Source organism: Streptomyces sp. NPDC033270 (assembly GCF_055576575.1).
Genome location: NZ_JBVIRA010000015.1, coordinates 75,443 through 130,774, shown reverse-complemented (window position 1 = coordinate 130,774; position 55,332 = coordinate 75,443). Strand labels below are relative to the sequence as shown.

At 72.4% G+C, this 55,332-nt stretch carries 52 protein-coding genes and 1 pseudogene (1 of these 53 running past the window's edge); 20 read left to right on the top strand and 33 right to left on the bottom strand.

Going from position 1 to position 55,332, the window contains the following annotated elements:
- The 11 genes from ACZ5XZ_RS21720 to ACZ5XZ_RS21670 form a co-directional block, all read right to left on the bottom strand.
- Positions 1-29 carry the start of a bifunctional DNA primase/polymerase gene (locus ACZ5XZ_RS21720; protein ID WP_430978837.1) on the bottom strand. It extends 817 nt beyond the left edge of the window, so the window shows 29 of its 846 coding nt (coding positions 1-29); it begins with the start codon at positions 27-29; its stop codon lies off the left edge, out of view.
- Between the two features lie 83 nt (positions 30-112).
- Positions 113-589 carry a hypothetical protein gene (locus tag ACZ5XZ_RS21715; RefSeq protein WP_468980409.1) on the bottom strand — a complete coding sequence of 159 codons (477 nt, stop codon included), beginning with the start codon at positions 587-589 and terminating at the stop codon, positions 113-115.
- 204 nt (positions 590-793) lie between these two features.
- Positions 794-2,911, bottom strand: a complete 2,118-nt coding sequence (locus ACZ5XZ_RS21710) for an FtsK/SpoIIIE domain-containing protein (protein ID WP_468980408.1) — start codon at positions 2,909-2,911, stop codon at positions 794-796.
- Between the two features lie 143 nt (positions 2,912-3,054).
- Positions 3,055-3,228, bottom strand: coding sequence for a pRL2-8 (locus ACZ5XZ_RS21705; protein ID WP_430980503.1), 174 nt, complete (start codon positions 3,226-3,228; stop codon positions 3,055-3,057).
- Positions 3,225-3,542, bottom strand: a complete 318-nt coding sequence (locus tag ACZ5XZ_RS21700) for a hypothetical protein (RefSeq protein WP_468980405.1) — start codon at positions 3,540-3,542, stop codon at positions 3,225-3,227. The genes ACZ5XZ_RS21705 and ACZ5XZ_RS21700 overlap by 4 nt, the downstream gene beginning before the upstream one ends.
- Positions 3,542-3,904 carry an RRQRL motif-containing zinc-binding protein gene (locus ACZ5XZ_RS21695; protein ID WP_468980403.1) on the bottom strand — a complete coding sequence of 121 codons (363 nt, stop codon included), beginning with the start codon at positions 3,902-3,904 and terminating at the stop codon, positions 3,542-3,544. Before ACZ5XZ_RS21695 ends, ACZ5XZ_RS21700 begins: the two co-directional genes overlap by 1 nt.
- The gene (locus ACZ5XZ_RS21690; RefSeq protein ID WP_468980402.1) at positions 3,883-4,746 is read right to left on the bottom strand and encodes a protein spdB; all 864 of its coding nucleotides are present in this window, start codon (positions 4,744-4,746) and stop codon (positions 3,883-3,885) included. The genes ACZ5XZ_RS21695 and ACZ5XZ_RS21690 overlap by 22 nt, the downstream gene beginning before the upstream one ends.
- Entirely contained in the window at positions 4,743-5,198 is a 456-nt protein-coding gene (locus ACZ5XZ_RS21685; protein WP_430978841.1) for a Pycsar system effector family protein, read from the bottom strand. Before ACZ5XZ_RS21685 ends, ACZ5XZ_RS21690 begins: the two co-directional genes overlap by 4 nt.
- Complete coding sequence (locus tag ACZ5XZ_RS21680; protein WP_468980399.1) at positions 5,195-5,464, bottom strand: DUF6284 family protein; 270 nt, start codon at positions 5,462-5,464, stop codon at positions 5,195-5,197. Before ACZ5XZ_RS21680 ends, ACZ5XZ_RS21685 begins: the two co-directional genes overlap by 4 nt.
- Positions 5,465-5,638: 174 nt before the next feature.
- Positions 5,639-5,845 carry a hypothetical protein gene (locus ACZ5XZ_RS21675; protein ID WP_468980398.1) on the bottom strand — a complete coding sequence of 69 codons (207 nt, stop codon included), beginning with the start codon at positions 5,843-5,845 and terminating at the stop codon, positions 5,639-5,641.
- 99 nt (positions 5,846-5,944) lie between these two features.
- The gene (locus ACZ5XZ_RS21670) at positions 5,945-6,328 is read right to left on the bottom strand and encodes a RapZ C-terminal domain-containing protein (RefSeq protein WP_468980396.1); all 384 of its coding nucleotides are present in this window, start codon (positions 6,326-6,328) and stop codon (positions 5,945-5,947) included.
- Positions 6,329-6,946: 618 nt separating this feature from the next.
- Between ACZ5XZ_RS21670 and ACZ5XZ_RS21665 the strand changes: the two genes are divergently transcribed.
- From ACZ5XZ_RS21665 to ACZ5XZ_RS21650, 4 genes and pseudogenes are all read left to right on the top strand, one after another.
- A complete protein-coding gene (locus ACZ5XZ_RS21665; protein ID WP_430978845.1) occupies positions 6,947-7,714 on the top strand; it encodes a GntR family transcriptional regulator in 768 nt (255 codons plus the stop codon).
- The gene (locus ACZ5XZ_RS21660; protein WP_430978846.1) at positions 7,707-8,207 is read left to right on the top strand and encodes a GNAT family N-acetyltransferase; all 501 of its coding nucleotides are present in this window, start codon (positions 7,707-7,709) and stop codon (positions 8,205-8,207) included. The genes ACZ5XZ_RS21665 and ACZ5XZ_RS21660 overlap by 8 nt, the downstream gene beginning before the upstream one ends.
- A 171-nt stretch (positions 8,208-8,378) precedes the next feature.
- Positions 8,379-8,462, top strand: a pseudogene (locus tag ACZ5XZ_RS21655) (glutamine synthetase); the annotation flags it as partial.
- A gap of 27 nt (positions 8,463-8,489) precedes the next feature.
- Positions 8,490-11,513, top strand: coding sequence for a bifunctional [glutamine synthetase] adenylyltransferase/[glutamine synthetase]-adenylyl-L-tyrosine phosphorylase (locus tag ACZ5XZ_RS21650; RefSeq protein ID WP_468980392.1), 3,024 nt, complete (start codon positions 8,490-8,492; stop codon positions 11,511-11,513).
- On the opposite strand, the gene ACZ5XZ_RS21645 is transcribed toward ACZ5XZ_RS21650, so the two are convergent.
- Positions 11,501-12,115: a TetR/AcrR family transcriptional regulator gene (locus tag ACZ5XZ_RS21645; RefSeq protein ID WP_468980389.1), complete on the bottom strand. Its 615-nt coding sequence runs from the start codon at positions 12,113-12,115 to the stop codon at positions 11,501-11,503. The two genes, ACZ5XZ_RS21650 and ACZ5XZ_RS21645, sit on opposite strands and share 13 nt — an antisense overlap.
- A gap of 169 nt (positions 12,116-12,284) precedes the next feature.
- Between ACZ5XZ_RS21645 and ACZ5XZ_RS21640 the strand changes: the two genes are divergently transcribed.
- Together ACZ5XZ_RS21640 and ACZ5XZ_RS21635 are read left to right on the top strand one after the other, a co-directional pair.
- Complete coding sequence (locus ACZ5XZ_RS21640) at positions 12,285-13,850, top strand: APC family permease (protein WP_468980387.1); 1,566 nt, start codon at positions 12,285-12,287, stop codon at positions 13,848-13,850.
- Between the two features lie 75 nt (positions 13,851-13,925).
- Positions 13,926-15,578, top strand: a complete 1,653-nt coding sequence (locus ACZ5XZ_RS21635; RefSeq protein WP_468980384.1) for an amidohydrolase — start codon at positions 13,926-13,928, stop codon at positions 15,576-15,578.
- Between the two features lie 26 nt (positions 15,579-15,604).
- Here the strand turns inward: ACZ5XZ_RS21635 and ACZ5XZ_RS21630 are convergent, their stop codons facing one another.
- The 3 genes from ACZ5XZ_RS21630 to ACZ5XZ_RS21620 all read right to left on the bottom strand — a co-directional run bounded on the left by ACZ5XZ_RS21630 (position 15,605) and on the right by ACZ5XZ_RS21620 (position 19,257).
- Positions 15,605-16,444: a phosphatase PAP2 family protein gene (locus ACZ5XZ_RS21630; RefSeq protein ID WP_468980382.1), complete on the bottom strand. Its 840-nt coding sequence runs from the start codon at positions 16,442-16,444 to the stop codon at positions 15,605-15,607.
- 119 nt (positions 16,445-16,563) lie between these two features.
- A complete protein-coding gene (locus tag ACZ5XZ_RS21625) occupies positions 16,564-17,613 on the bottom strand; it encodes a LacI family DNA-binding transcriptional regulator (protein ID WP_384437564.1) in 1,050 nt (349 codons plus the stop codon).
- Positions 17,614-17,637: 24 nt separating this feature from the next.
- Positions 17,638-19,257, bottom strand: coding sequence for a glycoside hydrolase family 13 protein (locus tag ACZ5XZ_RS21620; RefSeq protein WP_468980378.1), 1,620 nt, complete (start codon positions 19,255-19,257; stop codon positions 17,638-17,640).
- A gap of 262 nt (positions 19,258-19,519) precedes the next feature.
- On the opposite strand from ACZ5XZ_RS21620, the gene ACZ5XZ_RS21615 reads away from it, so the two are divergent.
- The 3 genes from ACZ5XZ_RS21615 to ACZ5XZ_RS21605 are packed head-to-tail and all read left to right on the top strand — an operon-like array spanning position 19,520 to position 22,559.
- Positions 19,520-20,797 (top strand): extracellular solute-binding protein, encoded by a 1,278-nt coding sequence (locus ACZ5XZ_RS21615; protein WP_468980375.1) that lies wholly within the window; start codon positions 19,520-19,522, stop codon positions 20,795-20,797.
- A complete protein-coding gene (locus ACZ5XZ_RS21610; RefSeq protein WP_468980372.1) occupies positions 20,794-21,729 on the top strand; it encodes a carbohydrate ABC transporter permease in 936 nt (311 codons plus the stop codon). The genes ACZ5XZ_RS21615 and ACZ5XZ_RS21610 overlap by 4 nt, the downstream gene beginning before the upstream one ends.
- 2 nt (positions 21,730-21,731) lie before the next feature.
- Complete coding sequence (locus ACZ5XZ_RS21605; RefSeq protein WP_468980370.1) at positions 21,732-22,559, top strand: sugar ABC transporter permease; 828 nt, start codon at positions 21,732-21,734, stop codon at positions 22,557-22,559.
- Positions 22,560-22,572: 13 nt separating this feature from the next.
- On the opposite strand, the gene ACZ5XZ_RS21600 is transcribed toward ACZ5XZ_RS21605, so the two are convergent.
- On the bottom strand, positions 22,573-23,778 hold the full coding sequence (locus ACZ5XZ_RS21600) for an RNA-guided endonuclease InsQ/TnpB family protein (protein WP_468980368.1): 1,206 nt from the start codon (positions 23,776-23,778) through the stop codon (positions 22,573-22,575).
- A gap of 146 nt (positions 23,779-23,924) precedes the next feature.
- Here ACZ5XZ_RS21600 and ACZ5XZ_RS21595 point away from each other — a divergent pair, with 146 nt between their 5' ends.
- Together ACZ5XZ_RS21595 and ACZ5XZ_RS21590 are read left to right on the top strand one after the other, a co-directional pair.
- The gene (locus ACZ5XZ_RS21595; RefSeq protein WP_468980365.1) at positions 23,925-25,511 is read left to right on the top strand and encodes a glycoside hydrolase family 13 protein; all 1,587 of its coding nucleotides are present in this window, start codon (positions 23,925-23,927) and stop codon (positions 25,509-25,511) included.
- A complete protein-coding gene (locus tag ACZ5XZ_RS21590) occupies positions 25,499-26,563 on the top strand; it encodes a LacI family DNA-binding transcriptional regulator (RefSeq protein ID WP_468980362.1) in 1,065 nt (354 codons plus the stop codon). Before ACZ5XZ_RS21595 ends, ACZ5XZ_RS21590 begins: the two co-directional genes overlap by 13 nt.
- Before the next feature lie 3 nt (positions 26,564-26,566).
- Here the strand turns inward: ACZ5XZ_RS21590 and ACZ5XZ_RS21585 are convergent, their stop codons facing one another.
- A complete protein-coding gene (locus ACZ5XZ_RS21585; protein ID WP_468980360.1) occupies positions 26,567-26,815 on the bottom strand; it encodes a DUF397 domain-containing protein in 249 nt (82 codons plus the stop codon).
- Positions 26,812-27,654 carry a helix-turn-helix domain-containing protein gene (locus ACZ5XZ_RS21580; protein WP_468980357.1) on the bottom strand — a complete coding sequence of 281 codons (843 nt, stop codon included), beginning with the start codon at positions 27,652-27,654 and terminating at the stop codon, positions 26,812-26,814. Before ACZ5XZ_RS21580 ends, ACZ5XZ_RS21585 begins: the two co-directional genes overlap by 4 nt.
- A 162-nt stretch (positions 27,655-27,816) precedes the next feature.
- Between ACZ5XZ_RS21580 and ACZ5XZ_RS21575 the strand changes: the two genes are divergently transcribed.
- Positions 27,817-28,269, top strand: coding sequence for an ATP-binding protein (locus tag ACZ5XZ_RS21575; protein WP_468980354.1), 453 nt, complete (start codon positions 27,817-27,819; stop codon positions 28,267-28,269).
- Positions 28,270-28,275: 6 nt separating this feature from the next.
- On the opposite strand, the gene ACZ5XZ_RS21570 is transcribed toward ACZ5XZ_RS21575, so the two are convergent.
- Positions 28,276-29,139, bottom strand: a complete 864-nt coding sequence (locus ACZ5XZ_RS21570) for an SAM-dependent methyltransferase (RefSeq protein ID WP_468980352.1) — start codon at positions 29,137-29,139, stop codon at positions 28,276-28,278.
- A gap of 244 nt (positions 29,140-29,383) precedes the next feature.
- On the opposite strand from ACZ5XZ_RS21570, the gene pulA reads away from it, so the two are divergent.
- Both pulA and ACZ5XZ_RS21560 read left to right on the top strand, forming a co-directional pair.
- Positions 29,384-32,044: a pullulanase-type alpha-1,6-glucosidase gene (pulA, locus tag ACZ5XZ_RS21565; protein WP_468980350.1), complete on the top strand. Its 2,661-nt coding sequence runs from the start codon at positions 29,384-29,386 to the stop codon at positions 32,042-32,044.
- A gap of 99 nt (positions 32,045-32,143) precedes the next feature.
- On the top strand, positions 32,144-32,368 hold the full coding sequence (locus ACZ5XZ_RS21560; protein ID WP_468980348.1) for a hypothetical protein: 225 nt from the start codon (positions 32,144-32,146) through the stop codon (positions 32,366-32,368).
- 19 nt (positions 32,369-32,387) lie between these two features.
- Here ACZ5XZ_RS21560 and ACZ5XZ_RS21555 read toward each other — a convergent pair whose 3' ends face one another.
- From ACZ5XZ_RS21555 to ACZ5XZ_RS21525, 7 genes are all read right to left on the bottom strand, one after another.
- Positions 32,388-32,906 (bottom strand): GNAT family N-acetyltransferase, encoded by a 519-nt coding sequence (locus ACZ5XZ_RS21555; protein ID WP_468980346.1) that lies wholly within the window; start codon positions 32,904-32,906, stop codon positions 32,388-32,390.
- A gap of 485 nt (positions 32,907-33,391) precedes the next feature.
- Complete coding sequence (locus tag ACZ5XZ_RS21550) at positions 33,392-34,099, bottom strand: TetR/AcrR family transcriptional regulator (protein ID WP_468980343.1); 708 nt, start codon at positions 34,097-34,099, stop codon at positions 33,392-33,394.
- A 57-nt stretch (positions 34,100-34,156) separates the two neighbouring features.
- Positions 34,157-35,254, bottom strand: coding sequence for a PDR/VanB family oxidoreductase (locus ACZ5XZ_RS21545; RefSeq protein WP_468980340.1), 1,098 nt, complete (start codon positions 35,252-35,254; stop codon positions 34,157-34,159).
- Position 35,255: 1 nt separating this feature from the next.
- The gene (locus ACZ5XZ_RS21540) at positions 35,256-36,170 is read right to left on the bottom strand and encodes a metal-dependent hydrolase (protein ID WP_468980338.1); all 915 of its coding nucleotides are present in this window, start codon (positions 36,168-36,170) and stop codon (positions 35,256-35,258) included.
- 97 nt (positions 36,171-36,267) lie between these two features.
- A complete protein-coding gene (locus ACZ5XZ_RS21535) occupies positions 36,268-38,238 on the bottom strand; it encodes a hypothetical protein (protein WP_468980337.1) in 1,971 nt (656 codons plus the stop codon).
- A 140-nt stretch (positions 38,239-38,378) separates the two neighbouring features.
- Positions 38,379-38,609: a DUF397 domain-containing protein gene (locus ACZ5XZ_RS21530; protein ID WP_468980334.1), complete on the bottom strand. Its 231-nt coding sequence runs from the start codon at positions 38,607-38,609 to the stop codon at positions 38,379-38,381.
- Between the two features lie 48 nt (positions 38,610-38,657).
- A complete protein-coding gene (locus tag ACZ5XZ_RS21525; protein ID WP_468980544.1) occupies positions 38,658-41,822 on the bottom strand; it encodes an alpha-N-acetylglucosaminidase in 3,165 nt (1,054 codons plus the stop codon).
- 732 nt (positions 41,823-42,554) lie between these two features.
- Between ACZ5XZ_RS21525 and ACZ5XZ_RS21520 the strand changes: the two genes are divergently transcribed.
- The 3 genes from ACZ5XZ_RS21520 to ACZ5XZ_RS21510 are packed head-to-tail and all read left to right on the top strand — an operon-like array spanning position 42,555 to position 44,858.
- Entirely contained in the window at positions 42,555-43,343 is a 789-nt protein-coding gene (locus ACZ5XZ_RS21520) for a GNAT family N-acetyltransferase (protein ID WP_468980331.1), read from the top strand.
- Positions 43,340-44,227 (top strand): lysophospholipid acyltransferase family protein, encoded by an 888-nt coding sequence (locus ACZ5XZ_RS21515; protein WP_468980330.1) that lies wholly within the window; start codon positions 43,340-43,342, stop codon positions 44,225-44,227. Before ACZ5XZ_RS21520 ends, ACZ5XZ_RS21515 begins: the two co-directional genes overlap by 4 nt.
- Positions 44,220-44,858: a DedA family protein gene (locus ACZ5XZ_RS21510; protein WP_468980328.1), complete on the top strand. Its 639-nt coding sequence runs from the start codon at positions 44,220-44,222 to the stop codon at positions 44,856-44,858. Before ACZ5XZ_RS21515 ends, ACZ5XZ_RS21510 begins: the two co-directional genes overlap by 8 nt.
- Positions 44,859-44,864: 6 nt before the next feature.
- On the opposite strand, the gene ACZ5XZ_RS21505 is transcribed toward ACZ5XZ_RS21510, so the two are convergent.
- The 6 genes from ACZ5XZ_RS21505 to ACZ5XZ_RS21480 all read right to left on the bottom strand — a co-directional run bounded on the left by ACZ5XZ_RS21505 (position 44,865) and on the right by ACZ5XZ_RS21480 (position 51,379).
- On the bottom strand, positions 44,865-45,464 hold the full coding sequence (locus ACZ5XZ_RS21505; RefSeq protein WP_468980326.1) for a winged helix-turn-helix domain-containing protein: 600 nt from the start codon (positions 45,462-45,464) through the stop codon (positions 44,865-44,867).
- A 397-nt stretch (positions 45,465-45,861) separates the two neighbouring features.
- Complete coding sequence (locus ACZ5XZ_RS21500) at positions 45,862-46,461, bottom strand: rhomboid-like protein (RefSeq protein WP_468980323.1); 600 nt, start codon at positions 46,459-46,461, stop codon at positions 45,862-45,864.
- A 1-nt stretch (position 46,462) separates the two neighbouring features.
- Complete coding sequence (locus ACZ5XZ_RS21495) at positions 46,463-47,407, bottom strand: DUF6891 domain-containing protein (RefSeq protein WP_468980321.1); 945 nt, start codon at positions 47,405-47,407, stop codon at positions 46,463-46,465.
- A 149-nt stretch (positions 47,408-47,556) separates the two neighbouring features.
- A complete protein-coding gene (gene glnII / locus ACZ5XZ_RS21490) occupies positions 47,557-48,576 on the bottom strand; it encodes a glutamine synthetase (RefSeq protein ID WP_468980319.1) in 1,020 nt (339 codons plus the stop codon).
- A 206-nt stretch (positions 48,577-48,782) separates the two neighbouring features.
- Positions 48,783-49,925: an ARPP-2 domain-containing protein gene (locus ACZ5XZ_RS21485; protein ID WP_468980317.1), complete on the bottom strand. Its 1,143-nt coding sequence runs from the start codon at positions 49,923-49,925 to the stop codon at positions 48,783-48,785.
- Entirely contained in the window at positions 49,922-51,379 is a 1,458-nt protein-coding gene (locus tag ACZ5XZ_RS21480) for a hypothetical protein (RefSeq protein WP_468980314.1), read from the bottom strand. Before ACZ5XZ_RS21480 ends, ACZ5XZ_RS21485 begins: the two co-directional genes overlap by 4 nt.
- 214 nt (positions 51,380-51,593) lie before the next feature.
- Between ACZ5XZ_RS21480 and ACZ5XZ_RS21475 the strand changes: the two genes are divergently transcribed.
- The 3 genes from ACZ5XZ_RS21475 (at position 51,594) to ACZ5XZ_RS21465 (ending at position 54,596) form a co-directional block, all read left to right on the top strand.
- A complete protein-coding gene (locus tag ACZ5XZ_RS21475; RefSeq protein WP_468980311.1) occupies positions 51,594-52,502 on the top strand; it encodes a Gfo/Idh/MocA family protein in 909 nt (302 codons plus the stop codon).
- A 94-nt stretch (positions 52,503-52,596) separates the two neighbouring features.
- Positions 52,597-54,186, top strand: a complete 1,590-nt coding sequence (locus ACZ5XZ_RS21470; RefSeq protein ID WP_468980308.1) for an AMP-binding protein — start codon at positions 52,597-52,599, stop codon at positions 54,184-54,186.
- A 137-nt stretch (positions 54,187-54,323) separates the two neighbouring features.
- Positions 54,324-54,596, top strand: coding sequence for a hypothetical protein (locus tag ACZ5XZ_RS21465; RefSeq protein ID WP_384436558.1), 273 nt, complete (start codon positions 54,324-54,326; stop codon positions 54,594-54,596).
- A 59-nt stretch (positions 54,597-54,655) separates the two neighbouring features.
- Here ACZ5XZ_RS21465 and ACZ5XZ_RS21460 read toward each other — a convergent pair whose 3' ends face one another.
- The gene (locus ACZ5XZ_RS21460) at positions 54,656-55,210 is read right to left on the bottom strand and encodes a PadR family transcriptional regulator (RefSeq protein ID WP_468980306.1); all 555 of its coding nucleotides are present in this window, start codon (positions 55,208-55,210) and stop codon (positions 54,656-54,658) included.
- Between the last annotated feature and the right edge of the window lie 122 nt (positions 55,211-55,332).

Here is a 55,332-nt window from a genome sequence, read left to right as displayed (position 1 = left end):
ACTCGCCGGATAGGGGTCTGTTGGGTCATGCTGGGAGACCTCCACAGGTCTGTTGATGGCAGGTGGACAAGGGCGGCCCCGGACTTTGGCGAGACGGGGGCCGCCCTTGGCGTCAGTGCTGGTTGTTTGTCTTGGCCCACACGCCGGTCGTGCGGCTGTGGACGGTGCGCCGGTCCTGGTAGACGGGGCCCTGGTAGTGGTGGTGGACGTCCGGGTCGGGCTTGGCGCGCTTAGCGAGCCGGGCGAGGGCGAGCACGAGGGCGGTGGGGGCGCCGAACACGAGGCCGCACACCACCGGGTCGGCGAACTGGGACACGTACATCAGGACGGCGGCCGTGCCGCCGACCATGGCGGTGGCGGTGCCGCCGGCGAGCATGAGCACGCTGGCATCGGTGGCGCCCTGGCTCATCGGGGGCCGTCCCGGTTGCGCGACGGGCGGGGTGTCGCCATGGGCGGGGACCGGGGTGTCGTCGCGGTAGGCGGTGGGCCGGTAAGCGTCGGCGATGATCCGCCGGGCCTCATCCTCGGCCTGAACCTCGCTCAATCCGGTGCCCGTGACGGCCGTCTGAGGGGTGGTGTCGGGGTACAAGCGGAATCCCTTCCGGTGCGTAGTCAGGGAGGCAGAGACACCCCCTCTGGGGTGCCGCGTGGAGGGGGTTTCGGGCGCCCTGACCTGCGCGCCTCCCTGACTCCCTGAACGATCATCTGTGCAGGTCAGAGCCAGGGAGGCGGGCCAGGGAGGCGGTCAGGGAGTTCTCCCTGCCTCCCTGACCAGTCGGCGGCGCGCTCCCTGTCATCCGTCGGCGAAAGCGGAACCTTCTCCATCGCGGTTGGCGAGGGCGCGGGTGACGCGGTCGCGGGCGACGACCATGACGCCGTCGGACTTGTGCGGCTCGGCGCCGGCGTCGTCCAGGACGCGCTTGAGGTCGATGAACGACCAGCCGCCGTAGGCGTCCGCGTTCCGCGTGGCGAGCCGCGCCAGCACGTCCTTCGTGCGCACGCGGGGCGCGTCGCCGACGACGGCGGCGATGTCGGCGAGCGGATCGTGTTCCGCGCCCCGCTCGATGGCGTGCAGGGTCGTCACGCCATCGCGCAGGGCCTTGGCCCGGTCGGTGATGTTCTCAGCGGCGTCGTCGTCGATGTAGTGCGTGCGCACCGTGATGGACGACTGTCCGGCCGGAATGGCGATGCCGTCGGAGGCGACGACCAGGGTTCCCCGGTCCAGGCCCGGACGCAGCAGGTTCGGAGCCGCGCCCCCGTCGACGGCCTTGTCCCCGAGCGCCATTCGGGCCTGCGACTCGGTGCCCAGAGCGAGGGAGGCGCGGGTGTGGGCACCCTCGCGGACCAGCTTGGGAAGGTTCTCATTGGTCGGGTCCTGCGTGCCCTGCCACATCAGCACGTTCACGGCCCGCCCCTGGTTGTGGATCTTCCGGACGGCCATGAAGTACCGGGAGTTGGCCTTGGAACCGCCGTAGGGGCGCTTCTCGGCGTCCTTGGCCGGGCACATGAACGCCACCTGTGCTTCGTCGACCAGCACGATCAGCGGCGGGAACACGGTGCCGGGCGGGGCCTGGATGCGGCGGTTCATCTCGTCCACCGCGCCCTCAACCATCTCGGTCACCTGGATCACGTGCTCATCCGTCGGGCCCTGGATCAAGGTCGTGGCGAGCCCGTCGAACATGTTCCAGTCGCCCACGCCCTTGAGGTCGCCCATGAGGAACTGCACCGACTTGTCCAGCGCGAGCCACAGGGCCAGGGAGCGCAGGGCAACGGTCTTGCCCTGGTTGGACAGGCCCGTGATCAAGAGGTGGCGCTGGTAGAGGCTCAGCGCGGCGGCGTCCCCGCGCAGGTCCTGTCCCCAGGGGGCGCGGCCCTTGGCGTAGTCGGCGGTCATCGTGTCGTCGGTGACCAGCGGGGACGGGCCGATCGGCTCGTCCAGTGCTCCCGAGTCGGCCACCCACAGCCGGACGGTGCGGGCCGCCTGGGGGATGGTGATGAACACTTCGTGTTCGTGTCGGGTGAGGTTCTCGGCGAGCTTGCGGCGCTTGTTCTGGACCTCGTTGGTCGACACCCCGGAGGGAAGGGTGACGTCGACTTCCACGCCGCATCCGGCGATGCGGATCGGTCCCAGCATGGATGCGCCGGCGTCGCCCATCTCCTTGATGGCACGGGCCAGGGCGGGCACTCCGAGGTCGCGCAGGGCCTTGACCACGATGGACGGCGTGATCGGCTCCCCCTCACCGTTGTGGACGTTGGCGGGCAGTGCCCAGGCGGGGGCGGCGTGCTGCTTGCGGCCGACCGACCACAGGGCCAGCAGCGCGAGGAACGGGCCGATGGAGAGCGCAGGGCCCCACACGATCTGCACGATCCGGATCAGCAGGGCGATGAAGTCGATTGTGGCCGCGAGTGGGGTGATGACGTCTTTGACGTCGCCGTTGTTGATGGCCATCACGACCCCGAGCGCGACCAGGGCGCCGATGCCCATCCCGGTGCCGACCAGGGCGCCCTTGGCTGCGTCTACGGGCGAGTGGAGTAGGTCCATGCGGCGATGGTGGCGAGCGGTACGGAAGCGCTGAAGCTTCTCCTCCCACTCCTGCGCCATCTCCAGGTTTCCCGCGGCTTCGGCGGCGCGCATCATGCGCTCGTAGCGGGCGCCCGTGCGGCCGTCCCAGGTGCGGCGAGCCACGATCCGGCCCCCGTTGAACGTGTAGAGGCTGTGTCGGGCCACGGCGCGAGCGGCGGTTTTGGTGGTGTCGTGGGTGACCACGTGCCTCACGCCCCGCCCGGAGCGCACCCACAGCGGCACGGGCCGGGCCGGCGGCGCGTCGGGGACGACGGTGAGCACGGTGGGCGCGGTGTCGGGGGCCGGGGGGTCGGTGGGCTTGTGGAGGCGGACGACGTTCTCAGACATGCTGGAAGTGCTCCTGACTGCCCCCTTGGGGCGGGAGTGAGCGGAGAGCCGGGGTGGCCGGGTCCGTGGCAGGGACGGCCACCCCGGGCAGCACAGTCGTGCAGGTGAGCGTCACGCGGCGGGCAGTGCGCCGGTGGGCGCGGTCACCACCAGCGGGACTTCTTGGGCACGAGGTAGGGGTGGCCGTTGACCATGTGGTCCACGCACTGCGGGCAGTCCTCGCGGGGGCCGAGCTTGCGGTGAACGCTCCGGTCGTGGGCGTGCTGCCAGCACTGCGGGCACTCGCCGGGAGGCGTGTTCTTGACGGCCACGGTCACCACCACCCCGACGACTTCTTGGCCGCCTTGGCGCGGGCGGCTTCGGTTGTGAGCCGCTGCCGCTCCGCGTGCAGGGCGGTCAGTTCCGCGTTCAGCCGCATCTCGGCGGCGCTGCCGGTGGAGTCGATCTGCTCTTCGGCACGGCCGGTGCTGTGGCCCCGGGCGGCGCGGTAGGAGCCGCTGGCAAGGGCGCGGGCCATAGCGCGGCGCTCGCGGCCGTTCATCGGCCACGACTCGCCCCGGCGGACCGCTTCGAGCTTCTTCTCGGTGGCCCGGATCTCGCGGTCCAGACGGCGGATGTCGGAGTTGCCCATCACGCACTCCTAGGAGGGGTAGAAGGGAAGGCGCAGGGCACGCAGGTGCCGAGCGACGTGGGAATGACGTAGCCCGCATCCGTCCGGCATCGCGGGCAGGTTCGGCGGGCGCGGTTCGCCGCCGCAAGCGCCGCCCACCGGGCGGGGGTCATCGGCCGGACCGGTTTGGCGAGGTCGATGCGGTAGAGGTAGGCGATCAGCGGCCCCCGGCGGCGGCGCGGCCGTTCGAGCTGAGCGGCCACGTCCTGACCGCCGGGGCGCAGCCCGCGCGCCCGGAGTTGGCGGCGGGTGGCGTAGCCGTCCGGGGCGAGGCGCCACCGGAACACCGGCAGCGCCCCCGTCACGCGGCCACGCGCTTCCATGCGGCGCGCAAGCGGACCTCGGAGGCGGAGTGGCCGGCCGCCCGGAAGCGAGCGGACATCTCCCGGTAGGACAAGGGCGGGGTCCGGCTGGTGCGGATCTCCTCTACCACCGCGTCCAGCGCGTCATCGGTGAGGGCGGGTGCCGCCTCAAGGGCGGGCGCCCTGATCGCTTCGGAGGGGCCCCACACGGGCAGCTCCCAGTGGGGTGTGACGCCGACCGTGACGGGGGTCGTCACGCTGGTCAGCGCCTTGCCGGTCTCTTCGCTGGCCCGCGTCGTCTCCAGCGTCGACCACGCCTTGGAGAGCGTCTTGGCGGTCTCGGCCTGGACACGTGCTACGCGCGCCCCGGCCCCCGTCACGGCCGTCAGCCGGGTCTCCTCCGTGGCCGCTTCAGCGCGGAGCCGGGCGCGTGCCACGGCCGCTTCGTCCCGGGCCTCCTGCTGGATACCCCGGATGGCATCCAGCGCAATCGGGGTGAGCGCGGTGCGCTCCCACAGTCCGTGGACCAGCCACAGGGCCTTGGCAGCGATCGGCAGCCACGCCACGGCCAGCCACGCGCCCGCCGGGTCGTCGGCGGTGAGGGCGTGGGCGACCAGGACGCCCGCAGCGACCAGCCCGAACGACCAGCCGACGGCGGCCACCGCGCGAGAGTGGTCGCCTTGTGCGGAGAGGCGGCGTTCGTAGGCGAGGGTCGCCAGCCAGCCGCCGTCGATGCCAAGACCGACGACCAGGGCGACGGGCCACGGCACCGCCGTGCCCAACCACATCACGACCACGGCCAGCGTCAGGACCATGGATACCGCTGTCATCGCGACGGCGGGCAGAACGGTCTTGGCAGTCACGATGCACCGCCCCACGCGATCACCGCAGCGACCACCAGCAGCGCGCCGGCAAGGCACGTCAGGTCGATAGCGCGGCGCACCCGCCCGAACTTCAGGACGGCGATGCGGGACAGGGTGGCGATGTGCGCGGGCCGGTCATCCTCGCTCAGCGCGTCGCGGATCTCGTCCGGGGACAAGGTGGCCCAACGCGGGAAGCCCTGCGGCCGAGTACCACCGAGGTTGGGCCGGACCGTGTAAAGCAGCAGTCCGGCCGCAGCCAGCAGGACAGCCACGCCAGCCGCACCGACTCCGATGGCGACGGTGGGCAGGTGGACGCTGGTGGCGGCCGTCCAGGCCCCGGCGAGCATCGCGCCGATGAACGCCAGCAGCAGCGACGCCTTGGTATCGGTGCGCGCCAGTTCGGCCTTGACCTCCGCGTGGGCGGCGGTCAGTGCGGTGTCCTGGTAGCTCACGCCCCCACCTCCGGCACGAACGCCGTGGCGGACAGGTTGGCCAGGTCCCGGCGGGCCGCCAGCACCCGGCGGTGGGCCCTGCGGATACGCCGCTCGTCCAGCACGGACGGCGTGCGGTCGAGGGTGATGATCTGCGCGTCGAGCAGGTCGACCTCGGCGGAGATCAGCGGCATCTCCGCCTCGATCGCGTCCAACTCCGCGTTGGTCGGCTCACGGCCGAGGTCGACGGGGGTAACACCGTCCTGAACAGGAACGATGATGTTCATTGGGTCTGTCCTTCCAAGGGGGACGGCCCGAAGCGGCCCCGGGATTGCGCCCCGGGGCCGCGCGCCGTTGGGATGAGGTCGCACACGGTGTGTGCGGCGGGCCGCGTGGCGGCCGGTGCCCCGGGCCGGATTCGATCCGGCGCCCTTCACGGCTGGATGCCGGGGCGGTGTGCGTCAGAAGGAACGGGAGATGGTGCCGTTGTTGTCGCCCTCGATGACCGTCATCCCGTTGCCGGAGTAGGTGCGGCTGCTGGTGTCCTCGCCGCTGTGGGTGTCGCCGTCGTGGATATCGCCGTTGAGGGCGACCGGGCCGGACGCGCCGGAGATGACCGTTCCGCCGATGTCGCCGTTGTGGTCGCCGCTGACGATGATCGTGGCCATGTGTGCTCCTTTGATGAGAGCGGCCGGTGGTGGCCGCAGTGCCCCGGGCCGGATTCGATCCGGCGTCCTTCACGGCTGAATGCCGGGGCGGTGACGGGGTTAGCGCTGGACGACCGGGCGGTGCATGTCCCGGTGGGTGACCGAGACCTGGTAGCCGTCGGCGCGCAGCTTTTCCGCGAGCGCAGAGGCGAAGGTGGGTGCGCGGTGGCGTCCACCGGCGCATCCGTCGGCGACGGTGACCGTTCCGGCGCTGGGGCCGGACGCGAACGCGGCAACGGCCGTGGCAGTGGCGTCGATCAGGGCGGCGATGCCGGCGGTGTTCAGCACGGCGTTACGCACCGGCTCATCGGCGGCGGTCATGTACCGCAGCTCCGGGCTGACGTGCGGGTCACGGAAGTGGTGCCGCAGGTCGATGGTCAGGTGGGCGGTAGGCGCTTCGGCGTGCAGATAGCCGAACGACACGATCTCTACGGCAGCGCTCATGAGAACTCCTCGGAAGCGAAAGGGGTGATCCGGCTCCCCTCAACCCCGCCCGTACGAGCCGCCCCGCGAAGGGGGCAGCCGGACGGGCGGAGGAGGCAACCGGCCGCAGCGCAGGAGCTGCGGAGCTGGTGGAAGTGCTGGTGGCCCCTGCCAGGGACCGTGGGTCTCGCATTGACGCGGGCCGTGCTCGGTCCGGGGAGTCCCCTCCCGGACGTCATGGCGACGAAAGGTTGATGCCGCGTCGTTCTTTTGCGTCGGCCAGTCCTGCGCTCGCCCTCCCCGCAAGGAATGTGCCGGTGCGGATCGTTGGGCGCGAGCAAGGCAGCCGCAATGCGTTGCCCTGGCCGACGGATCTCCACTCACCTCCGGCCGGTGTGGTCACGGCCGGTATTGCGGTGGTGGATCACGCTGTTCAGTTCTCAAGGAACGACCGCTTCCTTCGGACTCGTGAGACGAGACCTCCGGGCGGCATGGCTTACCAGCAGGTGGTGCCGCTGGACCTTCTGGTCTAGCTGGTACCAACCAGTTGCCAAGATGCTGCACCCTCAAGGTGTGAGGCGTCAAGCACTTTGGTTCAGCTCGTACCAACCAGTGGCCTCGGTCGGGCATCATGGGGGTATGGCGACTCGTTCAGATCCCCTGTATGTCCAGTTGGCGGAGTCTCTTCGCGCGAAGATCGACAGTGGCGAGTACCCGCCCGGCGGCAAGCTCCCCAGCGAGCGGAAGCTCATGGAGGAATACGACGCCTCGCGCAACACCGTGCGGCTGGGCCTCAAGCGGCTTGTCGCCGAGGGGCTCATCTTTCCTAGCCAGGGGCGGGCCTACATGGTTCACCGCAAAGATGTGCTGATCTACAACGCATCGCGCTCGGAGGACCACAACAGGCGCTTGGCGGCCGGCGTTGATGCGTGGGTCCAGGACATCCACGAACAGGGCCGGACGCCCAGTCAAAAAATCTCAGTCAGCATCGAAAAGTCGGATGCCGATATCGCCCAGCGACTCGCTATCAACCCTGGCGATTTGGTGCTGGTGCGGCGCAGGTTGCGGTTCGTAGATGACCATCCTTGGTCGACGGAGGATTCCTACTATCCTCATGACCTCGTTAAGAACACACCTATCGCCGAGCCGGCGGATATCGCAGAAGGCGTGATCGCCCACATGGCCTCTATGGGGCATGCGCAGGTTCGATACGTTGATGACGTAACCGCGACGATGCCAAACCCGAAGCAGGCTGATGAACTGGCAGTCGAAGCGGGTGTGCCTCTGCTGGTGCGGGTGCGCGTGGGGTACACCGAAGAGGGCCCGGTCCGTGTGACGGTCACCTCCATGCCGACGGACCGCCATATCCTCCGCTACGAGCTGGGAACGGGTAACCCTAATGCCTGAAGACATCACTATTCGGCCTGCCGTTGCCGCCGAAGCGGGCGTCATTGCTTCGATGTGGGACGAGGCGGCGCAATGGCTAAGGGCTAGAGATATTGATCAATGGCAGTACCCGGCGAACCTGGAAAAGATTTCGCGCGACATCGAACACGGAAGCGCCTACATATTGCTCGGTGCATCCGAGTATCTAGGGACAATTACAGTAGACGAATTTGCTGATCCCGAATTCTGGCTTCCGGAAGATGATCCCGATGATGCCCTGTACGCGCATAGAGTGATTACTCGCCCCGTCGCGAGGGGGCTCTCATTGGGGGCGCTGATGCTCGACTTGGCTTCTCAGAAAGCGAAGGATGCGGGGAAACGCTGGCTCCGTGTCGACGCATGGAAGACGAACGCCGACCTTGGCAACTACTACGAGGCACAGGGATTCACACGAGTTCGGACTGTGGACCTACCGCACCGCCGGTCGGGCACGCTGTTTCAGCGAGCCACATAGCCGGTCCCCCCTGCTAGTGCCGGTAAAGCCAGGGGCCGGATCTCGGGCCGTCTGTGGGCCGTCGGAGGGCGGCCGAGGACGGCCGGCAACGACCAACGACGACCTCCCAACTGCTGGTCAGAGAGCATCCCGGTAGAGTCTTGGGAGGTGAGTACGGGCATGTATCACTCCCTGCGCAACAAGAAGCAGGAGTGGGAGGAGTACAGGTCGGAGGTCACCGCCTTCGAGCTGCGCAAGATGCTGCCCGTGCTCTGAGCCACCGCGCCACCGAGAGGCCGCATCATGGCACTTCCCGCCCCGCAGGGACGGCGGAGCAGCACCTTCACCCGGCTGCTGAGGCACGGTTTCACCGACCCCTCGGCGGCCGGGGTGCTGCTCGACGTCCCCGAACTCGCCCCCGTACGCGACGACTCGGTCCTGCTCGAAGCGCTCGGGGCCACCGCGGACCCGGATCTCGCGCTGCGGGGCCTGGTACGGCTGGTGGAGGCGCTTCCGACGGAGGAGCAGCAGACGCTGCTGAGCACCGTCGTCGCGGCCAAGCCGCTGCGCGACCGGCTGCTGGGGGTGATGGGCGCCTCCGAGGCGCTCGTCGACCACCTCGCCCGGCACCCGGAGGACTGGCAGTCGCTGGTCACCTACGAGTCGGTCGATCTGCACCCCACCACCCCCGAGTTCGAGCTGGCGCTCGCCGAGGGCATCTGGGGCGAGCGGGGCGCCGGCCGGCCCCGTGCGGACGCGCTGCGTGCCGCCTACCGCCGGGCCCTGCTGGGCATCGCCGCCCGCGACGTGTGCGGGACGACCGATGTCGCCGAGGCCGCGGCGGAGCTCGCGGACCTGGCCACCGCCACGGTCCGGGCCGCCCTGGAGATCAGCTACGAGGAGGCGCCCGGTGACGCCGCGGTCTGCCGGCTGGCGGTCATCGGCATGGGCAAGTGCGGCGGCCGGGAGCTGAACTACGTCTCCGACGTCGATGTCATCTTCGTCGCCGAGGCCAAGGAAGGCGTCGACGAGGCCAAGGCGCTGCAGGCCGCGACCCGGCTCGCCGCCCGGATGATGCGGCTGTGCTCGGACAACACGGTCGAGGGCACGATCTGGCCGGTGGACGCCAATCTGCGGCCCGAGGGCCGCAACGGCCCGCTGGTGCGCACCCTCAGCAGCCATCTCGCCTACTACCAGCGCTGGGCCAAGACCTGGGAGTTCCAGGCGCTGCTCAAGGCCCGCCCGATGGCCGGTGACCTGGGGCTCGGGCAGGAGTACGTCGACGCCCTGGCGCCGATGGTGTGGGAGGTCGCCGAGCGGGAGAACTTCGTCTCCGACGTGCGCCAGATGCGCCGCCGGGTCGTCGAGAACATCCCCGCGGCACAGGTCGAACGGGAGCTCAAGCTCGGCCCCGGCGGGCTGCGCGACGTCGAGTTCGCCGTCCAGCTGCTGCAGTTGGTGCACGGCCGCAGCGACGCCACCCTGCGCAGCGCCACCACCCTGGACGCGCTGGCGGCGCTGGCCGCCGGCGGCTATGTCGGACGCCAGGACGCCGCGGCCCTGGACGCCGCCTACCGCTTCCTGCGGACCTTGGAGCACCGCATCCAGCTCTTCCGGATGCGCCGTACCCATCTGATGCCCGAGGACGAGGCCGAACTCAGGCGCCTGGCCCGGTCGTTGGGGCTGCGGACCGAGCCGGTCGACACCCTCCGCAGGGAGTGGAAGTGGCACGCCAGGGAGGTGCGCCGGCTGCATGAGAAGCTCTTCTACCGTCCGCTGCTCGATGCCGTCGCCCATCTGGAATCCGGCGAGGCCCGGCTGTCCGCCAGGGCCGCCCGTCACCGCCTCGAAGCGCTCGGCTACCACGACCCGGGGGCCGCGCTACGCCATCTGGAGGCGCTGGCCTCCGGCGTGACCCGCAAGGCCGCCATCCAGCGGACGCTGCTGCCGGTGCTGCTCGCCTGGTTCGCGGACTCCGCCGACCCGGACGCCGGACTGCTCAACTTCCGCAAGGTCTCCGACGCGCTCGGCAAGACGCCCTGGTACCTGCGGCTGCTGCGCGACGAGGGCGCCGCCGCCGAGAACCTCGCCCGGGTGCTCTCGGCCGGCCGGCTCGCCCCCGACCTGCTGCTGCGCGCCCCCGAGGCGGTCGCGCTGCTCGGCGCCCCCGACGGGCTGCAGGCCCGCACCCGGGCCGCCCTGGAGCAGGAGGTGCTGGCCGCGGTCGGCCGCGCGGACGGTGCGCAGGCGGCGGTCACGGCGGCCCGCGGGGTGCGCCGCCGGGAGCTGTTCCGCACGGCCGCGGCGGATGTGATCGGCGCCTACGGCACGGAGTTCAGCCCGGCCGACAAGGACCACGGCCACTCGGTCGACGCGGTCGGCTCCGCGCTCTTCGACCTCAACGCCGCCACCCTCGCCGGCGCGCTGCGCGCCGCGGTCCGCGAGCAGTGGGGCGACACCCTGCCCACCCGCTTCGCGGTGATCGGCATGGGCCGCTTCGGCGGCCACGAACTGGGCTACGGCTCGGACGCCGATGTGCTGTTCGTCCACGAACCACGCGAGGGCGCCGACGAGCAGGAGGCCGCCAGGGCCGCCCACGCCGTCGCCAACGAGATGCGCCGGCTGCTGGAACTCCCCTCCTCCGACCCGCCGTTGCTCATCGACGCGGATCTGCGCCCGGAGGGCAGGTCGGGGCCGCTGGTGCGCACCCTCGCCTCGTACGCCGCCTACTACCGGCGCTGGTCGCTGGTGTGGGAGGCCCAGGCCCTGCTGCGCGCCGGACCGGTCGCGGGCGACGCCGGCCTGGGGGAGCGGTTCATCGAGCTGGTCGATCCGCTGCGGTATCCGGCCGAGGGCCTGGGGGAGGACGCGGTCCGCGAGATCCGCAAGCTCAAGGCCCGGATGGAGGCCGAGCGGCTGCCCCGCGGCGCCGACCCGACCACCCACGCCAAGCTGGGGCGCGGTGGTCTCAGCGACGTCGAGTGGACCGTGCAGCTGCTGCAGATGCAGCACGGCTGGGAGATCCCCGGGCTGCGCACGACCCGTACTCGCGAGGCGCTGGCCGCCGCCCATGCCGCCGGGCTGATCGGCACCGAGGAGGCCCAGACCCTGGACGAGGCCTGGGTGCTGGCGGCGCGGGTGCGCAACGCGGTGGTGCTGGTGCGGGCCCGTCCGGGGGACACCTTCCCCACCGACGGCCGGGAGCTGGCCGCCGTGGGCCGCTACCTCGGCTACGAGGAGGGACACGTCGGCGAGATGATCGACGACTACCGGCGGATCACGCGGCGGGCGCGCGGCGTGGTGGAGGAGATCTTCTACGGGGCCTGACGCTCCAGCAGGCCCCGGCAGTGCGCCAGGAATCCGGCCAGGGTCAGCTCGAAGGCCTGGTCGGCGCGGTCCGGGCCGGCGGCGTCCTGCGCCACGGACAGCCGGGGTGCGCGGGCGCCGTCGGAGACCTCCCACATGATCCTCGGCGCCGACATGTCGAGCGCCGAGCCGAGCACGATGTTGTCCAGGCCGGTGATCACCGGCAGCACGGCGGACGGGGCGAAGCCGGCGTCCAGCAGCATCCCGGCCACCCGTTCGTACTGGGCCAGCACCTCGGGCGCGCGGACCGGTGAGGTCATCAGCATCGGGATCGTGCGCGGATGGGCGGCGAACGCGGCGCGGTAGGAGCGGGCCCAGGCCGCCAGCGCGTGGTCCCAGCAGGCGTCGTGCAGGGTGCCGGGGTCGATGGCGTCGGTGACCCGCTCCCGCAGCAGCTCGATCACCCCGGCCCGGCCGTCCACATGGTGGTACACCGAGGCGGTCTGCACCCCGAGCCGGCGGGCCACCTCCGGAACGCTGAAGTCGCCCTTCTCGTCGACGAGTTCGAGCGCCGTGGCGCCGATCCGCTCCCGGTCCAGCAGGGCCTTCCGCGGCCGCCCCATGTCCTTGCTCCCGCCCGACCCCGCCGAGGGGTCTTCCCGAATCGTACGGCGGGGGGTACCTTCCCAAAAACCGAAAGCCTTTAGGTTTTTCTCGCGGTCGAGCTGCCGTCACCATCCCCGTACGTGCCGGGCCGCCTCCTTCCCTCCCTCGGCAGAAGGGCATCGAGACATGGCCGCACAGCCCGCACCCCGCGACGGGGCGCCACCGCACAGCCCGCCACCGGCCGCCTCGCTGCGCCGCGGCACCCTCGGCGTCGCCGACATCGCCTTCTTCGTGATCTCGGCCGCCGCCCCGCTCACGGTGATGGCCGGCACCTCACCGCTCGCGATCGGCGCCGGCGGCCCCGGCGCCCCCGTCGGCTACCTCCTCGCCGGCGCCACCCTCGCCCTCTTCGCCGTCGGCTTCACGACCATGGCCCGGCACGTCCGCAACGGCGGCGGCTTCTACGCGTTCATCACCCGGGGCCTCGGCCGGCCCGCCGGCTTCGGCGCCGCCACCGTGGCCCTGCTCGCCTACAACGGCATGCAGATCGGCGTCTACGGACTGCTCGCCACCGCCACCCAGGACGCGCTGCGGGCCTTCTGGGGCGTCCACCTGCCCTGGCCGCCGATCGCCGTCGCCGGCGTCCTGGTCGTCTGGTACCTCGGCCACCGCTCCATCGACTTCGGCGCCAAGGTCCTGGGCGTCCTGCTGGTCGCCGAGACCGGCATCCTCGTCCTGCTCGCCGGCGGCGTACTGCTGCACGGCGGCGCGCACGGCCTGGCGCTGGACTCCTTCACCCCCGGCAACGTCCTGGTGCCCGGCACCGGCGCGGTCCTCGCCTTCGCCTTCGCCGCCTTCACCGGCTTCGAGTCCACCGCGATCTACCGCTACGAGGCCCGCGATCCGGCCCGCACCATCCCCCGCGCCACCTACCTCGCGGTCGCCTTCCTCGGCCTCTTCTACGCCTTCATCATCTGGATCGTCATCCAGGCCGTCGGCAGCGACCGGATCGTCCGGGCCGCGCTGCACGACCCGGCCGGCCTCTTCTTCACCGCCACCACCCAGTACGTCGGCAGCTGGGCCGCCGGCCTGATGCACCTCTTCATCGTCACCAGCATCCTCGCCTCCCAACTGGCCTTCCACAACGCGATCAACCGCTACGTGCTGGCCATGGCCCGAGAAGGCGTGCTGCCCGCCGCGGTCGGCCGCGTCCACCCGCGCCACCGCTCCCCGTACCTGGCCGGCGCGGCGCAGAGCCTCCTGGCGATCCTCGTCGTCGTCGGCTTCGCGCTGGCCGGCGCCGACCCCTACCAGCAGCTGCTGCTGTGGATGAACACCCCCGGGATGCTGGGCCTGCTGGTGCTCCAGGCGATCACCGCGGCCGCCGTCCCCTGCTACTTCCGCCGCTTCGCCCACCAGGAAGGGGCGCTGCGCACCGTCATCACCCCGATCGCCGCCGCCGTCCTGATGGCCGGCGCCCTCTGGCTGGTCATCGCCAAGATCGACCTGATGACCGGCGCGCCGCCGGCCACCAACACCGCCCTGGTCCTCACCGTCCCCGCCGCCTTCGCCCTCGGCCTCCTCGGCGCCCGCCGGATCCGCCGCAGCCGCCCCGAGGTCTACGCGGGCTTCGCGGCGGAACCGGACGAGGACGCGGACGAGGGGGACGAGCGGACGGCCACGGCCGTGCGGCGGCCTGGCGAGGAGACCGCACCGGCCACCGACGAGGAGGCGGCCGCCCGAACCCCGTAACCATCCCCACCGGCCGACCCCCTCACCACCGCTCCCCCCCGGCAGCGCACCACCACCCACCTCCCAGGAGCCCCCATGCCCGCGTCCGCCGCGTCATCGCCCCTCACCACCGCCGACACCGTCCTGACCGGCGCCCGGGTCCGCACCCTGGACCCGGACCGCCCCTGGGCCGGGGCCGTCGCGATCAAGGACGGGCGGATCGCCGCGGTCGGGGACGAGCGGGACGTACGCGACTGGCGCGGCGCCGCGACCGAGGTCGTCGACCTGGCCGGGGCGACCCTCACCCCCGGCCTGGTCGACGGCCACAGCCACCCCGTCTGGGGCGTCGAGATGGCCACCGGCCTCGACCTCTCCCAGGTCCGCGACCTCGACGAACTGCGCACCTCGCTCGCCCGCGCCGCCCGCGCGCTCGGACCCGGCGAGTGGCTCACCGGCTGGGGACTGGACCACAACGTCTTCGGCGGCCGCCCCGTCCACCGCGATCTGATCGAGGACGCGCTCGGCGGCGCCCCGGCCTTCCTCCGGCTCTACGACGGGCACTCGGCGCTGGCCGGCGGCCGGGCCCTGGCGGCCGCCGGGATCGACGGGCCGCGCGGCTTCGCCCAGCGCGCCAGCGTCGTCTGCGACGCCGACGGGCGCCCCACCGGGCACCTCGTCGAGCACGCCGCGATGGAGCTGCTGACGCCCGCCCTCCCGCGTGCCTCGGCCGCCGACCGCCGCGCCCGGCTGCTCGCCCTGCTCGACGAGATGGCCGCCGGCGGCCTCACCGGCGCCCACGTCATGGACCTGGAGAACGACGGCGTCCCCGAGCTGCTGTCCGGCATCGAGGCGGACGGCGGTGTCCTCCCCCTCCGGCTGCGGCTGGCGCCCTGGTGCATGCCCGGCATCGACAAGGAAGGCCTCGACCACCTCGTCGAGCTGCAGCGGCTGCGCGGCCGCCACTGGCGCGTCGGCGGCGTGAAGTTCTTCATGGACGGCACCGTCGAGGGCGGTACGGCCTGGCTGGAGCACGCCGACTGCCACGGCCAGGGCACCGACGCCTTCTGGCCGGACCCCGCTGCGTACACCCACGCCCTGCACCACCTCGCGCGGGCCGGTGTCCGCACCGCCACCCACGCCATCGGCGACGCCGCCGTACGGCACGTCCTGGACACCGTCGAGCTGCTCGGCGACGACCGCGGGCGGGCCCGCCACCGGCACCGCATCGAGCACATCGAGACCGTCCCCGCCGAGCAGCTGCCGCGCTTCGCCCGCCTCGGCGTCGCCGCCTCCATGCAGCCCACCCACACCGCGTACACCCGCGCCGACCACACCGACGCCTGGTCCCGGCGGGTCGGGGAGGAGCGCGCCGGACGGGCCTGGCGCTGCCGCGATCTGCGGGACGCGGGCGCGGTGCTGGTACTCGGCTCCGACTGGCCGATCGCCCACCACGACCCCCGCCAGGTCCTGGCCACCGCCCGGCTCCGCCGCCCCGCGGGACGCCCGGACGTCGCGCCGGTCACCCCCGGGCAGGCGCTGACCGGCCTGATGGCGCTGGAAGGGTGCACCTCACACGCGGCACTGGCGGTGGGCGAGGAGCACCAGGCCGGCCGTATCGCCCCCGGCTACCGCGCCGACCTCACCGCCCTGGCCGTGGACCCGGTCACCGCCCCCGCGGACGAGCTGGGCACGGCGGAGGTACGCCTGACGATGACGGGCGGGCATGTCACCCACCGCACCGCGGGCTGAGCCGGTGAGGCCGCCGGCCCACGACCTCAGGCCACCGCCGGCGCGAGCTGCGACAGCCGGTGCGGCAGCGTCCGGTACCAGACGCCCGCCAGCGCGAACCCGAAGCTCAGGCAGAGCACCCCGCCGACCGCGTCCAGCCAGAAGTGGTTCGCCGTGGAGACGATGACCAGCAGCGTCGTCGTCGGGTAGAGCAGCCCGAGCGCCTTGGCCCACACCGGCTTGGCCAGCAGCGCGACGATGATGCCGCACCACAGCGACCAGCCGATGTGCATCGACGGCATCGCCGCGTACTGGTTGGACATCGAGGCGAGGTTGCCGGACGCCATCGAGCCCCAGGTCCCGTGGTCGATCAGGGTGTCGACGAAGCCGCCGTCCGGCATCAACCGGGGCGGCGCCAGCGGGTAGAAGTAGTAGCCGACCAGGGCGACGCCGGTGGTGGCGAACAGCGCCAGCCGGGCCGCGGCATAGCGGCCGGGATGCCAGCGGTAGAGCCACACCAGCACGCCGATCGTCACGATGAAGTGCAGCGTCGCGTAGTAGTAGTTCATCGACACGATCAGCCAGGTCACCGAGTCCACCGCATGATTGACGGTGTGCTCGACGGCGATGCCCAGCGAGTGCTCCGCCTGCCAGATCCAGTCGGCGTTCTTCAGCGCCTTCGCCTTCTGCTCCGGCACCGCGTTGCGGATCATCGAGTAGATCCAGTAACTGACCGCGATCAGCAGGACCTCGAACCAGAGCCGGGGTGTGCGGGGCGAGCGCAGACGGGCCAGTCGGCCCGCTTCCGCTGGTCGGTCCGTACGGTCCCCGGTGAGTGGCGGGGTGGTCGACGGGCCGTCCAGAATCCTCGTATTCGCTTCACCCATAGGCAGACAGTTTGCCAGAAAGGGGCGTGTCGCCGATCATCCTTCGGGCGGGTATTCGATCGTTTGTATCGGTCTTGAGGGGGAGTCGGAACCCCGGTACTTCTGGGGGACAGTCCCCGTCAGGTGGCGCGCAGCGGCCTGGGGATCCGGGCGGTCTTCGGCGCCGAGGCGGTCGAGCCGCGGACCACCAGCTCGGGGTGGAAGACGAACTCGCTGTGCGGCGCCGGGGTGCCGCCGACCTCCTCCAACAGCGCGCGGACCGCGGCCTGCCCCATGGCCGTGACCGGCTGCCGGATCGTGGTCAGCGGCGGGTCGGTGAAGGCGATGAGCGGGGAGTCGTCGAAGCCGACCACGGAGATCTCCCGCGGGACGTCCAGCCCGCACTGCCGGGCCGCGCGGATCGCGCCGAGCGCCATCATGTCGCTGGCGCAGACGATGGCGGTGGCGCCCCGCTCGATCAGCGCGCTCGCCGCGGCCTGCCCGCCCTCCAGGGTGTAGAGGGAGTGCTGGATGTACGGCTCCGCCTCGGCCGGGCCGATCTGCAGCCGCTCCTGCATGGCGCGCACAAAGCCCTCGATCTTGCGCTGGACGGGCACGAACCGCTTGGGACCGAGCGCCAGCCCGATCCGCCGGTGGCCCAGCGCGCCGAGGTGGGTGACGGCCAGATCGACCGCGGCCCGGTCGTCGGGGGAGACGAACGGCGCCTGCACCTTGTCGGAGAAGCCGTTGATGAGCACGAAGGGCACGCCCTGGCCGCGCAGCTGCTCGTAGCGCTGCATGTCGGCGGAGGTGTCGGCGTGCAGCCCGGAGACGAAGATGATGCCGGCAACCCCGCGGTCGACCAGCATCTCGGTCAGCTCGTCCTCCGTGGAGCCGCCCGGGGTCTGGGTGGCGAGCACCGGCGTGTACCCCTGGCGGGTCAGCGCCTGCCCGATGACCTGGGCGAAGGCCGGGAAGATCGGGTTCTCCAGCTCCGGGGTGATCAGCCCGACCAGGCCCGCGCTGCGCTGCCGCAGCCGCACCGGACGTTCGTAACCCAGCACGTCGAGGGCGGCCAGCACGGACTGGCGGGTGGTGGCGGAGACACCGGGCTTCCCGTTGAGAACCCGGCTGACGGTGGCCTCGCTGACACCCGCCTGCGCTGCGATGTCGGCCAGCCGGGCGGTCATGGAGGGGACCTTACCGTCCGGCTGTCAGATTGCCCACCAGGTGCAGCTGTCGCCGGGGAGCACGGCCGACGCGCCGTTGACGGTCACCGGTGCGCTGGAGAGCAGCGGCGTTCCGGAGGGCGGCAGTTCGACGTCGTGACCCAGCGTGTTGACCGTGCAGAGCAGACCGGGGCGGGTGAAGGCGAGGACGCCCGCGGGGGCCGGCTGCCAGGTCAGCTCCCCGTCGCCCAGACCCGGCAGCCGGCGCCGCAGGCCGAGGGCGGTGCGGTAGAGCTCCAGGGTGGAGGCGGGGTCGCCGGTCTGCGCCTGGACGGTGAGCCCGGCCCAGTCGGCGGGCTGGGGCAGCCAGCTGCCGCCGGCACCGAAGCCGTACGGGGGCGCCTGGCCGGACCAGGGCATGGGCACCCGGCAGCCGTCCCGGAAGCCGTCCTGGCCGCTGGTCCCGGCGGCCTGGCCGCGGAAGAACGCCGGGTCCTGGCGCGCCTCGTCGGGCAGGTCGGTGACCTCGGGCAGGCCCAGCTCCTCGCCCTGGTAGAGGTACGCGGAGCCGGGCAGCGCCAGCATCAGCAGGGTGGCGGCGCGGGCGCGGTCCATGCTGCCGCCGAGGCGGGTGGTGTGCCGGACGACGTCGTGGTTGGACAGCACCCAGGTCGTCGGGGCGCCGACCGAGGCGGTGGCGGCGAGCGAGGCGTCGATGACCGAGCGCAGCGCGTCGGCCTGCCAGGGGGCGTTGAGGAACTGGAAGTTGAAGGCCTGGTGGAGTTCGTCCGGGCGGACGTAGAGGGCCAGCCGCTCGGCGGTGGGGGCCCAGGCCTCGGCGACGCCGATCACCTGCTTGCCGTGGGCGTCGCCGTACCCGTCCAGCAGCCGGCGCCAGGCGCGGTGGATGGCGTGCACCCCGTCCTGGTCGAAGAACGGCAGTACCTGGGTGCCGATCAGTTTGGCCTGCTGGCCGTGGCCGATGTCGGGCAGGCCGGGGGCCTTGACCATGCCGTGGGCGACGTCGACGCGGAAGCCGTCCACGCCGAGGTCGAGCCAGAAGCGCATGATGGCCTCGAATTCGGCGTGCACGTCCGGGTTGTCCCAGTCCAGGTCGGGTTGCTCCGGGGCGAAGAGGTGCAGGTACCAGTCGCCGCGTTCGGTGCGGGTCCAGGCCGGGCCGCCGAAGACCGACTCCCAGTCGTTGGGCGGCAGCTCGCCGTTCTCCCCCTTGCCGGGGCGGAAGAGGTAGCGCTGCCGGGCGAGTTCGGGGTCCTGGAACCACGGGTGCCGGTCGGAGGTGTGGTTGGGGACGATGTCGACGATCACCCGCAGGTCCAGGTCGTGGGCGGTGCGCAGGAGGTCGTCGGCGTCCTGGAGGGAGCCGAAGAGCGGGTCGACGGCGCGGTAGTCGGCGACGTCGTAGCCGCCGTCGGCCTGCGGTGAGGCGTAGAACGGCGTCAGCCAGACGGCGTCCACGCCCAGGTCCTTGAGGTACGGCAGCCGTTCGCGGACCCCGCGCAGATCGCCGACGCCGTCGCCGTCGCTGTCGGCGAAGGAGCGGACGTACACCTGGTAGATGACGGCGTCGCGCCACCAGCTGGGACCTCGGCCCGGTCCGGCGGCCTGGGGGGCGGGGCTGGGGGAAGTGAGCTCCTGGGTCATCTGCCGTCCCTGTCGAGGTCAAGAGGCGTGTGGGGTGCCTTAGGGCCTGTCCGACCCTGATCCACCGGACAGGCCCTAACGGAGTCAACGCTCGGGCGGGCGCGGGGTGACGTGCCACGACCCCCTCAAGGGTCCCGTTCCGGACATCCCGCTGCAATCCCTTCCAGCAATCTTGCAGCAATTTGCCGCAAGGTCTTTCGATTTGTTTGCAGCGCTGTTACGTTCCTGACCGCCATCTGAGGCATTTCCCTAAGGAGTTCACATGCGGCGTGGCATAAGGGGCATCACGGCCGGCGCGCTGGTAGCGGGCCTGGCGCTGGCGGCAACGGCATGCGGTGGCGGAGGTGACGGCGAAAACAACAGCAGCGGGGGCGAACTGTCGGGAACCGTTACCTTCTGGGACACCTCCAACGACGCCGAGAAGGCGACCTACCGCAAGCTTGCCGAGGGCTTCCAGAAGGAGCACCCGAAGGTCCACGTCAAATATGTGAACGTCCCCTTCGGCGACGCCAACGCCAAGTTCAAGAACGCGGCCGGCGGCAACTCCGGCGCCCCCGACGTGATGCGCACCGAGGTCGCCTGGACCGCCGACTTCGCCAACCTCGGCTACCTCGCCCCGCTCGACGGCACCCCCGCCCTCGACAAGGCCGACGACTACCTCCCCCAGGCCCTCGGCTCCACCAAGTTCAAGGGCAAGACCTACGCCGCACCCCAGGTCATCGACACCCTCGGCCTCTTCTACAACAAGAAGCTGCTCAAGGACGCCGGCGTCGAGGTGCCCAAGACCTTCGACGACCTGGCCGGCGCCGCCAAGAAGATCAAGTCCAAGACCGGCGCGACCGCCCTCTACCTGCGCGGCGACGACCCCTACTGGTTCCTGCCCTACCTCTACGGCGAGGGCGGTGACCTGGTCAACGCCCGCGACAAGGTCGTCGAGATCGACGACGGCGCCGGCGTCAAGGCCTTCAAGACCCTCAAGAGCCTGGTGGACTCCAAGGCCGCGGTCACCGACGCCACCGACGGCCAGGAGAACCAGCTCAAGGCCCTCAAGGACGGCACCGTCGCGATGGCCGTCGACGGCCCCTGGGACATCGAGGGCGCCCGCGCCGGCAAGGCCTTCAAGGACAAGGACAACCTCGGCGTCGCCCCCGTACCCGGCGGCAGCAGCGCCCAGGGCTCCCCGCAGGGCGGCTGGAACCTCTCGGTCTACGCCGGCAGCAAGAACCTCCAGGCCTCCTACGCCTTCGTGAAGTACATGAGCTCGGCCAAGGTCCAGCAGCAGACCACCGAGCAGCTCAGCCTGCTGCCGACCCGCAAGTCCGTATACGACGTACCGGCCGTCAAGAACAACGAGATGGTCAAGTTCTTCAAGCCGGCCGTCGACGGCGCCGTCCAGCGCCCCTGGATCGCCGAGGGCAACTCCCTCTTCGAGCCGATCAAGGTCCAGATGAACAAGGTGCTCACCGGCGCCGCCACGCCCGAGCAGGCCGCCAAGGCGACCGGCGACGCCTACCGGAAGCTGCTCAAGGACTACAAGTGACCCTTGCTGTACGGGTGCGCCGGACGCTCGGCACTCACTGGTACGCATGGACGATGGTCGCCCCGGTGGTACTCGTCATCGGGGTGATCATCGGCTATCCGCTGGTGCGCGGCGTCTTCCTGTCGCTCACCGATGCCAATGAGGCCAACGTCGAGCGGAACATCGGCGTCAACCACATCCCCGCGACCTACAAGTTCACCGGCCTGGACAACTACCGGGCGGTCCTCTCCGACGGCGTCTTCTGGGACCGCCTCGGCTGGACCGTCCTGTGGACCGTCGCCTGCGTGGGCGTCACCTTCCTGATCGGCCTCACGCTCGCGAACATGCTCAACCGCACGCTGCGCGGCCGCACCTTCTACCGCCTCGCGCTGATCCTGCCCTGGGCCGTCCCCGCGTTCATCTCCGTCTTCACCTGGCGGATGCTCTACAACGAGAAGAACGGCATCCTCAACAAGCTGCTGGCCGGCGGTGGCATCGACGCGGTCCCCTGGCTCAACGACCCCACCTGGGCCAAGCTCTCGGTCATCGCCGTCAACGTCTGGCTGGGCGTGCCCTTCATGCTCGTCGCCCTGCTCGGCGGCCTGCAGTCCATACCCGGCGAGCTGTACGAGGCCGCGGAGATGGACGGCGCCAGCGCCTGGCAGCGCTTTCGCCACATCACCCTTCCCGGGCTGCGCGCCGTCAGCAGCACGGTGATCCTGCTCTCCGCCATCTGGACCTTCAACATGTTCCCGGTGATCTTCCTGCTGACCCGGGGCGGCCCCGGCGACGCCACCGAAATCCTGGTGACCTACGCCTACCGGCTCTCCTTCGTCGACAGCCCCCGCAACTTCTCCGAGTCCGCGACCTGGGGCGTACTGATCCTGCTGCTGCTCTCGGCCGTCGCGGTCGTCTACCGCCGGGCGCTGCGCAAGCAGGGAGAGGTGTGGTGAGCATGCGTCACAAGAGAAGCCCGCTGGGCTCGGTCGGCCTGCACGCGGGCCTGATCGTCGCCGCCGTCGTGGCCGTCTTCCCGCCCCTCTGGCTGCTGATCACCTCCTTCAAACCGCGCAACGACGCCTTCTCCACCGGGCTCATATCCCACCCCACCCTCGCCAACTACACCCATGTACTGGCCGACACACAGTTCCTGACCTGGTTCGGGAACTCGGTGGTGATCGTCGGGCTGACCACCGTCCTCGGCGTGTTCATCGCCGCCACCACCGGCTACGCCGTCAGCCGCTTCCGCTTCCCCGGCATGCGCCCGCTGATGTGGCTGCTGCTGATCACCCAGATGTTCCCGGTCGCGGTCCTGATCGTGCCGCTGTACAACCTGCTGGCGAGCCTCGGCCTGCTCAACCAGCCGGCCGGCCTGGTCGTCACCTACCTGACCATCGCCGTGCCGTTCTGCGCCTGGATGATGAAGGGCTTCTTCGACACCATCCCGGTGGAGATCGACGAATCGGGCCGGGTCGACGGCCTCAACCCGTTCGGCACCTTCTGGCGGCTCGTCCTGCCGCTGGCCCGCCCCGGCCTCGCCGTCACCGGCTTCTACACCTTCGTCACCGCCTGGGCCGAGGTCGCCTACGCCTCCGCCTTCATGACCGGCGAGGAGAACCTCACGCTCGCCGGCGGGCTGCAGACCTTCGTCAACCAGTACACCAACGACTGGGGTTCGATGACCGCCGCCGCCGTGATCATCGCGGTACCGGCCGCGCTCGTCTTCGCCTTCGCCCAGCGCCACCTCGTCGCCGGACTGACCGCCGGCACCACCAAGGGTTGACTTCCCCCTTGCCCTAAAGGGCTGGGGTTCCTTCCCTCGCGGGTTGGTTTTTCTGCTTCGCTGACCGCTGCCTCTCAGGAGTGCTCCGTTGAGGTCTCACACCGTCTCCACAGACTGTCACCGCCAGCCCGGCGGCCAGAATGTTCTCAGCTGCGTTCACGTCCCGGTCGTGGGTTGCTCCGCAGCTGCACGTCCAAATACGGACGTTGAGCGGCAGGCTCGCCGCGATGGTGCCGCACGCGGAACACAATTTCGAGCTGGGGAACCATCGGTCGACGGCGACCAGCTTGCGCCCATACCAGGCGCATTTGTACTCCAGCATGCTGCGCAGCTCGGTCCACGACGCATCGGAGACGGCGCGGGCGAGCTTGTGGTTTTTGATCAGATTGCGGACGGCCAGGTCTTCGATCACGAGCGTTTGATTTTCGCGCACGAGTCGAGTGGTCAGTTTCTGCAGGAAGTCCCTGCGCCGGTCGGTAATGCGAGCGTGCACCCTGGCTGCCTTGCGGCGGGCCTTGTGCCGGTTGGCGCTTCCCTCGGCCTTGCGGGCCAGAGCCCGCTGTGCCCTGGCCAGCCGGGTGCGGTCGCTGCGTTCGTGGCGGGGGTTGGCGATCTTCTCCCCGGTGGACAGGGTGATCAGGCTCGTGATTCCAGCGTCGATGCCGACCGCGGCCGTAGCGGCGGGCATCGCGGCGGGGGTGTCGTCGCACAGCACGGACACGAACCAGCGCCCGGCCGCGTCCCGGGATACCGTCACCGTCGTTGGCTCCGCCCCTTCAGGCAAGGGACGGGACCACACGATCTCAAGCGGGTCCGTCATCTTCGCCAGCGTCAGTTCCCCGTTTCGAAAGCGAAACGCGGACCGGGTGTACTCAGCGCTGGCGCGGGACCTCTTACGCGACTTGAAGCGTGGATACCGGGCCCGCTTCCCCCAGAACGAGACGAACGCGCTTTGCAGGTGACGGAGCGATTGCTGCAAAGGGACGGAAGAGACCTCGGACAGGTATGCCAGCTCCTCGGACTGCTTCCACTCCGTCAACATCGCCGAAGTCTGCACATAGTTCACGCGCTCGCGCCGCAACCACGCTTCCGTACGCGCGGCCAACGCCAGGTTGTAGACCTTCCGCACACATCCGAATGTGCGCGACAGTTCAGCTGCTTGCACATCATTCGGGTAGAAGCGGTACTTGAACGCCCTTTTCACGGCGGGAGCCGCCATGGCTCACACGTTAGTGAAGTCAACTGTGAGCGGCCAAGCTTTGGCCCGAACACACATGCCGCCGACCCCGCCACTACGTGGCTCCAGATCGATGGCGGCCCTTCCCCCCGGTCTGAAGACCAGGCTTTCCACGCAAGGAGTTCCGGATGACCCAGCACCTCGCCACTCCCACCACCGGGTGGTGGCGCGACGCGGTGATCTACCAGGTCTATCCGCGCAGCTTCGCCGACGGCAACGGCGACGGCATGGGCGACCTGGCGGGCATCCGCAGCCGGCTGCCGTACCTACGGGACCTGGGCGTGGACGCCGTCTGGCTGAGCCCGTTCTACGCCTCCCCGCAGGCCGACGCCGGCTACGACGTCGCCGACTACCGCACCATCGACCCGATGTTCGGCACCCTCGCGGACGCCCAGGGGGTGATCGACGAGGCCCACCGCCTCGGCCTGCGCATCATCGTCGACCTCGTCCCCAACCACTGCTCCGACCAGCACGAGTGGTTCCGCCGCGGACTGGCCGAGGGCCCCGGCTCCACGGCCCGCGAGCGCTTCCACTTCCGCAAGGGCCGCGGCGAGAACGGCGAGGAGCCGCCCAACGACTGGGAGTCCCTCTTCGGCGGCCCGGCCTGGACCCGGGTCCCCGACGGCGAGTGGTACCTGCACCTCTTCGCCCCCGAACAGCCCGACTTCAACTGGGACCACCCCGCCGTCCAGGACGAGTTCCGCTCCATCCTGCGCTTCTGGCTGGACCTGGGCGTCGACGGCTTCCGGGTGGACGTCGCCCACGGCCTGGTCAAGGCCCCCGGCCTGCCCGACATGGGCCGCGCCGACCAGCTCACCCTGCTCGGCACCCAGACCCTGCCCTTCTTCGACCAGGACGGCGTGCACGCCATCTACCGCTCCTGGCGCACCGTCCTCGACGAGTACGCGGGCGAGCGGATAGCCGTCGCCGAGGCCTGGACCCCCACCGCCGAGCGCACCGCGCTCTACCTCCGCCCCGACGAGCTCCACCAGGCCTTCAACTTCCACTACCTGAACACCACGTGGGACGCGCAGGAGCTGCGGGAGGCCATCGACGCCTCACTGGACGCCATGCGCCCCGTCGGCGCCCCCACGACCTGGGTGCTGTCCAACCACGACGTCGTACGCCACCGCACCCGCCTCGGCGGCGGCCTGGACCGCGCCCGCGCCGCCACCCTGCTGATGCTGGCGCTGCCCGGCTCCGCCTACGTCTACCAGGGCGAGGAACTGGGCCTGCCCGAGGTCACCGACCTGCCCGACGAGGTCCGCCAGGACCCGTCCTTCTTCCGCGCCACCGGCCAGGACGGCCTGCGCGACGGCTGCCGGGTGCCGCTGCCCTGGTCCGGCCAGGCAGCGCCGTACGGCTTCGGCGACGGCGGCAGCTGGCTGCCCCAGCCCGCCGACTGGGCCGAACTCACCGTCCAGGCCCAGACCGGCGACCCCGCCTCCACCCTGGAGCTCTACCGCACCGCCCTGACCCTGCGGCGCACCCACCCCGGCCTCGGCGCCGGCGACGCGGTCGAGTGGCTGGAGGGCGCCCCCGACGGCGTCCTGGCCTTCCGGCGCCCGGGCGGCCTGGTCTGCACGGCCAACACGACCGGCTCCCCGGCCCGGCTGCCCGCCCCCGGCCGCCCGCTCCTCTCCTCCGGTCAACTGCCCGTGGTGGACGGCGACTTCATCCTCCCCGCCGACACCACCATCTGGTGGCAGGAGTGACCCAGCCCCCCGAGCACGCCACCCCCCGGCTCGCCGACATCGCCGCCCAGGCGGAGGTCAGCGAGGCGACCGTCAGCCGGGTGCTGAACGGCAAGGCGGGGGTGGCGGCGGGCACCCGCCGCCGGGTGCTCGCCGCGCTCGACGTCCTCGGCTACGAGCGCCCGTTACGGCTGCACCGCCGCAGCGCGGGCCTGGTCGGCCTGGTCATCCCGGAGCTGACCAACCCGATCTTCCCGGCCTTCGCCCAGATCATCGAACAGTCCCTGGCCGGCCACGGCTATACGCCGGTGCTGTGCACCCAGATGCCGGGTGGCGCCACCGAGGACGAACTCGTCGAGCAACTGGAGGAACGCGGCGTCACCGGCATCGTCTTCCTCTCCGGCCTGCACGCCGACACCCGCGCCGACCCCGCCCGCTACGCCCGCCTGGCCTCCCGGGGCGTCCCGTTCGTCCTCATCAACGGCTACAACGCGCACATCGACGCGCCGTTCGTCTCACCCGACGACGGCGCGGCGGCCCGGATGGCGGTACGCCACCTGGCCGAGCTGGGCCACGAGCGGATCGGGCTGGCCGTCGGCCCGGTCCGCTACGTCCCCTCCCACCGCAAGGCCGAGGGGTTCGTGGCGGCGCTGGGTGAGTCGTTCGGCCTGTCGAGGGGGCAGGCCGAACGGTTCGTCCAGCACACCCTGTTCAGCGTCGAGGGCGGCGACGCGGCGGCCGCCGCCCTCCTCGACGAGGGCTGCACCGGCATCGTCTGCGGCAGCGACCTGATGGCGCTGGGCGCCGTACGCGCGGCCCGCCGCCGGGGCCTGGACGTGCCCGCCCAGCTCTCCGTCGTCGGCTTCGACGACTCCCAGCTGATCGCCTTCACCGACCCGCCGCTGACCACCGTGCGCCAGCCGGTACAGGCGATGGCGACCGCCGCCGTCGGCGCCCTGATCGAGGAGATCCACGACCGCGCACAGGGCCGGGAGAGCCCGGCCCGGCGCACCGAGTTCACCTTCCAGCCGGAGCTGGTCGTACGGGGATCGACGGGGCCGGTCCCGGGGTGACGGCTAGCCCTCCTGGGCGGCGTACGACACGAACGCCGCCCAGGCGTGGGCCGGGACGCTGAGCCGGGGGCCGCTCTTGTCCTTGGAGTCCCGGATGTGGATGGTGGTGGGGCAGGTGGCGATTTCTATGCAGTCGCCGGAGTCGTCGCCGCTGTAGCTGGACTTGTGCCAGGAGAGGGCGACTTCTACGCAGTCGTCGCCCGAGCTGCCGCTGTAGCTGCTCTTGAACCAGGCCAGTTCGGGGGTGCTCATAGCGCTCCTCGCATCTGCTTCAGCAGGCTCCCGGAGTCTTCGGGGGTGAGAGCCTGCGAAAGCAGTTTCGCATAGCGCATATGGAGCGTACTGATCGTCTGCGGGTCGGTGATGAACTGGCTGCTCTCCTGCCCCTCGCAGTAGCCGAACCACTGGTTGTCCGGTGTCTCCAGCAACCGCATCGGCCCGTTCAGACCGGCGTGCACGCCGCACTTCAGCGGCATCACCTGCACTTCCACGTTCCTGAGCGTCATGCACTCCAGCACGTGGTCGATCAGTTCCCGGACGGTGTCCGCGCCGCCGGTGGGGCGCTGGAAGACATGCTCGTCGATGACGAAGCTGAAGCTCGTGTTCGGTCGGTCCCGCAGCAGTTTCTGCCGCTCCAGACGGGCGGCCACCTGAATCTCCACCTCCTCCTCGGACAGCAGCGGGACACGGTTGTGGAACAACGTCCGCGCATACGCCTCCGTCTGTAAAAGCCCGGGTACGAGTCGGCACTCGTACGTGTACAGACTGATCGCCTGTTTCTCCAGCTCCGCCCACTCGCGGAACCACCGGGCCAGTCCCGGCTGCTTCGACAGCCGCTTGGCGGCCTTCCGCAGTACGCCCTTCGCGTTGAGCGCCTCTTCCGAGCGGTCGATGAACTTCTTCGACGGGAGGCGCCGGCCCTGCTCGACCGAGCCGATGTAGTGCGCCGAGTACCCGATCACCGGCGCCAGGCCCTCCTGCGTGAATCCCGCGTTCTCACGGAACCCTTGATAGACGGCGCCGAAGGTCCGCAGACTTCCGGAGGGCTCGGGCCTGCCGCCGTCGTAGTTCTCGGTGGTGCTGTCTTCCATGTCGGGTGCTCCCGATGTCGCTGTCGCTGGTGCTGACGACCCCGCAAGTCACCCATGGTTACGACCTGTTACCCGACCCGTCCACGTACTCCACTCGTACAGTTTCCGAAGTACGAGCCGAGTCCGTGGCGTACGAGGGTGCTGGCCAGCAACGTTGGCCCCATGCCAGCCCAAGCCGCCGTCACCGTGCGTATGTTCACGCAGCGCTTCAGCGCCACTCGCCGTGGGGCCCGTCTCGCCCGCTATCTCGCCGTCCAGCAACTCGACGTATGGGGCTTCCCCTACGGCGGCGAGGTCTCGGACTCCGCCGCTGTCATCGTCGGGGAGCTCGCCGCGAACGCGGCCACCCACGGCCGGGTGCCCGGCCGGGACTTCGAGCTGCGGCTCCTGCAGCTGCCGGGCCCGTCGCGGCCGGGCACCCTGAGGATCGACGTCGCCGACACCCGTACGGAGCGGCGCCCGCCGGGGCCCGGCACGCTCCTGCCGCCCGCGCCCGACTCCGAGACCGGCCGTGGACTGATCCTCGTCGCCGCGCTGGCCACCTGCTGGACCGTCCTCGACCGGCCCTCGGTCGGCAAGATCGTCCGGGCCGATCTGGAGCTCCCGGACGGCTGAGGCGGCTCAGGCGGCCGGGCGACGGGCGTGGAAGATGCCCCAGCGCAGCAGGTTCCGGCGGGTGATGTCCGTCCAGAGGGGGAGGTTGGCCAGCAGCTCGTCGACGTAGGCCGGGCTGATGACCTCGCGCAGTTCGGCCGCGCGCCGGTGGACCTCCTCGTCGAGGCGGGCGTAGTGGGTGGCGATGTCGGCGGTGCGGTCCTCGTAGGCGGCCTTCAGGCCGAGGTCGGACAGCAGGTCCAGATACCGGGACGGTGTCCCCAGGGCCGGCATGGAGAGCCGGGCGGTCGCGGGGCGCACGGCCTCCGGCGGGGTCTTCTCGTCCGTCATGATGTCCGAGAAGACCAGGGCGCCGCCCGGCTTCAGTACGCGTACGGCCTCGGTCAGCGCGCCCTGCTTGTCCGGCACATGGCTGAGGACCTCCAGGGACCAGACGACGTCGAAGCGCTCCGCCTCGTAGGGCAGGTCGCCCAGGGAGCCGGTGACGACCTCGATGAGGCCGTCCAGGCCGCGCCGGGCGTTGGCCGCGCGGTGGCGTCGGTTGTGCTCCTCGCTGAGGTCGAGGGCCACGACGCGGCAGCCGAAGCGTTCGGCCAGCGCACGGGCGGAACCGCCGTATCCGGAGCCGAGGTCGAGGACGGTGGCGTGCGGGCCGAGTAGGTCGGCGGCCTTGTCCGCGGCGTGCTGGACGGTGCGGCGCGAGGCGTCGGCGATCGCTTCGTGTGCGTCGGCGTAGATGCCGATGTGGATGTCCTCGCCGCCCCAGACGGCGTCGTAGAAGGCGTCGACATCGGCGGTGTCGTAGTAGGTGCGGGTCGCGTCGTCGTGGTGCGGTGTGCTGCCGGTGTGGTTCTCGGGGCTGTTGATCATGGTGGGGGGATTCCCCGGACGCGTGGGGGTGATTCGCCCGTCTTGCAGGTATAGGTGACTATGCGCCAACTGGGCGCAGGGGGAGCGGGCGCGCCTTGGTGCCGGTCCGACCGGCCGGGCGCGTAGGGCCCGTTGTGCTGTGGACCTCCGGCCGGCCGGACCGTTACTGCAGGAACGTAACACCGTTGCAATGTTTTGCGTAAGGTCTTGCAACAAGGAATCAGGGCGGATAGAACCATGAGCCATGTCCTCCCTCACCCGCCGGGCCGGCCGGCACCTGGCCGCCGCACTGGCCCTGACCGTCGGCGCGGCGGCCCTGCTCGTCTCGTCCCCGCAAGCGCCCGCCCAGGCGGCCCCGGCCGGCCCGGACCAGGCCCTGGCGCAGTGGATCGACCGCGACACCGTGGTCTGGAAGGGCGCCGAACACGCCGACGCGCAGCTGGAGTTCGGGGTGGGGGAGGGGGCTCCGGCCAGACATCGCATCCGGCTGACGCCCGGGTCGCTCAGCCCGGCCGAGCGCGCCGCCTATCCGCATCTGACGGGGTATCCGGCCTTCACCGTCGACCCCCGCGACCAGGACCTGGCCCGTACCGCGCTGCGCGGACGGCTCGTCGCCACCCAGCGCACGGCGGACGGGCGGGACACCACGACCGGCGTACAGATACCCGGCGCCCTGGACGACCTCTACGGCGCCCGCGCCCAAAAGGCCACGCTGGGACCGGTGTTCCACCACGGGCGCCCCACCCTCTCCGTCTGGGCGCCCACCGCCCGCACCGTCTCCCTCGAACTCGACGGCCGCACGGTCCCGATGCGACGCGACGACAGCAGCGGCGTCTGGCGTGCCCAGGGCCAGCGCGACTGGGTCGGCAAGCCCTACCGCTACCTCGTCACCGTCTGGGCGCCCACCGTCGGCAAGACCGTCACCAACAAGGTCACCGACCCCTACTCCACCGCGCTGACCGCCGATTCGGGCCGCAGCCTCGTCGTCGACCTCGGTGACCCGAAGCTCGCCCCCAAGGGCTGGGCGGCGCTGCGCAAGCCCGCCGCGGTGCCGCTGCGCCGGGCCCGCATCCAGGAGCTGCACCTGCGCGACTTCTCCGTCGAGGACCGCACCTCCCGCCACCCCGGCCAGTACCTCGCCTTCGCCGACGCGCGGTCGGACGGCATGCGCCATCTGACGTCCCTCGCCGCGGCCGGCACCTCCTACGTCCACCTGTTGCCGGTCTTCGACGGTGCGACCGTCCCGGAGAAGCGCGCCGACCAGGACCGGCCCGGCTGCGACCTGACCGCGTACGCCCCCGACTCCGATCGCCAGCAGGAGTGCACCTCCCAGTCCGCCGCCCGCGACGCCTACAACTGGGGCTACGACCCCCTGCACTACACCGTCCCCGAAGGGTCCTACGCCTCGGACCCGGAGGGCGCGGCCCGCACCGTCGAGTTCCGCCGCATGGTGCAGGGGCTGAACGGCGCCGGACTGCGCACCGTCATGGACGTCGTCTACAACCACACCGCCGCGAGCGGCCAGGACCCGCACTCCGTCCTGGACCGCATCGTCCCCGGCTACTACCAGCGGCTGCTCGACGACGGCGGCGTGGCCACCTCCACCTGCTGCTCCGGCACCGCACCGGAGCACACCATGATGGGCAAGCTCGTGGTCGACTCCGTCGTCACCTGGGCCCGGCAGTACAAGATCGACGGCTTCCGCTTCGACCTCATGGGCCACCACCCCAAGGCCAACATCCTCGCCGTACGCAAGGCCCTGGACGCGCTGACCCCGGCGAAGGACGGCGTCGACGGCAAGCGGATCATCCTCTACGGCGAGGGCTGGAACTTCGGCGAGGCCGCGAACGACGCCCGGTTCGTCCAGGCCACGCAGCGGAACATGGCCGGCACCGGCATCGCCACCTTCAGCGACCGGGCCCGCGACGCGGTGCGCGGCGGCGGCCCCTTCGACGCCGACCCCCGGGTCCAGGGCTTCGCCACCGGCCTGTACACCGACCCCAACTCCTCGCCGGACAACGGAGATTCAGCTGCCCAGCGGGCCCGTCTCCTGCACTACCAGGACCTCATCAAGGTCGGCCTCACCGGCAACCTCGCCGACTACACCCTCACCGACACCACCGGCCGCCGCGTCAAGGGCTCCCAGATCGACTACAACGGCGCCCCGGCCGGCTACGCGGCCGCCCCGGACGACGCTCTCGCCTACACCGACGCGCACGACAACGAGACCCTCTACGACGCACTGGCCTACAAACTTCCGCAAGGAACCAGCGCCGCCGACCGCTCCCGCCTGCAAGTCCTTGCACTGGCCACCGCAGCCCTTTCGCAAGGCCCTGCACTCTCCCAGGCCGGTTCGGACCTCCTGCGCTCCAAGTCCCTGGACCGCAACTCCTTCAACAGCGGCGACTGGTTCAACGCCCTGCACTGGAACTGCGCCGACGGCAACGGCTTCGGCCGCGGACTGCCCCCGGCCGCCGACAACAAGGACAAGTGGCCCTACGCCAAGCCCCTGCTGGCCGATCCCGCGCTCCGCCCCGGCTGCGCCGAGATCACCGGCGCCTCCGCGGCCTACCGCGACCTGCTCCGCATCCACGCCACCGAACCGGCCTTCGGCCTGCCCACCACGGCGGCGGTCCAGCAGGCACTGTCCTTCCCGCTCTCGGGTAAGGACGAGACCCCCGGCGTCATCACCATGCGCCTCGCCGACCTGGTGATCGTCTTCAACGCCACCCCCCACCAGCAGCACCAGACCGTCCCCACCCTCGCCGGCCGGCCCTACGCCCTCCACCCCGTCCAGGCCCACGGCGCGGACCGCACCACCGCCACCGCCTCCTACGCCCCCGCCTCCGGCACCTTCACCGTGCCCGCACGCACCGTCGCGGTCTTCCGCGGCACGCAGGGCTAGGGGGTGTCCGCAGCCGGCCCGGCGAAAACAGATCGCGGTACGACGGCCGAGGCACCACGATGGGCGTCGACATAAAGGGCGATCAGGGGGTGTCGGCGCGTGCCGGGCAGCGCACAGGGATTCGTGTACGACGAGCTGGGAGACGGATCCGTGGTGGTACGGCACCACGGACGGCGGGCAGCGGTGTTGCGGGGCGGCCGGGCCGAGCAGTTCCTACGGGAAGTGACCTCCGGCGACGCCCAGTTGGTGATGGCCCGATGGACGGGCAACTACCGACGAGGCAACGAACGCGCGGCGCGTCAGCACCCGAGGAACGCCCGGTAACAGCGCCGGGCGGCTCGGCTCAGCCGGCCAGCCGCTTCTCCAGGAGGGTGACACCGTAGGGACTGCCGCCGTTGTTGTCCTCCTTGAACGGCTGCTCCCCGACCACCGTGTACCCCGCGGCCTCGTAGTACGTACGCAGCCGCGGATTGGACGAGACGCAGTCCAGCCGCGCCCACCGCCGCCCCGCCTCCGCGATCCGCCGCTCACCGTGCGCCAGCATCGCCCGCCCGGTCCCGGCCGGCGCCCGTCCGCGGTCCACCATCAGCCGGTGCACATAGCCCGCCTCCGGCGGCTGCGGCCCCCACGCGGGCTCGTCGTTCCACCACAGCTCGAAGGCGCCCGCTATCCCCCCACCGGCCTCCGCGAGCCAGACCTCGCCGTCCGCCATCCGCCGCCGGAAGTGCGCCTCGTCCTTCCCGCCGGGCTTCCACTGGTCGATCCCCGACGCCTGCATCCAGCGAGCGGCGGAGTCGTACAGCGCGACCAGGGCGGCCAGATCGGCACCGGCGCGGGCAAGTCGAAACGTGATCTCGTTCATGAGCCGGATTCTCCCAACCGGTTCGCTGCGCTTGGCTTGCCTCCCACGTTTTTGGCTTTCCCGCCGTGGTGGTTTGTCGCCGTTGCGCCTGCGGCCCCTCCGCTGCGCTTTGCTGCGGCCGAACTGTCTGGCTTTCGCGCCGTGTCGCCTGCGGCGGGCGGTTGTTTGTCGGCTGCGGTGACAGCCCTACGGACTTCGTCCTACGGTCTGTCCCCTCCCGTGAGTGGATGGTGAACAGGCCGGTGGGGGCGGGCCCCGTCCGTCGGCTACCGGCACACGAACGCTGACGTTCAGGCCCACCGGTCTCCTTCCCCCACCCACGGGAGGGGGCGGACCGCAGGACGGAGTCCGGAGGGGCGCACCCGCTGCCGTAAACGCCCCGCGCAGCGGCACCCAGCCCGCCGCAGGCGCAACGGCGGGAAAGCCAACAACGTGGGAAGCAGCAAAGCGCAGCGAAGGGGCGGGAAAGCCGACAACGTGGGAGCTCAGCTAAGCGCAGCGGACGGCGCGGGAAGCGCCATAAGTCGACCCACCAGATCCGCGAACATCCCGTCCGCCGGTTCGTCGGCCAGCATTCGGCGCACGACCTGCGCCATCCGCTCGTCGTAGGCCGCGCTCACCGCCGCCAGCGCCGCGAAATCGTGGACGAGCTGCCGCTCCAGCTCGGTCCGTGGGATGCCGCGCCGGTCCAGCCACAGCAGCGCGGTGGTCTCGGCCAGCGAGATCCACGAGCGTACGACCAACTCCAGCCGCGGGGTGGGGTCGGGGACGTCCAGATGGGCGACTATCTGCTCGTACGCGGCCTGCCGCACCCCGTCTATCATCGCGTTCGCCCGGGTCGAGCCGACCGCCGGACCGCCGCGCATCAGCGCCGAGAAGCCGGGGCCGTGCACCTCGACGAAGTCGAAGAAACGCTCCATCACGCGCAACAGGCGGGTACCGAGCGGGCCTTCGTGCGGCTCGACGAACCGGGACGTCAGCTCCTCGGCGGCCCGCCGCAGCGCGGCCTCGTACAGCTGCCGCTTGCCGGGGAAGTAGTGGTAGACCAGCGGCCGCGAGATGCCGGCCGCCTCGGCGATCTCGTCGATCGAGACGTCCTCGGGGGAACGGTGGCTGAACAGATCGAGGGCGACCGCGATCAGCTGATCACGCCGCTCCTCGACGCCCATCCTGCGTCGTGCCCCGGTCGTCATGCGGACCAGCCTAACCATCCGGAGCGCGGCACGGAATCGCGCGAGGACGCGAAGTCGTCACAGGTCGAGCACCAGGCCTCCGCCCCGGGCGCGCGAGACGCAGATGAGCAGCGAGTCCGCGCGCTCGGCGTCGGTCAGCAGCTCGTCGCGGTGGTCGACCTCACCGGACAGCACCCGCTGTTGGCAGGTGCCGCAGAAGCCCTGCTCGCACGAGTACGGGAGGTCGGGCAGCGCCTGGTCGCGGATCGCCCGCAGCGCGCTGGTGTCCGCGGCGACCGTGACCGTGCGGCCGGTGCGGCGCAGTTCCACCTCGAACGGCGCGTTCTGGCCGGACGGCGCGTCGGCGACCGGGGCGAACCGCTCGGTGTGCAGCGTCAGTCCCTCCGACACGGTCGGCAGCAGCGCCTCGACCGCGGCCATCAGCGGCTCGGGCCCGCAGCAGTAGACGGCCGCGTGCGGCGGCGCACCGGCGAGCACCGCCGCCAGGTCCGGCCGCCCGTCCTCGTCCTCGGCGACCACCGTCACCCGGTCGGCGCCGGCCCCCGCCAGCTTCTCGATCTCCGCCAGGAACGGCATCGAGGCCCGCGACCGCCCGCCGTACACCAGCTGCCAGGGCACCCCCTCGCGCTCGGCCTGCCGGACCATCGGCAGGATCGGCGTGATGCCGATGCCGCCCGCGATGAAGACATAGGCATGGCTGTCGTGGAGCGGGAAGCGGTTGCGCGGCCCGCGCGCCTGCACCACCGTCCCCTCGTGCAGCGCCTCGTGCACCTCGCGCGAGCCGCCCCGGCCGTCCTCGATCAGCCGGGTGGCGATGGTGTACGCATCGGGCGTCGCGGGGTCCCCGCACAGCGAGTACTGGCGTACCGCCCCCGACGGCAGCACCAGGTCCAGATGCGCCCCGGGCTCCCACGCCGGCAGCTGCGCGCCCGCCAGCCGTAGCCGTACGACCCCCTCGGCCTCCGTGGTCCGCTCCACCACGGTCAGTTGCCGTACGCCCGAGCCCTGGGTGGCGCCGTCGCGGCCCCTGCCCGAGACGGGCTCCTCCAGCGCGGGCATCGGCCACAGCGGCGACGCCTTGACCCGCCGGCGCAGCGTCCTCCGGGCGACCAGCAGCGCCGCACCGGCCATCACGAACGTCCGCATACGGGGCATCTCAGGCACCTCCGGCGGTGCGGGCCTCGGCCGCGGTCGCGGCGGGGGAGCCGGCGAGGTAGGCGACGGCCTGTGTGGTGCTGCCGTGCTGTGAGGGGTGGTAGGTGCGGCTGAGGTACTGCGGTATGGAGCGCGCCATGGCTCCCGCGGTCGGCAGCACGCCCTGCCGGCCGGCGCGGAAGAACTCCCGGAAGCTGGCCCTGCCGTCGACCAGCGAGGGGTCGTTCTCCATGAAGAAGCGGGTACCGCGCTGCCACAGGAACACCAGCGCGGTGAACGCCGTGGCCCAGGTGCGGACCCGCCGCCGGTAGCCGCCGTCCAGGTGCATGAAGAGGTCGAACGCCACCGACCGGTGCTCGACCTCCTCCGCGCCGTGCCAGCGCAGCAGGTCGAGCATCGTCGGATCGGCGCCCCTGGCGTCCAGCGCCTCGGCGTTGAGCACCCAGTCGCCCAGGAACGCGGTGTAGTGCTCGATGGCGGCGATCGTCGCGACCCGCTCCAGCAGCCACCACTTGCGGGCCCGGCCCGGCGGCAGGGTCCGGTCGCCGAGCAGCTTCTCGAAGAGCCAGTCCACCTGCGCCGTGTACGGGGTCGGGTCCAGCCCCCGCTCCTTCAGATGCGGCAGCACCTCGTCGTGGGCCTGTGCGTGCATGGCCTCCTGCCCGATGAAGCCGATGACGTCCGTGCGCAGTCGCTCGTCGCGGATGTAGGGCAGGACCTGTTTGTAGACCCGCACGAACCAGCGCTCGCCGGCCGGCAGCAGCAGATGCAGCACGTTGATCGTGTGGGTGCTGGCCGGATCGCCGGGTATCCAGTGCAGCGGGGTGTCGGCCCAGTCGAAGGCGACGTTGCGGGGCTTCAGCGGGATGTGCTCGGACGCGACCGCCTGGGGCCGCAGCGAGGCCGTATTAGACATGGCGTCAATGTACTGACGGGTAAGGAATGCCGGTACCCCTCGGACGGCGAAAGCTCGACCAATTTCCCGGCGGACGCGGGCGCACCCGCCGGGACCGTCAGCCCAGCGCCCCGATCTTCCTGCCGTTCACCAGCCGGCCCGCCAGCTCCGCCCGGTCGCCCTCCTTCGCGGGCAGCGACAGCAGCCGGCCGGGCGCCTGACCCCGCACCTTGCCGGTCACACTGATCGACGCGACCTGTTCGCTGCCCGCCGCCAGCAGCCACCGCCGGCCGTCCGCGCCCTTCCACAGCACCCCGGCCAGGGCGCGGGGCGCCCGCGGACCGCAGGCCGTACCGCCCTCGGCGCGGGCCGCCACCACGCCCGGTGCGTACGGCCGGCCGGTCGGCGCCGGAGTCTGGATCTGGGCCGTCGTCCGGCTGCCCGGGCCGCGCCAGGTCTCGGCGCGGGTGCACAGCCAGGCCGCTTCGCCCGCACCACCGGGGAGCGGCTGCCGGGCGAACTCCCAGGAGTTCACCGCACGGACGCCCTGGCCGCGGACCGCGGCCAGCTGGCAGGCCGTCCTGGCCCAGGCCGTCCTGGCCTGCGGGGCGGCCACCTCGCCCGGCTTGCGCGGGGTGCCGTACGTCAGCCGGGCCGGGGCCAGCTCGCCGAGATCGGTCAGGAGCCGGCCGCCCATGCGTAGCGCCGGCCAGGTCGTGCACGTCTCGGTGGGCCGCGGCGCGGGCACGGGCGCGGTCACCCCGTGGGCGTCGATGCGGGTGGCCTCGCCCGCCGCGTCCGGCTTCAGCAGATCGACCAGCCGGGCCCGCTGCACCCAAGGGGCCGTCAGATAGCGGACATTTCCCTCGGTGCGGTTGACCACCAGCGCGCTCGCCGAGTCGACCGCCGCGCCGTCCGTACGGGCGAAGTCCAGCGCCGCGCCCGTGCCCTCGGACTGCCCCTCGCCGTCCGCCGACTCCGCGTAGCGCACCACACGCAGCCCGTCGTGGAAGAGCACCACCACCGCGTGGTCCACCACCCCGGCGAACAGCAGCTGGGCGGGTCCCGCGGCCGGGCCGGCCGGGGTGCCGGGCGTCGCCGAGACCGGTACCCCGGCTCCCGGCCTGGCCCATACGGCCAGTGCGCGGCGCAGCAGCGCCTTGTCGTGCACGCGGTCACCACGGGCCGGCCAGGCGGCGAAGTCCTGGCGGGCGGCGGTCCGCCAGGCGGACGCCGCGGCCACGGTCAACTTGCCGGGGTCCAGGGCGGCTTCGGCCGCGGCGCTTCGCGCGTACTCCGGGGCGGCGGCGCCGTCCGGGCCCCAGCCGTCGCCCGGCAGCCCCAGCAGCGCCCCGCACACCAGCACCGCAGCGCCCGCCGCCAGCACCGCGCGGCCGTGCTGCCGCCGCCGGATCAGATCCGTCGGCCGGGCCTGCAGCGCGCACGCGTCGAACTCCGGTGACTCCAGCAGCGACCGGTCCCGGCTGCCGGCCGGCGTCTCGGCCTCCTCCGCCTCGTCCAGCGCGTCCCGCGGGTCCGCGACCCCGGCGGCCTCCAGCACCCGGCGCGCCTCGGGCGCGCTCAGCCGCTCCAGATCCCGCAGCACGAACGCCGCCCGGCCCGGCCCGGACAGCGCCGACAGCGCCTGGTCCAGGGCGAGTTCGTCCGCGCCGCCGGAACGGGGGAACAGGCTCAGGCCCCAGACCTGGGGGAGCAGCGGCGGCGGGGTGGGCAGGCGGCGGGCGCGCCCGGCGGCGATCGCGGCGCGCAGGACCCGCAGTCGTACGAAGGCGTAGCCGGGGTCGATCGCCGCCTCCGTGCCGGCCCGCTGGGTGGGCAGGCCGAGGCCGCGGGTGGAGGCGCGCTGGCGCGGCAGGGCGCGCTGGACCACGCCGTGCGCGGCCAGCACCCGTCGGCTGCGGCTCCGGCCGGGCGGCAGGACGAGGTAGGCCAGCCGGACCAGCCGGGGGTAGTGCTCGACCAGCGCCGCCTCGGCCTGCTCGACGTCGATGACATCACCGAGGTCGGCGAGGCCGCTGGGGTCGGAGCGGTCCGGACGGGGGGAGGGCGCCTGCAGCTGCTGCTTCACGTTCGGTGAAACGAGTGAATCCTGCGATGGTCACCGGTGTGACCGGGCGCCCGGACGGTCGCCGAGCGGGCGCCCGACATGGCCGCGGCCACCGCGGTGGACCGACCGCGGTGGCCGCATGACTGCCGTACCGGCCGCCGCTACTGCTGCAGGTCGAACTCGCCGTCCCGCGCGCCGAGTACGAAGGCCCGCCACTCCGCCTCGGTGTAGCGCAGTACCACATCGGGGTCCATGGAGTTGCGCATGGCCACCGCACCGCGCTCCAGGAAGGCGATCTCCACCGCCTCTTCGGCGCTGTCCGGCGGGCGCTGCCAGGTGGCGTCGGTGATGTCGAGGGCGTAGAGCCACTCCTTCTCAGCTGCGGCACTCATACCGTGTTCCCCTCGCTCGTGGACCGTTGCGGTCAGCGTACGCAATGGTCAGGTGAGCTTCCAGCGGCGGAACTCGGCCGTACCGCGTTCCCCGGAGGCGGAGTTGGCGGCGCACTGGTGCAGTCCGGTGTCCTGGCGCGGGGCCGCTCCGGGGACGGCGACGGTGGCGATCTCACGCCAGGTCGCACCGCCGTCGGGGGAACAGGACCCGGTGTACGTACCGTACGTACCCGGGCGCGGGCCGTCGTCGGCGCCGCGCCGCAGCCGCAGCAGCACGGGTGTGGTGACGCCGGCCAGTCGCCGGTAGGTGTCCAGGGTGCCGTCGCCGTCGGCGTCGTAGGACAGCACCACGCCGTTGCCGGGGGTCACCGAGAGGTTGAGGAAGCCGCGCCCGTCCGGCGAGCCCGGGGCGGGTGTGGGGGCGAGGCGGTTGCGGACGATCAGGCCGGCGCGGGCCCAGGGGCCGATCGCGCCCTGCCCCGTCACCTCGACCGTCACCAACCCGCCGGCGGCCAGCGCACCCGGCCGGAAGACCGCGCCGAACTCGGCGGTGGCCTTCCACAGGTCCGCGCCCGCGCCGTCGATCGCGAAGCGGTCGTCCAACTGGCCGAAGACCGCGGCGTTCGTCGTCACCGTCTCCAGGTCGGCATCGAGCGGTCCGGCGACGAAGAGCGCGCCGTGCCGCTCGGCCCGCACCCGCGGCTCGCCCCGGGGGCCGTACGCGACGCTCAGGCCGTACGGCAGCGGCCGCAGCGGGGCGGTCGGCGGACCGGCCGGGGCGGTGACCCGCCAGCGGGCCCGGCCGGTGCCGCCGGGCGGGATCGACGGCAGGGACACCGGGCCCGAGGCGGTGGCGTCGAGACCGTCCAGTGCGAAGTCGACCCGGCCGGTCGCCCGCAGCCCGTTGACGTTGCGCAGCGCCGCGGTGACCGTGGCACGGCCGCCCGGCGGCAGCGCGGAGGGGGCGGCGGTGAGCGTGACCGTGCCCTGGTAGGGGGCCTTGGCCAGGATGTCGTGGACCCGGCGCGCGGTGCGGTGGGCATCGGCGGTGGGGCGCAGCGGATAGCTCTTGCGCTCGCGGGTCCAGGGCTCCTCGACGGCGTACCAGTCGAAGGTCCTGGGCGGCCGGTCCGCGGCCAGCGCGTCCGCCAGCTCGTCCAAGTACGCCTGCCACTGCGGGAGATGGACATCGGCGATCAGGCCGTGCCAGTCGCGGTTGGCGTAGTGGGCGAGCCTGCCGCCGTCGGCAGTGGGCCGGTCCGCCCAGGTGGTGATCAGCGCGCGGGCGCTGTGTACCAGCTGCGCCGCCTCCTCCTCGTCGGACGCCATCGCCTCGGCATCCGCCAGCCAGGGCCCGAGCAGGAACCGCCGGTGCGCGCCGGCGACCTCCTCGCTCAGCCGCATCAGCCGCAGCCACAGCCCGGACAGCGCGCCGAAGGCCGCCAGGTCCTTGCGCCGGTAGGCGTCCTGGAGCTGCCCGATCAGCTGCCAGGACCGGTTGGCCAGGGCCTGGCGGGCCGCGTCGGTCAGGTCGTGGCGGTAGGCGTCGCTGCCGCGCAGCGCGGGGCGGACGCGCAGCAGCGCGGCGAACGCGGCGTCGAACGCGGCCGGATCGAAGGCGGGGGAGTGGGTGGCGTACGTGGTGCCGGAGCGGGCGGCCAGGCTGGGCCGGGCGGCGAAGATCGAGTCGTGCGGCCGGCCGTCCTGGCTGGCGATCTCGTACGCGCTGGTGCGCAGCGCGGCGAACGCGGCGCGGGCCCGGTCGTCGCGGGCGCCGTAGCGCAGGTCGGCATAGCCGTCGAACCAGGCCGCCCGGTCCACCGGGCGCTCCCGCCAGGCCAGTTCGCTGAACAGCTCGAAGGCCGCCGGATCGCGCTCGGCGGCCTCCGGCATGTACGCGGTGCCGACGAGCCTGCTGCCCGGCTTGTCACGCCAGGCGGTGAAGCGCTCCGCCCAGATGTGCGTCTTCGCGCCGAGGGTGGTGCGGCCGCCGAAGTTGGGGATGGAGCCGAAGGCGTAGGGCACTCCGCCCCAGTCCCGCTCGCGGTCGGTGACGCTGTCCAGGTCGCTGAGGCCGTCCACGATCAGCATCCGGTCGTGGTCGACGGCGTCCAGCAGGTCCCGCCGCGGGTTGTCCTGCCAGCCCAGGATCACCCAGGTGGCCTCCGGGCGAGCGGTGCGCAGGGCCTTCTCGACGGCGCGCGCGGCGTCCGCCACCGGTACGTCCCCGGGGTCGCCGCCCTCGTGCAGCAGATCCATCTTGAAGTGGTCGGCCGGGCCCAGGAGTTGCTCCTGGTGGCGGTAGAAGGCGGCGGCCACCGCGGCGAAGACCGGGCTGCGCGGGTCGAGCCAGTCGGGTCGGGCGAGGCCCGACCAGGTGCCCTGCGGCACGGTGCGGGCGCCGGGATTCCGATCGGCGAAACCGCCGGGGACGGTGCCGAAGTAGCCGGGCAGCACCGGACGCATGCCCAGCTCACGCAGCCGGTCGCAGATCCGTCTCCCCAACGCGGCTCTCCTGCCCAGGAGCCGGTGGCTCACCGGTCCGCCGTAGCCGCTCATGTTCTGCAGCAGCCACCACGGCTGGTGGGAGGGCGCCGGCAGCCAGCCGCGGGCCTCGACGTCGGAGTAGCCGAAGTCGGTCAGCAGCCGGTGGTAGACGGCCTCGGCACCAGGGGTGACCAGCACCTCGTTCACCCCGTGCAGCGCCAGCACGTCGATCAGCCGCTCCCAGCGCGGCCAGTCCGCGTACGGGGCGGTGTAGCCGTCGTGGGTGTCGTTGAGCGCGAAGCGGTGCGGCAGCGAGGTGGCACGCTCGACGGGGGCGTCCGGGGCGGGCAGCACATCCGGCAGCTCCAGCTGGTCCCCGGCCCAGGACAGATGGGCCCGGCAGGTGTATTTGAGATACCAGTTGACGCCGGTCAGCAGCACCGCGGGCGTCGTCCCGGCGACGGTGATCCGGCCCGCCCGCCCGGTCACCCGGAAGCGGTCGGTGCCGCGATCGGTGCCGCGATCGGTGCCGCCGTCGGCGACGAGCGGCACCGGCTCGAACTGGTCGGCGTGGCCGGGCAGCAGACGCGCCAGTGCGGCCCGCACCGGCGCGACGTCGTAGGCGGCCGCCGGTGCCCGCCTGGCGCCCCGCCCTGGCCCAGCCCACCCCGGCGCGGCCGCTCCGAGCACCGCCCCCGCGCCGATTGCCCCGGCGGTCCCCAGCAGTGCGCGTCGTGATGGTGACGGTCGGCTCACGTGTCCCCCACGGTTCGGTGGTTTCCGCTGCGCTTGGCTTGCCTACCACGTTGTCGGCTGCGCCTTGCTGCTTCCCACGTTTTTGGCTTTCCCGCCGTGGTGGTTTGTCGCCCGTCCGCTGCGCTTTGCTGCGGCCCACGTTGTTGGCTTTCGCGCCGTGGCGCCTGCGGCGGGCTGGTTGCCGCTGCGCGGGGCGTTTTCGGCAGCGGGTGCGGCCCTCCGGACTCCGTCCTGCGGTCCGCCCCCTCCCGTGAGTGGGGGGAGAGAAGACCGGTGGGCCTGAACGTCGGCGTTCGTGTCCCGGTAGTCGACGGATCAGGTGTGCCCCCACCGACCTGTCTTCCCACCCACCCACGGGAGGGGACAGACCGTAGGACGGAGTCCGTAGGGCTGTCACCGCACCCGACAACACCACGCCCGCCGCAGGCGCAACGGCGAGAAAGCCAGACAAGTCGGCCGCAGCAAAGCGCAGCGGAGGGGCCCGCCGCCAGGCGCAACGGCGAACAACCCCCACGGCGGGCCAGCCGACAACGTGGGAAGCAGGCAAAACGCAGTGTTACGCGGAGGCTCACCCCCTAGCTCCCTGCGCTTCACGTGCCCGGCTGTCGGGCCGGGGAACAGTCTGGCGCGTAGAGAAGGGCCAGGTCATGACCGTGGCCCGCCGGTCTATCGCAGCCTCCCCACTCCCCATGGAGGGCTCCCATGAGCATGGCAACGACCGCGTCCAGCACCTCCGGTACCGCTCCCGGACCCGCGGCAGTACCCGCCGCATCCGTCCCCGACTACACCGCGCAGATCGCCGACACCACCGAACAGATCCGCGCCGCGCAGCGGCTGCGCCACCAGGTCTTCGCCGGCGAGATGGGCGCGACCCTGCACTCCCCGCTGGCCGGCCACGACATCGACGCCGTCGACGAGCTCGCCGACCACCTCATCGTCACCCGCACCGCCACCGGCGAGGTCGTCGGCACCTACCGCCTGCTGCCGCCCGGCCGCAGCCCGCGGCTGTACTCCGACGGCGAGTTCGACCTCGGGGCCCTGGAGGAGCTGCGCCCCTCCCTCATCGAGGCCGGCCGTTCCTGCGTCCACCCCGAGCACCGCAGCGGTGCGGTGATGACCCAGATGTGGGCCGCGCTGGCCCGCTACACCCTGCTCTCCGGCCACCGCTACCTGGCCGGCTGCGCCTCCGTCCCGCTCGCCGACGGCGGCACCGCCGCCGCCCACGCCTGGGAGCTGGGCCGCACCCGCCACGCCGCGCCGCCCGAGCTGCAGGTCACCCCGCACCACCCCTGGCACTCCACCGTCCCGGTACCCGACCGCCCCAGCCTGGCCCAGCTGCCCCCGCTGCTGCGCGGCTACCTCCGCATCGGTGCCTTCATCTGCGGCGCGCCCGCCCACGACCCGGAGTTCGACGTCGCCGACTTCTTCGTCGTCCTGGACATGGAACGGCTCGGCGACCGCTACCGGCGCTACTTCCTGGGGGAGCGGTGAACGGTCCCTGGGACGTCTGGTCCGACTGCACACCGGGCTGTGCGGCGCACACTCTGCCGCGGATACCGGCGACCGGCGTCGCCCGGCGCTCGGCGGTGTTCGCGCACCGGGTGCGCCGGGCGCTCACGGACGGCGAGCGGATGGCCGATCCGGTGCGGCTGCGGGCCCACGCCGGCGCGCTGCTCGACGCGCTGGGCATCCGCCTCGACAGCCCGGGGGAGGGCCCCGGCACCCTCACCTCCGGGGGCGGCCCCGGCACCCTCCTCGTCGTCAACCACATCTCCTGGCTCGACATCCCCGCCCTGCTCGCCGTCGAACCGGTCACCCTGCTCGCCAAGCGCGAGGTCGGCGGCTGGCCGGTGGTCGGCGGACTGGCCCGCAGAGCCGGTACGCACTTCATCGACCGTACGAGCCCCCGCGGGCTGCCCGGTGCCATAAGGGACCTGACCGAGCTGCTCGCCTCCGGACGGTCGGTGGCGGTCTTCCCGCAGGCCACCACCTGGTGCACCGCCGATCAGGGCACCTTCCGCAGGGCCACCTTCCAGGCCGCGCTCGACGCGGGCGCGCCGGTCCGGCCGGTGACCATCGAGTACACCCAGCGGGAACTGCCCAGCACGGTCGCCGCGTTCTGCGGCGAGGACACCTTTCTGGGCTCGCTGCGCCGGGTGCTCGCCGCCCGCGCGTTGACGATCCGCGTCACCGCGCATCCGGTGCTGACGACGGCGGGCCCGGGTGCGGGCCTGGACCGGCGGGAGTTGGCGGCGCGCGCGGCCCGGGCGGTGCTGGGCGGCCGGTCGCCGGCGGTCGCGCCGGTACGGGGCGCGGCGGCGGCGCACACGCCGGTGGCGGCCGCGGACGTCAGGGACGCCCCGGCCCATGTTTGACCAGCTCGACCAGCTCACCGAGCCGCTCCAGGGCCTGCTGGGCTCGCCCTGGCTGTGGCTGGTCGTGCTGCTGGTGTCCGCTCTCGACGCACTGCTGCCGTTCATGCCGAGCGAGACCACGGTCCTTCTGGTCGCCGTGCTCATCGGCCCCGATCTGCCGCTGCTCGCCCTGCTGGCGGGCGTCGCGGGGGCCGGGGCGCTGGCGGGCGACTGCCTGGGCTACGCGGTGGGGCGCTACGCCGGCCCCCGTGCCACCGCCCGGCTGCTCCGCGGCGCACGCGGCCGCGCCCGGCACGCCAGGGCCCGCGCGATGGTCGAGCGGCACGCGGCCCTGCTCGTCGTCGCCGGCCGCTTCGTGCCCGGTGGCCGCGTGGTCTCCGCGCTGTCCACCGGCAGCGTCCACTTCCCGCTGCGCCGCTTCGTGCTGCTGGACGCGGTGGGCGCGGGCGTCTGGGCGCTGTGCAGCGCGGCCCTCGGCGGCCTGGGCGGCGCGGCGGTCACCGACTCCCCGGCCAGGGCGATGCTGCTGGCCTCTGGAATCGGACTGCTGGTGGCGGGCGGTGTGGGGTGTCTGCACCGGCGCGGCTCGGGTGCCCTCCCGCTCCCGAAGGAGCGGGCGGACACGCCCTAGAGGGCCTCAGACGCTCGGCACGTACTTGTAGCCGACCCGGCGCACCGTCACGATCGACGCCCGGTGCCGGGCGCCCAACTTGCGGCGCAGCCGGGCGACATGGACATCGACGGTGCGGCCGTCGCCGACGTGGCCGTACCCCCACACCGTGGTCACCAGCTGGTCGCGGGTGTGCACCCGGTGCGGATGGGCGACCAGATGCGCCAGCAGCTCGAATTCGAGGTACGTCAGATCCAGCGGCCGGCCCTGGACGTACGCGGTGCGCTGCTCGGGGTCGATCCGCACGATCTCGTCGCCGGTCGGCGCGGCCGGGGGTTCGACGGCCGGCTGCGCGGCGGCCTGCTCGGCGGGTACCAGGACCAGGTACCCGACCATCGGGGGCCGGCCGGGCAGCGCGGGCACGCTGTGCTGGGGCGCCGGGATCCAGGTCGCGCCGGAGTCCAGCAGTTCGGCGACCGACTGGACACCGTGGTGCGGGGCGACGGCGGGCGAGGGGAGGGCCTCGTCGGGTGTCACCGCGCGCAGTCGGTGGCGGTGCGGGGTGGTGGTGCGGGGGGAATCGGGAGCCGTCGCGGAGTTGGCGGTCAGGGTACGGACGTTCGTCATCGGGAGTCAGCTCTTTCGCGCAGAGGGGCGTCGGGGACGTCGTGCGCGCGGGCAGGGCTGGGGACGCCGGTGAAGCGGCGTCGATGAGGCGTGTGCGGGCCCGCGCTCAGTGTGCGCGGCAACACAGAAGGTCGAAGGCGTGCGCCTGCCGGGACGGCCAGAAGGGCTCGAGGTCGCTGCGACCCGTCGCGCTGTCTGTAAGGCTGGCCATGGCCTTATTGAACCAGACGGTCGGTGATCTGTCCCTCGTCCGGGTGCCGGTGTGACGTGATTCCGCCGCGCCCGGCCCGCGCGGGCGGCGGGACCGGGGGCGACGCGGATCCGACTCGACTTCCTCGCCATGGAGTTGGGGAGCAGGGGGCCACGGGGGCCGATGGCCAAAAAGTGCTGGTCCGGCTCAGGCGGTGGCGTCCCGTCCCGCTCCCGCCCGTATGCCGCACCCCGCCACCACGCCGAGCGCTATCGCCGCCAGATGCCCGGCGTCGGTGAACGTCCGGCCGCGCCGGAGTACGGGGCGGATGCCCAGCGCCAGCAGCCCGGCGGTCGCCGCGGCCCGGGCGCCGCGGTGCGGGACGCTCGCGGCCAGGGCGCCCAGCGTGGCGTTGAAGCCGTAGCTGGCCCCGACGTCGACGGCCTGCGCGGTCGCGTCCGGCGGGGTCGTGCGCACCCGGCCGCGCAGCCCCGCGTAGACCAGCAGGCTGGCGCCCGTGTGCCCGGCCGCGAACACGGCCGCCGCGCCCCCCGGGCCCCAGCGGGTCTCGGCCGTCCCCAGGGCGGCGAGCAGCGCGGCGGCGTACGGGACCGGCAGCGGCTCCTCGACGAGGCCCGCGCTGGTGACCAGCGTCTCCCAGCGGCCGGCCCGCAGATTGGCCACATTGGTGGAGTGGCGGCGCAGCAACCGGGTGCGCCGCCCTTCGGGCAGCCGCGCGGTGGCGTGTGCGCCGAGCTGCACGGCGCCGACGTAGAGCGGCGCGAGCCAGGGCATGCGGAGGGTCATCTCAGGCCCCCACCGGCAGCCGCTTGCGCCAGTCCAGCGGGGCGACCTCGATGACCCGGTCCGGATCGCCCTCCCAGCGCACCGGCAGCCCCGCCGCGCCGAGCGCCGCGGCCACCGTCCGCCCGATCGCGGCGCGTTCGTCCGCCGCGGCCGTGCCCGCCGGGGCCCGGCCCGATGCCTCCCCGGAGTCCGCGTAGGCGCCGTAGCGGACCGCCAGCCCATGGCCCGCCGCGGCCGCCTCGGTGTCCTGGTGGTGGAAGAAGACGAAGCCCCGGTCGCCCTCGGCGCGTTCGGCGGCGATCTCGCCGAGCCCGCAGCCGCTGCAGCAGGTGAAGTCCATCCGGGCCGTCAGCCCCTGGGCCCCCAGTGCGGCGAAGGCCTGCGCGACCCGGTCCGCGTCGGTGACCTCGGGCCAGTCGGCCTGCTCGGTCAGCCGCTCCTCCCACAGGCCCGCGACGATGCGCCGTGCCTCGTCCAGCGAGACCGGGGTGTCCTCGGGGTCGAAGGCGTCGCAGACGCTCTGCGCGACCTCGTGGAAGGGCCGGAAGCCGGACCGGATGCCCTTGCGGGCCTGCTCCTCGGCGGCCGCTCGGGTCTTTGGGGCCAGTCCGGGCGTGGAGTACAGGTCCGCGGGCTGCCAGTCCAACGCCGTACGCCACGACTCCCCGCCGCGCGCCCAGTCCACGAAGACCTCGGCGACCCGCTGGGCGTCGCCGGTCCGTGCGGTGAAGTGCCGCTCGGGCGCGCCGTCGCGGTGTTCCACCTGGAAGGGCCCGTCGCCGTCCCGCCAGGTCTGCACATACACCTGGTCCTCGGCCGGCAGCCGCTCGGCGACCACGAAGTGGTCGCCGTCGCCGCCGATCCGCCGCAGCAGCCCTGCCAGCTCGGCTGCCGTGGGGCGTGAACGGTCCGCCCCGGTCTCGGTCTCGACGCTGATCGCAAGCATGTCCCCAGCCTGCCAGCCGCCACTGACAACCGGCCGTGGCCCGGCGCGGGAAGCGGCGCCGGGCACGCGAAAGGGCCGGGCCCCTCGGCCCGGCCCCTTCCCGCGCGTGCGTTCCGCCTGCCTCGACTCTGCCCGCGCGGCCTGCTCGCTCAGATCTGCTCGCGTCGCGCCAGTTCCGTGCAGCAGGTGTCCACGATCAGCCGGGTGACCACGTACGGGTCGACGTTGGCGTTCGGCCGACGGTCCTCGATGTAGCCCTTCTTCTCCACCTCGACCTGCCACGGGATGCGCACCGAGGCGCCGCGGTCGGAGGCGCCGTAGCTGTACTGGTCCCACGGGGCGGTCTCGTGCGCGCCGGTCAGCCGGTCCTCGATGCCGGTGCCGTACTGGCGCACGTGCTCCAGCGGCTTGTCGCCCTCGCCCAGCGCCTCACAGGCGGTGATGATCGCGTCGTAGCCCTCGCGCATCGCGCGGGTGGAGAAGTTGGTGTGCGCACCCGCGCCGTTCCAGTCGCCCTTGGCCGGCTTGGCCTCCAGCGACGCGGTGACGCCGTACTCCTCCGCCACGCGGTGCAGCAGCCAGCGCGCCACCCACATGTGGTCCGAGACCTCCAGCGGCGCCAGGGCGCCGACCTGGAACTCCCACTGGCCGGGCATGACCTCGGCGTTGATGCCGGACAGGCCGAGGCCGGCCGCCAGGCACAGGTCGAGGTGCTTCTCGACGATCTCCCGGCCGAAGATCTCGCCCGCGCCCACGCCGCAGTAGTAGCCGCCCTGGGGCGCCGGGAAGCCGCCCTCGGGGAAGCCGAGCGGACGGTCGCCCTTGAGGAAGGTGTACTCCTGCTCGATGCCGAAGATCGGCTCCTGGCCGGCGAACTTCTCCGCCACCGGGCGCAGCAGCGCACGGGTGTTGGAGGGGTGCGGGGTCAGGTCCGTGTGGAGCACCTCGCACAGCACCAGCAGGTGGTCGCCGCCGCGGATCGGGTCCGGGCAGCTGAACACCGGCTCCAGGACGAGGTCCGAGGAGTGGCCCTCGGCCTGGTTGGTGCTGGACCCGTCGAAGCCCCAACGCGGCAGCTCGGCACCATCCGCCAGGATCTTGGTCTTGGAACGGAGCTTGGCGGTCGGCTGGGTGCCGTCGATCCAGATGTACTCGGCCTTGATGGTCACGGGGTCCTCTTATACGGGTAGGTGCGGGTACGCGTGCGGGCGTACTGCCGCACACTCGCAACAGGCCGTTTCCCGTCCGTTGCCCATATGTGAACCGCAGGTTACTCAACCGGACATCCCGCGATTCCACGGCTTTACGTCCGGCTTTGGTCTGGTTTGCGGATGCCTTTATGCACCGCTTTGTCGCCTGCGATGTGGTGCAAAGCTCAACCGAAGTGCTTCAGCAGGCCCTGGAACCCCAGATGGTCGACGCGCCGCACCAGTTCCTGGCCGCTGATGCCCAGCGCCTGTGCCGTACGCCCCACATGCCACTCGTGGGCGGCGAGCCGGTGCAGCACATGGCCGCGCCGGACCTGCTTGTCGGAGAGCCGGAACGTCTTGAGGTAGGCGACCCGCCCCTTCCCGTCCGTGATCAGCTCGCCGATGTGCTGGGGGCGGTGCAGCGCGAACGGCGGCAGGAAGCGCGACAGGCGAAAGCGCCCCATCCGGTACACCCGCCGGACGTCGTAGGACTCGTCGAGCAGTTCGCCCGCCATCAGGCCGGCATGCTGCGCCTCCCACTCCCGGGCGCGGCGCTCGGCGGCGGACCGCAGCTCCCCGAGCGAGGTGATGTACTCCGCCGCGATCCGGGCGGTGAACTCCGGCACCGGTCCGCCGTAGAGGGCGTACTGGTACATCAGCTCGCCGTAGAGGTCCTGCAGCAGTGATGGGTGCAGCGCCCGGTAGTCGTCCGGGTGCGGCACCACGAAGGCGGCGGCCAGCGCGTCGGCGACGTACACCAGCACACCGCACTGCCCCGGATGGATCTCGAAGACCCGCAGCGCGTCATCGAGTCCGGGCACCCGCTCGCCCCGGTAGGCCCGCTCCGCACGCGGCGAGAGCCCCTCGCGCACCGCCCGCCGGGTCCACTCCTCCCACACGATCGACGGGCCGCCGAAGTGCAGCGCCAGATAGCCGTCGAGCGCCAGATGGAGCGGCAGGAAGCGCAGCCCGCCCGAAGGCCCGCCGGCCGAGGGCCCCTTGCCGTGCGCCCTGCCCCGCTTCTGGACGAGTTTGCGCGGAAAGTGCAGCGGCGCGCAGGCCACCGGGCCGCGCCCGTCGCTCAGCTGCGAGCCGTACGCGGCGGCGGGCGATCCGTCGGAGGTCCAGTCCGCCACGAAGCCGTGCGGGATGTACGAGGTGTAGGACGTGTTCCGGTCGGCCGACACGGCCACCGGGCCGCCTCCGTACAGCTCGCGGTGCAGCCGGAGATCGACGATCGGCTCGGCGCGCACCAACGGCACGAGCCGGACCGCGCCCCACACCTGGGCCGGCCGGGCGCGCAGCCCGCTCAGATCCAGGCCGCTCATGCCGGGGCCTCCTTCCGTCCCGGCTCCTCGCCCAGGAACCGCCGCACCCGCTCGTCCATATGGGCCCGCAGCTCGGCCGGCCCCGTACGGCCCTCGGCGAACCGCGCCAGCTGTACCAGCGCCGGCAGATCCTCCGCGTCGCGCACCCCGGCCGTCGGCACCGAGGCGGACAGCCGCCGTACGGCGAAGTCCTCGGCGTCGTAGACCGGGTTGAGGTGCACCACGGAGGTGCGGTGCTCCGGATCGAGCCGGGTGCGCCACACCCGGAGCACCTCACCGGCCAGGCCGGGCGGCGCGTTGTCCCACCCGTCGGAGACGATCACCAGCCGCTCCGGCGCGTCCTCCAGTGCGTCCAGCAGCCGCATCCCCAGGGGCGTCGGCCCGTAGGGGAAGGCCAGCAGCGCGTCCCGCCGCCCGGAAGTCCACCGCGGCAGATACGTCCGCGCCAGCGCCTCCAGAAGGAAGTGGCAGGCCAGCGCCGTTGCCAGCGGACGGTGCCGCTTCTGCCGCGAGCCGGTGGTGGAGAAGCTGTCGTCCAATACGGCCGCCACCCGGCCCCAGGTCCCGGCCTGCGCACCGGCCGTACGCCGGGCCGCCGCCCGCAGCGCACCGGTCAGCTCGGCGCGCCGCGCGGCCCGGTCGTCCAGCGGCAGCCCGAGGACGTACGAGGCCAGCCGGGTCAGCGGCAGCCCGCCGAGATCGAGGTCCGCCCGGGCACCGCGCGCACGGGCCGACTCCTGCGTGCGCAGCCGCTCCAGCCGCGTCATGCGCGGTGCGATGCGCTCCAGGAAGGCGCGGCGGCCGATGCCGTGCGCCGCCGCGAAGCCCTCGGCGACGGTGAACGGCAGCTCGTACACCGCGCCCTGCTCGTAGTGCGCCCGGCGCCAGGCGTCCAGCAGCGGGGTGGCGAAGTGCTTGCGGCGGTCCGGCGCGAAGAGGAAGTCGCCCAGCTCGCCGCCGGTGCCCGCCAGGCCGTCCAGCGGCAGATGGGCGTGGCGCGCCGCGCCCTTGAGGCCGCTCCGGTACTTCACGGCGTCCAGGGCCGCATCCGGGCGCGCCGCGAGCCAGTCGCGCAGGATCGCGCGGGTGCGGCGGTTGTTGACCTTGGCGGTGCGCAGCGCGCGGAACAGGCGGTACACGCGCGGTGCGGGCAGCCGCGCCAGCCGGGCCGCGATCAGCCGCCCCTCCGTGCGCCGCTCCTCGACGCTCGCCTCGCCCGCGGTCCGCAGCAGCTCCCGCACGATCAGCGCCGCGTTGTGGTCGTTGATGTCCAGCGCGAGCGAAGCGGCGTACAGGGGGCGGTAGTTGACGCGTACGTACGCGTGCAGGAAGTCCAGCGACAGCTGCTGCGCACCGGCGGCGGAGTGGAATTCGCGCTGCCCGGTGGAGGTGATCGCGGCGTTGACGAACAGCAGCACGTCCTCGGCCGCCACCAGATCCGGGCCGCTCGCCACCCCGTCCCCCCCCCGTCAGTCGGATGCCGGCCGGGGAATGGGGGCACGAGCAGCGAATCGTTGCTTTGCAGAGCAGGTCCGGAAGTCGCACCGGAGTCCCGCGGCCGGCTGGTGCAACGTAACACCGCCCGGGCGTACGGGCATACGGATTACCCGCCGGGGCCACGGGCGCCGGCTGCGCGCGCCGCGCCGCACCCCGCGGGACACTGGCCCCATGACGACCCTGCGCATCGGACTCCTCGGCACCGGCCCCTGGGCGCGCAGCGTCCACGCCCCCGTCCTCGCCGCGCACCCCGGCGTCGAGCTCACCGGTGTCTGGGGGCGCAGAGCGGAGGCCGCGGCCGCGCTGGCCCAGGCCCACGGCTCCCACCCCTACGAGACCCCCGGCGAGCTGTTCGCCGCCTGCGACGCGGTGTCGATCGCCCTGCCGCCGTCCGTCCAGGCCCCGTTGGCGGTGCGCGCCGCCGAGGCCGGCTGCCACCTGCTGCTGGACAAGCCGGTCGCCACCTCCGTGCCCGAGGCCCGGGCCGCCGCCGACGCCGCCGACCGCGCCGGAGTCGCCTCGGTGGTCTTCTTCACCGCGCGCTTCGGCGCGGAGGAGGGTGAGTGGATCGCCGCCCAGGCGGCCGCCGGCGGCTGGTTCACCGCGCACGCCGACTGGCTCGCCCCGGTCTTCGTCGAGGACACCACCAGCCCGTACGCCCGCTCGCCGTGGCGCCGCGAGAAGGGCGGCCTGTGGGACATCGGCCCGCATGCGCTCTCCGTACTCCTCGCGGTCCTCGGCGACGTGGAGACGGTCACCGCCGCCCGCGGCCCGGCCGACACGGTGCTGCTGGCGATGCGTCACAGCAGCGGCGCGGCCAGCTCGGCGACGGTCGGCCTGACCGCCCCGGCCGCCGCGGCCGGCGTCGAGGTCACCCTCCGCGGCACCGCCGGCGTCGCCACCCTGCCGCGCCGCCGGCACGGCCCCGACGCGGCCTACCACCGGGCCGTCGACGCCCTGCTCGCCGCCGCCGGCACCGGCCTGCCGAACGCCTGCGACGTCCACTTCGGGCTGCGGGTCACCGAGATCCTGGCCGCGGCGGAGGGGACACTGGCACCGCTCATGCCTCTCGGGTCATGACCACATGGCGGAATTGGTCGTGGAGCGGATGAGTGATCGCGCTTAGCGTCGTGGGTGTCCGACGCACCGCCGCCGCACCGAGGAGCACCCCGCCATGCCGCCCGCCACCGCGTTCACCAGCTACGTCGACAGCATCCTGGCCACCCTCGCCCAGGACCCCTCCCGGACCGTGCTGACCGGCCCGGACAGGGAGCCCGGCGCCACCGGCACACCGGGCGGCGACGCGCGCCCCGAGGTCACCGCCGGCGCCTTACACGCCACCGTCCACCGGATGGCGGCCGTGCTGGCCGACCACGGCATCGGCCGCGGCCGCACCGTCTCCATCCTCAGCGGCAACCGCGCCGAGGCGCTCGCCGCCCGCTACGCCGTCAACCTCCTCGGCGCCCGCGTGGTCCTCCTCTACGACGGCATGGCCGCCGAGACCCTGGCCCGTGTCGTGGCGAGCGCCGAGACCGCCCTGCTCCTGGTCGACCCGGCGCTGCACGACACCGCACGCGACCTCCTCGCGCACACCGAGGGCCCGCTCCCCGCGGTCATGACCTTCGGTCCGGCGCCGTCCCCCCTCGGCCCCGACCTGACGGCCGCCTGCGCCGCCCTGCCGGCCACTCCCGCCGTCCCGAGCGCCGCCCGCCCGGAGGACGACTGGTGCATCCGGCACACCGGGGGAACGACCGGCATCCCCAAGGGAGTCCGGATGGCGCACGCCCCGTACGCCGGGATGATCGCCCAGCAGGCGGCGGCCACCGGCGAGCGCTCCCGGTTCCTCGTCTGCACCTCGCTGGCCCACCTGGCGGGCGTGCTCAGCGATGTGACGCTCGCCTCCGGCGGCAGCGTCGTACTGCACCGCGCCTTCGACCCGGCCGCCGTCCTCGCCGCCGTCGCCCACGACCGCATCAGCCACCTGTGGCTGCTGCCCCCGCTGCTGTACCGCCTCCTGGACGACCCCGCCCTCCCCACGACCGACCTCGGCTCGCTGACCGGCATCATCTACGGCGGCTGTATGGCCTCCCCGTCCCGGCTGGTGGAGGCCGCCAAGGCCTTCGGCCCGGTGCTGTACGGGATGTACGGCATGTCCGAGGCGATGTCGATCACCGCGGCCCTGCCCGCGGACCACACCCCGACCGGCCCCGGCGGCCGGATCACCGTCGGCCGGGCACTGCCCGGTGTCGAGCTGGCGATCCGTGACGCCGACGGGCGGGACCTGCCGGCGGGGGAGCAGGGCGAGGTCCACGTACGCTCCGCCGGCGTGATGTCCGGCTACTGGAAGCAGCCCGAGCTGACCGCCCGGGCGCTGACCGACGACGGCTGGCTGCGGACCGGCGACGTGGGCTGCCTGGACGACGAGGGCCGGCTCTACCTCGTCGACCGGGTCAAGGACGTGATCATCGTCGTCGGGGGCCATGTCCACCCGGCGGAGGTCGAGGACCTGCTGCACACCCACCCGGCGGTCGCCCACTGCGCCGTCTACGGGGTGCGCACGGCCGACGAGGCGGAGGAGGTGCACGCCGCGGTCGTCCCCGCCCCGGGCCACCGCGTGGACGCCGCCGCCCTGCGCGCCTTCGTCACCGAGCGCAAGGGAGCGCTCTACGCCCCCGTCGTCGTCCGGGTGGTGGACGAGATCCCGCTCACCCCCGTGGGCAAGCCCGACAAGGCCCTGCTGCGGGCCGTCGTCACCGCGCCCTGAACCGGCCCGCCCCGGCGGCCCGCAGAGCCCCTGGCCAGAGGCCCCAAATCGCCCCTGGCCAGGGGCTTTTGTCAGTGGGGGCCAGTAGAATGGGAACCAGTCAGTGAGGGTTTTTTCCACGCTCCAGGAGGTCGCCGATGGCCGCTGCCACACTCATGACGAAGCCTCTCCCGGCCCACCCGCTGCCCAAGAAGCCGCTGCCCGCCGGATGGCCGCGCGAGCGGTACGAATCCCACAACCGCCGCCTGAAGGCCATGCGTCTGGCCATAGCCCTGCTCGACACCGGCGTCTACCGCCCCGAGCAGGCCCACAACCGCAAGATCCGCAGCACCGCCGCGGAGATCGGGGTGCACAGCCCCTCCGACACGACCTGCCGCCTGGTCCGCGCCCTGATCTACGACAACTGCTGAGCCACGGCACCCGTTGAGGCACGACATCCGCTGACGGGGTCCGGCGGGCGGTTCGGGGTTCACTCCCCGGGCCGCTCGCCCGGCGTCATGTCCGCCACCTCCGCCAGCGCCTCTTCCAGCCACTGCACCCAGAACGTCTCCAGCCCGATCCCGGCCCGCAGCACCAGCCGACGCAGCCGGTCCTCCGGCTCCGTCGCGGCGCCGAAGTCGCGCCCCTCGATCTCCTCGTACTCCGCCAACTGCCGCCGGTGCAAGGCGAGATGGCGGTGCAGCTCGGCATCGAGGCCGGCGTCCCCCACCACCGCGGCCGCCCGCAGCCGCACCAGCAGCGCGTTGCGGACGGGCTTGGAGTCCTGCTCGCCGGACGCCCACGTGGTCAGCTCCGCGCGCCCCGCGGGCAGCACCTCGAACTCCTTCTTCTGCCCTCGGGACGGCTGCTTCGACGGCAGCGCCCGGATGAACCCGGCCTGCTCCAGCTTGCCCAGCTCCCGGTAGATCTGCTGATGCGTGGCCGGCCAGAAGTAGCCGATCGACCGGTCGAACCGGCGGGTCAGCTCCAGCCCCGACGACGGCTTCTCAAGCAGGGCGGTGAGGATCGCGTGCGGGAGGGACATGGGGGAATCCTAGGGTCTGGCCGATCGGTCCGGCCCTGGGGGGGGGGGGGGGGGTGCCCCCCCCCCCCCCACACCGATACAGACCCCCCCGACCCCACCCCCCCCCCCCCCCCCCTCCCCCT

Bases quoted from the DNA above. Each gene is read 5' to 3' on its own strand.
- ACZ5XZ_RS21710 (WP_468980408.1), bottom strand. From the start codon at position 2,911: ATGTCTGAGAACGTCGTCCGCCTCCACAAGCCCACCGACCCCCCGGCC.
- ACZ5XZ_RS21700 (WP_468980405.1), bottom strand. From the start codon at position 3,542: ATGGGCAACTCCGACATCCGCCGTCTGGACCGCGAGATCCGGGCCACC.
- ACZ5XZ_RS21695 (WP_468980403.1), bottom strand. From the start codon at position 3,904: ATGGAAGCGCGTGGCCGCGTGACGGGGGCGCTGCCGGTGTTCCGGTGG.
- ACZ5XZ_RS21680 (WP_468980399.1), bottom strand. From the start codon at position 5,464: ATGAACATCATCGTTCCTGTTCAGGACGGTGTTACCCCCGTCGACCTC.
- ACZ5XZ_RS21675 (WP_468980398.1), bottom strand. From the start codon at position 5,845: ATGGCCACGATCATCGTCAGCGGCGACCACAACGGCGACATCGGCGGA.
- ACZ5XZ_RS21670 (WP_468980396.1), bottom strand. From the start codon at position 6,328: ATGAGCGCTGCCGTAGAGATCGTGTCGTTCGGCTATCTGCACGCCGAA.
- ACZ5XZ_RS21665 (WP_430978845.1), top strand. From the start codon at position 6,947: ATGGCGACTCGTTCAGATCCCCTGTATGTCCAGTTGGCGGAGTCTCTT.
- ACZ5XZ_RS21660 (WP_430978846.1), top strand. From the start codon at position 7,707: ATGCCTGAAGACATCACTATTCGGCCTGCCGTTGCCGCCGAAGCGGGC.
- ACZ5XZ_RS21650 (WP_468980392.1), top strand. From the start codon at position 8,490: ATGGCACTTCCCGCCCCGCAGGGACGGCGGAGCAGCACCTTCACCCGG.
- ACZ5XZ_RS21645 (WP_468980389.1), bottom strand. From the start codon at position 12,115: ATGGGGCGGCCGCGGAAGGCCCTGCTGGACCGGGAGCGGATCGGCGCC.
- ACZ5XZ_RS21640 (WP_468980387.1), top strand. From the start codon at position 12,285: ATGGCCGCACAGCCCGCACCCCGCGACGGGGCGCCACCGCACAGCCCG.
- ACZ5XZ_RS21635 (WP_468980384.1), top strand. From the start codon at position 13,926: ATGCCCGCGTCCGCCGCGTCATCGCCCCTCACCACCGCCGACACCGTC.
- ACZ5XZ_RS21630 (WP_468980382.1), bottom strand. From the start codon at position 16,444: ATGGGTGAAGCGAATACGAGGATTCTGGACGGCCCGTCGACCACCCCG.
- ACZ5XZ_RS21625 (WP_384437564.1), bottom strand. From the start codon at position 17,613: ATGACCGCCCGGCTGGCCGACATCGCAGCGCAGGCGGGTGTCAGCGAG.
- ACZ5XZ_RS21620 (WP_468980378.1), bottom strand. From the start codon at position 19,257: ATGACCCAGGAGCTCACTTCCCCCAGCCCCGCCCCCCAGGCCGCCGGA.
- ACZ5XZ_RS21615 (WP_468980375.1), top strand. From the start codon at position 19,520: ATGCGGCGTGGCATAAGGGGCATCACGGCCGGCGCGCTGGTAGCGGGC.
- ACZ5XZ_RS21605 (WP_468980370.1), top strand. From the start codon at position 21,732: ATGCGTCACAAGAGAAGCCCGCTGGGCTCGGTCGGCCTGCACGCGGGC.
- ACZ5XZ_RS21600 (WP_468980368.1), bottom strand. From the start codon at position 23,778: ATGGCGGCTCCCGCCGTGAAAAGGGCGTTCAAGTACCGCTTCTACCCG.
- ACZ5XZ_RS21595 (WP_468980365.1), top strand. From the start codon at position 23,925: ATGACCCAGCACCTCGCCACTCCCACCACCGGGTGGTGGCGCGACGCG.
- ACZ5XZ_RS21585 (WP_468980360.1), bottom strand. From the start codon at position 26,815: ATGAGCACCCCCGAACTGGCCTGGTTCAAGAGCAGCTACAGCGGCAGC.
- ACZ5XZ_RS21580 (WP_468980357.1), bottom strand. From the start codon at position 27,654: ATGGAAGACAGCACCACCGAGAACTACGACGGCGGCAGGCCCGAGCCC.
- ACZ5XZ_RS21575 (WP_468980354.1), top strand. From the start codon at position 27,817: ATGCCAGCCCAAGCCGCCGTCACCGTGCGTATGTTCACGCAGCGCTTC.
- ACZ5XZ_RS21570 (WP_468980352.1), bottom strand. From the start codon at position 29,139: ATGATCAACAGCCCCGAGAACCACACCGGCAGCACACCGCACCACGAC.
- pulA (WP_468980350.1), top strand. From the start codon at position 29,384: ATGTCCTCCCTCACCCGCCGGGCCGGCCGGCACCTGGCCGCCGCACTG.
- ACZ5XZ_RS21555 (WP_468980346.1), bottom strand. From the start codon at position 32,906: ATGAACGAGATCACGTTTCGACTTGCCCGCGCCGGTGCCGATCTGGCC.
- ACZ5XZ_RS21550 (WP_468980343.1), bottom strand. From the start codon at position 34,099: ATGACGACCGGGGCACGACGCAGGATGGGCGTCGAGGAGCGGCGTGAT.
- ACZ5XZ_RS21545 (WP_468980340.1), bottom strand. From the start codon at position 35,254: ATGCCCCGTATGCGGACGTTCGTGATGGCCGGTGCGGCGCTGCTGGTC.
- ACZ5XZ_RS21540 (WP_468980338.1), bottom strand. From the start codon at position 36,170: ATGTCTAATACGGCCTCGCTGCGGCCCCAGGCGGTCGCGTCCGAGCAC.
- ACZ5XZ_RS21530 (WP_468980334.1), bottom strand. From the start codon at position 38,609: ATGAGTGCCGCAGCTGAGAAGGAGTGGCTCTACGCCCTCGACATCACC.
- ACZ5XZ_RS21520 (WP_468980331.1), top strand. From the start codon at position 42,555: ATGAGCATGGCAACGACCGCGTCCAGCACCTCCGGTACCGCTCCCGGA.
- ACZ5XZ_RS21510 (WP_468980328.1), top strand. From the start codon at position 44,220: ATGTTTGACCAGCTCGACCAGCTCACCGAGCCGCTCCAGGGCCTGCTG.
- ACZ5XZ_RS21505 (WP_468980326.1), bottom strand. From the start codon at position 45,464: ATGACGAACGTCCGTACCCTGACCGCCAACTCCGCGACGGCTCCCGAT.
- ACZ5XZ_RS21500 (WP_468980323.1), bottom strand. From the start codon at position 46,461: ATGACCCTCCGCATGCCCTGGCTCGCGCCGCTCTACGTCGGCGCCGTG.
- ACZ5XZ_RS21495 (WP_468980321.1), bottom strand. From the start codon at position 47,407: ATGCTTGCGATCAGCGTCGAGACCGAGACCGGGGCGGACCGTTCACGC.
- ACZ5XZ_RS21485 (WP_468980317.1), bottom strand. From the start codon at position 49,925: ATGAGCGGCCTGGATCTGAGCGGGCTGCGCGCCCGGCCGGCCCAGGTG.
- ACZ5XZ_RS21475 (WP_468980311.1), top strand. From the start codon at position 51,594: ATGACGACCCTGCGCATCGGACTCCTCGGCACCGGCCCCTGGGCGCGC.
- ACZ5XZ_RS21470 (WP_468980308.1), top strand. From the start codon at position 52,597: ATGCCGCCCGCCACCGCGTTCACCAGCTACGTCGACAGCATCCTGGCC.
- ACZ5XZ_RS21465 (WP_384436558.1), top strand. From the start codon at position 54,324: ATGGCCGCTGCCACACTCATGACGAAGCCTCTCCCGGCCCACCCGCTG.
- ACZ5XZ_RS21460 (WP_468980306.1), bottom strand. From the start codon at position 55,210: ATGTCCCTCCCGCACGCGATCCTCACCGCCCTGCTTGAGAAGCCGTCG.